This window comes from Pseudoalteromonas sp. S1727 (assembly GCF_005886375.1).
GTDB lineage: Bacteria > Pseudomonadota > Gammaproteobacteria > Enterobacterales > Alteromonadaceae > Pseudoalteromonas > Pseudoalteromonas haloplanktis.
The window spans coordinates 1-57,671 of the sequence record NZ_PNDT01000051.1 but is presented as its reverse complement, the minus strand read 5'-3'; the positions used below and the strand labels follow the sequence as shown (position 1 = coordinate 57,671).

General features: G+C 41.5%; 40 protein-coding genes (1 of these 40 running past the window's edge). 31 read left to right on the top strand and 9 right to left on the bottom strand.

Annotated elements, in window-relative coordinates:
* Both CWB85_RS12985 and CWB85_RS12980 read left to right on the top strand, forming a co-directional pair.
* Positions 1 to 618, top strand: partial view of a PepSY-associated TM helix domain-containing protein gene (locus CWB85_RS12985; RefSeq protein ID WP_138555116.1) — the end only. 993 nt of this gene lie to the left of the window's left edge; only the last 618 of its 1,611 coding nucleotides appear in the window; its start codon lies off the left edge, out of view; its stop codon occupies positions 616 to 618.
* The gene (locus tag CWB85_RS12980; protein WP_249314865.1) at positions 615 to 845 is read left to right on the top strand and encodes a hypothetical protein; all 231 of its coding nucleotides are present in this window, start codon (positions 615 to 617) and stop codon (positions 843 to 845) included. Before CWB85_RS12985 ends, CWB85_RS12980 begins: the two co-directional genes overlap by 4 nt.
* A gap of 96 nt (positions 846 to 941) precedes the next feature.
* Here CWB85_RS12980 and CWB85_RS12975 read toward each other — a convergent pair whose 3' ends face one another.
* A complete protein-coding gene (locus CWB85_RS12975; protein ID WP_138555115.1) occupies positions 942 to 1,655 on the bottom strand; it encodes a lipoate--protein ligase family protein in 714 nt (237 codons plus the stop codon).
* A gap of 391 nt (positions 1,656 to 2,046) precedes the next feature.
* Between CWB85_RS12975 and CWB85_RS12970 the strand changes: the two genes are divergently transcribed.
* Entirely contained in the window at positions 2,047 to 2,736 is a 690-nt protein-coding gene (locus CWB85_RS12970; protein ID WP_036980373.1) for a VC0807 family protein, read from the top strand.
* A gap of 82 nt (positions 2,737 to 2,818) precedes the next feature.
* On the opposite strand, the gene CWB85_RS12965 is transcribed toward CWB85_RS12970, so the two are convergent.
* The 4 genes from CWB85_RS12965 to CWB85_RS12950 all read right to left on the bottom strand — a co-directional run bounded on the left by CWB85_RS12965 (position 2,819) and on the right by CWB85_RS12950 (position 10,936).
* Positions 2,819 to 4,636: an Lnb N-terminal periplasmic domain-containing protein gene (locus CWB85_RS12965; RefSeq protein WP_138555114.1), complete on the bottom strand. Its 1,818-nt coding sequence runs from the start codon at positions 4,634 to 4,636 to the stop codon at positions 2,819 to 2,821.
* Positions 4,637 to 4,696: 60 nt separating this feature from the next.
* Positions 4,697 to 5,179 carry a DUF3015 domain-containing protein gene (locus CWB85_RS12960; protein ID WP_016706923.1) on the bottom strand — a complete coding sequence of 161 codons (483 nt, stop codon included), beginning with the start codon at positions 5,177 to 5,179 and terminating at the stop codon, positions 4,697 to 4,699.
* A gap of 215 nt (positions 5,180 to 5,394) precedes the next feature.
* Complete coding sequence (locus CWB85_RS12955) at positions 5,395 to 8,115, bottom strand: choice-of-anchor I family protein (RefSeq protein ID WP_138555113.1); 2,721 nt, start codon at positions 8,113 to 8,115, stop codon at positions 5,395 to 5,397.
* Positions 8,116 to 8,491: 376 nt separating this feature from the next.
* The gene (locus CWB85_RS12950; protein WP_138555112.1) at positions 8,492 to 10,936 is read right to left on the bottom strand and encodes a S9 family peptidase; all 2,445 of its coding nucleotides are present in this window, start codon (positions 10,934 to 10,936) and stop codon (positions 8,492 to 8,494) included.
* A 167-nt stretch (positions 10,937 to 11,103) separates the two neighbouring features.
* Here CWB85_RS12950 and CWB85_RS12945 point away from each other — a divergent pair, with 167 nt between their 5' ends.
* From CWB85_RS12945 to CWB85_RS12925, 5 genes are all read left to right on the top strand, one after another.
* Positions 11,104 to 12,111: a LacI family DNA-binding transcriptional regulator gene (locus tag CWB85_RS12945; RefSeq protein WP_138555111.1), complete on the top strand. Its 1,008-nt coding sequence runs from the start codon at positions 11,104 to 11,106 to the stop codon at positions 12,109 to 12,111.
* Positions 12,108 to 13,328: a glycosyltransferase gene (locus CWB85_RS12940; RefSeq protein WP_016706929.1), complete on the top strand. Its 1,221-nt coding sequence runs from the start codon at positions 12,108 to 12,110 to the stop codon at positions 13,326 to 13,328. Before CWB85_RS12945 ends, CWB85_RS12940 begins: the two co-directional genes overlap by 4 nt.
* Before the next feature lie 127 nt (positions 13,329 to 13,455).
* On the top strand, positions 13,456 to 14,682 hold the full coding sequence (locus tag CWB85_RS12935; protein ID WP_029215994.1) for a threonine/serine exporter family protein: 1,227 nt from the start codon (positions 13,456 to 13,458) through the stop codon (positions 14,680 to 14,682).
* 589 nt (positions 14,683 to 15,271) lie between these two features.
* Positions 15,272 to 17,830, top strand: coding sequence for a TonB-dependent receptor (locus CWB85_RS12930; RefSeq protein ID WP_138555110.1), 2,559 nt, complete (start codon positions 15,272 to 15,274; stop codon positions 17,828 to 17,830).
* 211 nt (positions 17,831 to 18,041) lie between these two features.
* Positions 18,042 to 19,451: a TonB family protein gene (locus CWB85_RS12925; protein ID WP_249314863.1), complete on the top strand. Its 1,410-nt coding sequence runs from the start codon at positions 18,042 to 18,044 to the stop codon at positions 19,449 to 19,451.
* On the opposite strand, the gene CWB85_RS12920 is transcribed toward CWB85_RS12925, so the two are convergent.
* The gene (locus CWB85_RS12920) at positions 19,432 to 21,585 is read right to left on the bottom strand and encodes a winged helix-turn-helix domain-containing protein (RefSeq protein WP_016706933.1); all 2,154 of its coding nucleotides are present in this window, start codon (positions 21,583 to 21,585) and stop codon (positions 19,432 to 19,434) included. The two genes, CWB85_RS12925 and CWB85_RS12920, sit on opposite strands and share 20 nt — an antisense overlap.
* Positions 21,586 to 21,741: 156 nt before the next feature.
* Between CWB85_RS12920 and CWB85_RS12915 the strand changes: the two genes are divergently transcribed.
* The 4 genes from CWB85_RS12915 to CWB85_RS12900 all read left to right on the top strand — a co-directional run bounded on the left by CWB85_RS12915 (position 21,742) and on the right by CWB85_RS12900 (position 29,743).
* A complete protein-coding gene (locus tag CWB85_RS12915) occupies positions 21,742 to 24,366 on the top strand; it encodes a TonB-dependent receptor (protein WP_138555108.1) in 2,625 nt (874 codons plus the stop codon).
* A 93-nt stretch (positions 24,367 to 24,459) separates the two neighbouring features.
* On the top strand, positions 24,460 to 26,508 hold the full coding sequence (locus CWB85_RS12910) for a S9 family peptidase (protein ID WP_138555107.1): 2,049 nt from the start codon (positions 24,460 to 24,462) through the stop codon (positions 26,506 to 26,508).
* A 185-nt stretch (positions 26,509 to 26,693) separates the two neighbouring features.
* Positions 26,694 to 27,119 (top strand): hemerythrin domain-containing protein, encoded by a 426-nt coding sequence (locus CWB85_RS12905; RefSeq protein WP_016706936.1) that lies wholly within the window; start codon positions 26,694 to 26,696, stop codon positions 27,117 to 27,119.
* 299 nt (positions 27,120 to 27,418) lie between these two features.
* Positions 27,419 to 29,743, top strand: coding sequence for a TonB-dependent receptor domain-containing protein (locus CWB85_RS12900; protein ID WP_016706938.1), 2,325 nt, complete (start codon positions 27,419 to 27,421; stop codon positions 29,741 to 29,743).
* 61 nt (positions 29,744 to 29,804) lie between these two features.
* Here CWB85_RS12900 and CWB85_RS12895 read toward each other — a convergent pair whose 3' ends face one another.
* A complete protein-coding gene (locus tag CWB85_RS12895) occupies positions 29,805 to 30,221 on the bottom strand; it encodes a hypothetical protein (RefSeq protein WP_016706939.1) in 417 nt (138 codons plus the stop codon).
* Positions 30,222 to 30,434: 213 nt separating this feature from the next.
* Here CWB85_RS12895 and CWB85_RS12890 point away from each other — a divergent pair, with 213 nt between their 5' ends.
* The 11 genes from CWB85_RS12890 (at position 30,435) to CWB85_RS12840 (ending at position 44,757) form a co-directional block, all read left to right on the top strand.
* Positions 30,435 to 32,795 (top strand): TonB-dependent receptor, encoded by a 2,361-nt coding sequence (locus CWB85_RS12890; protein ID WP_138555106.1) that lies wholly within the window; start codon positions 30,435 to 30,437, stop codon positions 32,793 to 32,795.
* 11 nt (positions 32,796 to 32,806) lie between these two features.
* Entirely contained in the window at positions 32,807 to 34,960 is a 2,154-nt protein-coding gene (locus tag CWB85_RS12885) for a dihydrolipoyl dehydrogenase family protein (protein ID WP_138555105.1), read from the top strand.
* A 19-nt stretch (positions 34,961 to 34,979) separates the two neighbouring features.
* Complete coding sequence (locus CWB85_RS12880; protein WP_502705316.1) at positions 34,980 to 35,756, top strand: DUF547 domain-containing protein; 777 nt, start codon at positions 34,980 to 34,982, stop codon at positions 35,754 to 35,756.
* Complete coding sequence (locus CWB85_RS12875) at positions 35,743 to 36,987, top strand: ABC transporter substrate-binding protein (protein ID WP_171039017.1); 1,245 nt, start codon at positions 35,743 to 35,745, stop codon at positions 36,985 to 36,987. The genes CWB85_RS12880 and CWB85_RS12875 overlap by 14 nt, the downstream gene beginning before the upstream one ends.
* Positions 36,987 to 38,735 carry an ABC transporter permease gene (locus CWB85_RS12870; protein ID WP_138555103.1) on the top strand — a complete coding sequence of 583 codons (1,749 nt, stop codon included), beginning with the start codon at positions 36,987 to 36,989 and terminating at the stop codon, positions 38,733 to 38,735. Before CWB85_RS12875 ends, CWB85_RS12870 begins: the two co-directional genes overlap by 1 nt.
* Before the next feature lie 8 nt (positions 38,736 to 38,743).
* Positions 38,744 to 39,397: an ATP-binding cassette domain-containing protein gene (locus tag CWB85_RS12865; RefSeq protein WP_138555102.1), complete on the top strand. Its 654-nt coding sequence runs from the start codon at positions 38,744 to 38,746 to the stop codon at positions 39,395 to 39,397.
* Complete coding sequence (locus CWB85_RS12860) at positions 39,391 to 40,017, top strand: CDP-alcohol phosphatidyltransferase family protein (protein WP_138555101.1); 627 nt, start codon at positions 39,391 to 39,393, stop codon at positions 40,015 to 40,017. Before CWB85_RS12865 ends, CWB85_RS12860 begins: the two co-directional genes overlap by 7 nt.
* Positions 40,007 to 40,795 (top strand): sterol desaturase family protein, encoded by a 789-nt coding sequence (locus CWB85_RS12855; RefSeq protein WP_138555100.1) that lies wholly within the window; start codon positions 40,007 to 40,009, stop codon positions 40,793 to 40,795. The genes CWB85_RS12860 and CWB85_RS12855 overlap by 11 nt, the downstream gene beginning before the upstream one ends.
* A gap of 453 nt (positions 40,796 to 41,248) precedes the next feature.
* The gene (locus CWB85_RS12850) at positions 41,249 to 42,037 is read left to right on the top strand and encodes a hypothetical protein (protein WP_016706949.1); all 789 of its coding nucleotides are present in this window, start codon (positions 41,249 to 41,251) and stop codon (positions 42,035 to 42,037) included.
* Positions 42,038 to 42,103: 66 nt separating this feature from the next.
* A complete protein-coding gene (locus CWB85_RS12845) occupies positions 42,104 to 43,558 on the top strand; it encodes a lipid-binding SYLF domain-containing protein (protein ID WP_138555099.1) in 1,455 nt (484 codons plus the stop codon).
* A 14-nt stretch (positions 43,559 to 43,572) separates the two neighbouring features.
* Entirely contained in the window at positions 43,573 to 44,757 is a 1,185-nt protein-coding gene (locus tag CWB85_RS12840) for a BamA/TamA family outer membrane protein (RefSeq protein WP_016706951.1), read from the top strand.
* Positions 44,758 to 44,828: 71 nt separating this feature from the next.
* Here CWB85_RS12840 and CWB85_RS12835 read toward each other — a convergent pair whose 3' ends face one another.
* Together CWB85_RS12835 and CWB85_RS12830 are read right to left on the bottom strand one after the other, a co-directional pair.
* Positions 44,829 to 45,797, bottom strand: a complete 969-nt coding sequence (locus CWB85_RS12835; RefSeq protein WP_016706952.1) for an HAD family hydrolase — start codon at positions 45,795 to 45,797, stop codon at positions 44,829 to 44,831.
* A gap of 79 nt (positions 45,798 to 45,876) precedes the next feature.
* The gene (locus CWB85_RS12830; RefSeq protein ID WP_080571509.1) at positions 45,877 to 47,397 is read right to left on the bottom strand and encodes an arylsulfatase; all 1,521 of its coding nucleotides are present in this window, start codon (positions 47,395 to 47,397) and stop codon (positions 45,877 to 45,879) included.
* A 340-nt stretch (positions 47,398 to 47,737) separates the two neighbouring features.
* Between CWB85_RS12830 and CWB85_RS12825 the strand changes: the two genes are divergently transcribed.
* From CWB85_RS12825 to CWB85_RS12790, 8 genes are all read left to right on the top strand, one after another.
* The gene (locus tag CWB85_RS12825) at positions 47,738 to 49,993 is read left to right on the top strand and encodes a tetratricopeptide repeat protein (RefSeq protein ID WP_016706954.1); all 2,256 of its coding nucleotides are present in this window, start codon (positions 47,738 to 47,740) and stop codon (positions 49,991 to 49,993) included.
* A gap of 10 nt (positions 49,994 to 50,003) precedes the next feature.
* On the top strand, positions 50,004 to 50,996 hold the full coding sequence (locus tag CWB85_RS12820; RefSeq protein WP_016706955.1) for an AAA family ATPase: 993 nt from the start codon (positions 50,004 to 50,006) through the stop codon (positions 50,994 to 50,996).
* 10 nt (positions 50,997 to 51,006) lie between these two features.
* Entirely contained in the window at positions 51,007 to 51,942 is a 936-nt protein-coding gene (locus tag CWB85_RS12815) for a DUF58 domain-containing protein (RefSeq protein ID WP_138555098.1), read from the top strand.
* Between the two features lie 2 nt (positions 51,943 to 51,944).
* Positions 51,945 to 52,403, top strand: a complete 459-nt coding sequence (locus tag CWB85_RS12810) for a DUF4381 domain-containing protein (protein WP_016706957.1) — start codon at positions 51,945 to 51,947, stop codon at positions 52,401 to 52,403.
* Positions 52,400 to 53,407, top strand: a complete 1,008-nt coding sequence (locus tag CWB85_RS12805) for a VWA domain-containing protein (RefSeq protein WP_138555097.1) — start codon at positions 52,400 to 52,402, stop codon at positions 53,405 to 53,407. Before CWB85_RS12810 ends, CWB85_RS12805 begins: the two co-directional genes overlap by 4 nt.
* The gene (locus tag CWB85_RS12800) at positions 53,400 to 55,013 is read left to right on the top strand and encodes a vWA domain-containing protein (RefSeq protein ID WP_016706959.1); all 1,614 of its coding nucleotides are present in this window, start codon (positions 53,400 to 53,402) and stop codon (positions 55,011 to 55,013) included. Before CWB85_RS12805 ends, CWB85_RS12800 begins: the two co-directional genes overlap by 8 nt.
* Positions 55,013 to 56,206, top strand: a complete 1,194-nt coding sequence (locus tag CWB85_RS12795) for a protein BatD (protein WP_138555096.1) — start codon at positions 55,013 to 55,015, stop codon at positions 56,204 to 56,206. The genes CWB85_RS12800 and CWB85_RS12795 overlap by 1 nt, the downstream gene beginning before the upstream one ends.
* A 153-nt stretch (positions 56,207 to 56,359) precedes the next feature.
* Complete coding sequence (locus CWB85_RS12790) at positions 56,360 to 57,517, top strand: BamA/TamA family outer membrane protein (RefSeq protein ID WP_138555136.1); 1,158 nt, start codon at positions 56,360 to 56,362, stop codon at positions 57,515 to 57,517.
* Positions 57,518 to 57,671: the final 154 nt, after the last annotated feature.

Sequence of the window (57,671 nt, the reverse complement as noted above, 5' to 3'; positions counted from 1 at the left end):
GGTGATATTCCAGGCCCTGCCATTAAAGTATTAGAGCTCTTGTTTCCCTTGCACTTTGGTAACTTCGCAGGCATTTTTGTCAAACTGGTCTGGGCTTTGTTAGGCTTAAGCACCGCACTATTGCCGCTATCGGGCATGATGATGTGGTTGGCAAAGCGTAGCCGTGGCAGCAACCCGACCTTATCAGAAACCGCTTACCAACGCTGGAATCGGGCGATTATAGGTAGCTGTGGCGGTTTAGTGCTCGCTACTGCTATTTTGTTTCCGGCGCAAGTGTTGTTAAACAACCTTGTACCAGTACACATGCATAACGCTTATTTTGGGCCGCTATTCTTTTATTCATGGCTGGCTTGGTGTTTATTGGCTGTGCTACCTATTAATTATCATCGCTATTTACAAGTAACGATGACCCTCACAGGACTTGCTTGTATGGCCGTGTTACCACTGAACTTAGCCCTTTCAGCAAGTCATGCATTCTCTGCCAATAACGTGCTCGTAACTGTTGTTGATATTAGTTTCTTGTTTATTGGCGGCTTATTTATTTATCTAAGCCAACGCTTAGTAACCAAGCAATTAAATGGGGTCACAGCTAAGGCCACTGGCGAGGTAATTGTATGACATTCATCTACCTAACATTAGGGTGTTTATTATTAGTCGCAAGTAGCTTGCTGCTCAGACATGCCAGCAGCGCTAGTCGCAGGCTATCTCTGCTGGTTTTTTGTGTTGCCACAGCCTGTTTTATTGCTGTATACGGCAATATAGCCGGTGTGTTTATTGCCGTACCTGCGGCACTGTTAATTGGCTTATTGACGGCATTTTTGCTCGGTAAAAAACCTCAAAATTAAATACTGATACGCCCTAAATATGATGTTTAGGGCGTAATTCCTCCCACCCACCGCTGACGTATTCTTTGCTGATAATACTGATATTAGGATACTAAGTTAGCTGTACAATTTACTTTGCGTAAATGCCAAAACCAGCTGTTGATATAAAGTCTCTACACTCGGTTTTTCGTTGATATGCGCAACCAAGCTAGTATGAGCTGACGCTTGTACACGTTCTTGCTTATCGCACAATGCATAGCATAGATTTACCGGTTTAATGATTTCTTCAAGCAATACATCAATTAAAATGAACGCTTGTGCAAGCACAATCTTGCCGCCACCTTTTTTTAAGATCACTCTTTGTGCAGTACCGACAATTTTTTTGCCATTGATGTTTATATTATAATCACCATCACAATATGAAAATGGCGTTGCATGTGCTTGACTTAACAGTCCAAATTGCCTGAAGAAACCCTGTAAAACGGCACATAAATTTTCATAGGCTTGAGTAATCGAATAAGGTATCTGTGGTGACCAGGTATATAGATGAGAGAGGTTAATAATACCTTCACATTGCGGTACTGGTGCGCCCCCAGTTTTACGCGAGTGAAGCTGCCAACCATGCGCCATTAAGCTCTTTGTGAGCAGTGCTGTTTCAGGCCATTTTTTGCCTGCAGGTAATACTAAGGTAGGCGCTTTTGATTGCCATAACAACAAACACTGATCAAGCTCACCAGCTTGCATTTGCGTTATTAGCTGAGCTTCTTTTTCAAACACAGCCGCCACAGTGGTATTACTATAACGCAGCAGCTTATTACGGCTTTTACTCATCGATAATTACTCATATAGAGGAGGAAACTAATCTTAAATGGCTTTTCTCACATATTAGGCCACTTTATAGATCACGGTTGCAATGTGGACTCGTTAACATCGTAATAATGCACTAGAAAAGCAAATGCCCTTACACACTGCTATTATAGGCCCCTCACTTTCTTACATTCACTAAAAACAGCTCACTCTACGCTAAAGTGGGAGTAAGCATACATCTATGCAATGTATAAAAAAAGCCGCTGATGTTGATGAGTTTAGGTTATTTTTAGAATCGAGCTGACTATATGGTTGGGTTCATATGTTAGCCAATCTAGATGAATACGCAAAGCCATATATCTTCGCCTGACTTGGGTATATACTTAGCTTCATGAGTACACGTAATGACAAACTAATGACAGCACCAAAAAAGAAAAGTAATTTTTTCAGTAACATCATTTTTAATATTATTTTACCCGCAGTGATCTTAAGCCGCTTTAGCACCCCCGATACATTAGGCCCCGTGTGGGCTGTAGTAGTAGCGCTTGCTTTTCCACTGTTATTTGGTTTATGGGAGCTTAAGCAATCAGGAAAAGTAAATTTCTTCTCAGTACTTGGCATTATTAGTGTACTGCTAACTGGTGGTATTAGTTTATTTGAATTAGATCCCGCTTATATAGCGATTAAAGAAGCGATGGTGCCTGCTATTATCGGGGTTATTGTGCTAGTGAGCCAATACACGCCGTACCCATTAATTCGCAAACTCCTCATTAACCCTGAACTATTAGATATTGAAAAACTCACTCAGTCACTTGAGCAACAAAACAACACCGCTGTGTTTGATGAGAAAATGCGATTAGCTGGTTTTATTGTAGCTAGTGCATTCTTTTTGTCTGCGACACTTAACTACTTTCTTGCTAAAAGCATTGTTGTCAGCATGCCGGGCACCACAGCCTATGCAGAAGAGTTAGGCCGCATGACATGGTTAAGTTACCCGGTGATTGTAGCTCCGACCATGATATTACTTGTCGGTGCTATTATTTTCACCTTCAAACAAATTGGAAAATTAACCAAACAACCAATTGATGAATTTATTTTACAGTAATTCGGCTATTAGCCTTTAGCTGTACATTTTAATAAATCGCATTACGCAATCAGCTGTTTTGCGATTTTTTTTAAAGGGCCGGTTAAAAATAATAGTAAAGCGCTAATTTAACGCCGTGATCGTCTTGTTGCCAACGACTATAATTAAACTCTGTGCGCAGCGCAAAATCTTTATCTAAGGCCCAATGCCAGTTCAGCTTTGCTTGGCTACGCTGAGCTTGCTGATTATTCGCCAACCATTGATATTGGCCACTGGCAGCAAACTTATGCGCAGGATTCAATTGCCAAATTATCCCCCCTTCAACCCCTACTGCGGGGGAAATACCGGCACTAAAATCACCGCCATTAAAGCCAACCGTGCCAAGTAAATAAGCATGCAAGGCGTTAGGATCACCAATTGATTTTCCATAACCACCTTCAACAAAGCTGCGCCCTATTCGCTTGGTGTTGCCAGCCGTTCGATCAAAACCCAGCCGTAAATTCCATGACCAAGTGTTAAACACTTGATTGTCAGGCGCTAATGACATTGCATCGATTAAATAAAGGTGCTCAAGCTGTAAATGCTCTCCTGTATAACTGGCATTAATATCAAAGAAGCTGATCTGTGCGCCAGGTATAAACCCAGCAGAGCTATCGAGTAAGTCATGATAGGCTAATCGATATGCAAGCTCTGTGGTTTGCCCGTAGTTTTTAGAGTCAGAGCCTATTAAAGCAACGCGTGCAGAGCCATGTCCTTGCTCTGGTGACACTTCAGGTTTTGTCGGTTTAGTTAACGGCGATGCAATTTTATACTGGCTGCGCTTTCTCAGCAGTTTAGTTAAACGTGGCGCAATATCATCACGGTTTAAACCTTGATCATAAAAGTTAAAGTTAAGCCACTCATAAGCCACTTCATAAATTGCGACACTGCGCTGCGCTGAAAACTGGTTGCTATCCAGCTCTTCACCTGCCATTAGTTGCTTGGCTGCTGCAAGTTCTTGCAAAGAAAGCTGTTTTGCATAATGGTGCAATTTAGTACCAAATGCAGGGCGATAAGCTGGCGTTTGGAGTAACCCTTGCTCATTTAGTAATGCAACTGTATCTGAGGGAATTGCATGAAGGTTAAACGAACTGGTTAAATCAAGATCATCGCGAGCCAGCTGTAATAACGCCAGCAACTGGTAAGAGCAATTTTCGTCCGCAAAGTAATAATCAAACGTCGCCAACTGCATTTCCCATAAATGCAACAGAATTCGCTCAACCTCAGCTTCAGAGAAGCTCAACGGGTACTCCCAGATATCTCGCGACTCAATATCACTGTATTCGCGTACTTTGCGGTAATAAGGCATTAAACTAAAGTTGCCGGGATATTTACCAATCAATCCTTTTAATGCGTATAGGGCTGCATTGTCATTGGCATCTGGCTCAGCTGCAAAGTTTACTGCAAAAGCCACCAACTCTTTGTGACGTGTTTGATCTTTGGCATCTATGCGCAGTAAGGTGTGACCAAACATTGATGAAGGGCTATTCATATAAGCAGTTGGAAAAACCAACGTCATCGCCTTGGCATTGATAAGGTTACGCCATGTATCAAGTTCAGGGCACTGAAGTGTCGCCCAGTCATTCGCAACCTGTGCTTTTAGCCATTGGTAGCGCGCTGGAAACTGGCAGATAGTCGTTTTATTTTGTTGTTTAAATGCCTCAAGGGTCGCTTTCAACTCAGCTGCGGGATCTGTTTTACCTAAAGGAGATATAAAAAATGCAGTATCGTCCACATCGCTCTCAAAACCACCGGTAAGCTGTGGACGATAATGACCCAGCTTTAACCAGTACGGTTGTGTCCAAAGAGGCTCAGCAGCAACAGGTTTAGCAAAAGTGGAAAAAAAACAAAGTAATAATAAGAGCGCAAGTAAATTTTTCATCGTCACATACAACAAAAGCCCCTATTGGGGCTTTAAATAAATTTATATTCAGCTAACTAATTAAGATAGCGTGTATGCTGAAAGTGATGCGTCACTTGCTACAACTGAGTTTAGGTTTTCTAAAACAGTTTGTGAAGTCACATTTTCTGATGTGAAAACAGTAGCAAATTGGCTTTGAGCTAATGCATTAAACGCCGCTTTATCTTGCTCTTGAACACCCCAGATCTCAGCTAGCGTAGATAACGTTTCGCCTTCACCTTGTGACATATCGCGTGCTAATTGTTCCATATTACCATCGATAAATTGGGCGATTTTTGCTGATGAGGTAACAGTGCCTGTACCATCACAACCAAGCGTACCAAATGTAATACCAAATGTTTGGTTACCAGAAGTACCGTTAGTAGTGGCGCCCAGTATTTTTACCGCTTTACCGTCTTTACCGGCAAATAACATTGAACCCAAACCACAACCAATGTCTTGATCGGCCATTGCATTTGAGAAAGGAAGAAGTGAGATAGCTGCTACTGCGATTAGTTTTTTCATTTAATAAGTCCTTATATTTTATATAGCTATTGTTTGAGATAAACAAAAGCCGCACAAGGCTAGCACAATAAAAAATTAAATAAAGAACATTTTACCCTAAACGGCAACATAATATTATAAGGCTATGTTTAACAAATATGCTTTTTATAAACATAAAAGGTTTCGGTGGATTAACACACGTGCTAATCCACCTTGAGCGATTAAGCAGTATCGAATTAATTTAATTCAATTATCGATACAGAGCCTAAAGGGTCAACCATGTAATCTTCGCTTGGTTCGCCCTCATCCGCCGTGATAATAAGCTTACCATCAGGGCTGAATGTCACCATATCTGGCAGTGAGCCAACAGATGAGATCATTTCAAGTTCATACGTTGTAGTATTAAACATCGCGACCACACCCGTGTCAGTTTTAACACCTGACTCGATTGCTGTTGCAAGCTTGCCATTGGCAACGGCCACAGAATTTACACCCGCGCCATAATAGCTGATATCAATAGTTGTCAATGCAGCAATAGCCGCAGGGTTTGCAAAGTCCACGACTTCGATACGCGGTGCACTGAGTAAACTGCCATTATTGACCACGAATAAGCGTTTTGTTTGCTCGTCATACGCGGTAATTTCTGCAGCACCTTCGCCACCTTCCAGTAATAAACGCGACGCAAAATCAAACTTACCTTCGCTGTTTTCACTGTAAACGGTAATATTACCACTGTCTTCATTGGATACTACAAGTTGAGCTTTACCATTTGGACTTTGCGCAGCAGCAATAAAGAGTACACCTTCTGGTGCATCATCATCTTGAGTTACTAGCATTTGTACAAATGAAACCGCGCTTACGTCTGTTACATCATAAACAGCCACTGCATCAGCGCGCTCTAGGGCAATAAAGGCATAACGCTTATCGCCCACCATTCCTGTGGTGATACTTTCCGGCTCAGTGCCTTTTGCATCACTACGATCGTCTGGGTAAACACCGGCTTTTTGCGCTTCTATAGCAAGCGATGAGCCACTGTCAAAAACTTGCTCACCTGTATTGCCGTTGTAAATTGAGAACGAACGAGCGCCAAAACTATATAGTTTGTTATGACTCGATGCTGGTGCATCAGAATCAACATATTGTGATACTAATAAACGACCAAGTTCATCATCAGTTTGCAGCATCGACGTATCCGTAAATACAGATCCATCAAGTACAACATCCGCAACTTTTTCGCCTTCTTCAAAATTAGTAAACCAATCTCGCACATCACCTTCATTCGCAGTTAACACATAGTGCGTGCCATCTTGCTCAAACGTAGCAATACCATCTGGCTGATACATACCAACTACATTTGCGCGAGTTTGTAGTTTAATGGTGTCGTCTTTATCGCTGGCGTCTATTTCATTACCTTGTTGACCATAATCTTTAAAACCCAACGGAAAAATATCAGTAATGGTTTTATTTACTAAATCAACTTTAGCTAAACCATTGTTCTCTTGCAGTGATACCCAAGCTGTTGATGAGTCAGCCGATACCGCCACATACTCAGGCTCAACATCCGCGGCTAGATCAGCGCCTTTACCAAAGACGCGGAATCCTTTACTTTCAAGCTCTGCTTCTTGGTTATTAAATGCAGTAAAGTTAAGTGTTGTTGCAGTTGCGACTGTAGCTGGTGTGGCAAAGTTTTTTCGTCCAGGGCTGGCGTATAGCTGCGGCGCATTGCCTTCATCCAAGTCAATAAACTCCATTCCGTCAGGGAAGCGGCCATAACTGTTAACATGGAAATCGCCATAGCTAACCTCTTGATGTACTTGTCCTTGGTATTTCAATTTTATGGTCTCGCCTTTACCTAGGCCAAAGTCTTCATTGTTATTGAGAATAGCTGTGGCTGGTGCACCATTAGGTAACGCTGCCCCCTCAAGTAAATCAGGTAATAAGACAATAAAACCGTGACCAGGGATTTCAGTACCAGCAGGAATCGTCATGCCCGCTTCATTATTGGCTTCTCGATCTAAATCGACTAACTCCCAATCACCTTCAGCAAATACAAAGGTTTCAGACGATTTATTATACAGTTCAACATAATCAAAATCGGCGTCATCACGACCTTTGGAGACAACTTCATTAATAACGATGTCAGCAGCGGTTGCGCCTTCAATCGCATCGGGTAGTTTATTTGCTGTACCTGGTGTTGCTTCTAAGGGCTCTACTTGACTATGCCATTGGCCACCATCTGGTAAGCGACCCCAGGTTGAAACGTGGCTGCCATCATTCCAGTGAGCACTGTCAACGATGTTATTATTATGAACGAGTAACGCTGTATCACCTTTGCCTAACCCAAAATCTGTATCACCCTCTTTCGCAACTAACGTAGTTGCTGGTGCATCAAATGGTACACTCGTTTGATCCGTTGCGATCAATAAAAAGCCACCAGCAGCAATGGTTGTACCTTGCGGTATTTTAATACCTGGCTCTAAATCAACTTCAAAACCTTTTAAATCATTCACAGCCCAGCTTGCATCTGCAAAGGTAAAGGCTTCATCTGAGTTATTATATAGTTCAATATAATCAAAACCACCGCCATCGGAGCGTACTTCATTAATAACAATTTGCCCGGCACTTGGTGGCTCAACAATAGGTGAAAATGTTGCTGTAATTGATTTGTGATTATCCATAGTAAGCGTTAATGTTGATGCGCTGTAGTCTGCAGCACCAATATCACCACTCCATGATACAAATTCGTATCCTTGAGCAGCTTGTGCGCTTAACATTACAATTGAATCTGGCTCATAGTCATTACGTTCAGGCGTAATAACAACATTACCAGCACTTTGCGGGGTAATTTCTAGCATCAGCTGATAGCGTGTTGGCTCTAGATCATTATTATCTAATTCATCACAGCCGCTAAGTGCACTTAATATTAACAAACTGCCCACAATTGGTTTTAATTTCATGATTTTTCCTTGGTAATCATTATATTTTTAATTGTCGGCAATACCCTATAGCCTAATCTTGACAGTTAGATGTAAAATAAATGTCACCAACATGACACTTTTTGTTGGAGAAATTCACATGATGCAACTGAAGCAATTCAATTTCATTTAGCCCGCTAGAATGGTTAAATATTTAAGTCGATTGGTATAAGTATGGTATAGATACTCGTGGACATTGCTGAGAGGACATACAAGCTGAGTTTAGCTATTAATAAGTTACGTTCATTACACCTGTTTAGTAAAGAATGATACGTGAGCTTAAAGGTGGATTCTCTTGACTTATTAAACATAAAAAACGCGGTAAAAACCGCGTTTTCTATTACTTTAATTACCTCAATCATTCGCCAGTGGCTGTGGGGTCAACTGTCGCTTCATCATTAAGGAGATACTTGTCCAGCCACTGCTCCTGCTCCCACAGTACATGCAATAAACTTTTACGGGCGCGGTAGCCATGTGCTTCGTACGGCAGCATTACTAAACGGGCTTCTTTACCAAGGCCTTTAAGTGCTGCGTACATACGCTCACTCTGCATTGGGAAGGTGCCTGAATTAGGGTCTTCCTGGCCGTGGATCATCAGCATAGGTTCGTTAATTTTCTCAGCATGGAAAAACGGTGACATATTGGCGTATACATCTTGTGCTTGCCAAAAGTCACGTTCTTCGCCTTGAAAACCAAATGGTGTAAGTGTGCGGTTATACGCGCCGCTGCGAGCAATGCCGGTTTTAAATAAATCGCTGTGGGCTAATAAATTTGCCACCATAAACGCACCATATGAATGGCCAGCTATAGCAATCTTATCTTTGTCTGCTATCCCTTTTTCCACCAACACATCGACCGCAGCTTGCGCACTTGCTACTAACTGTTTTCTAAATAGGTCATTTGGCTCTTTGCCTTCTACACCCACAATCGGCATTTTTGGGTCGTCAAATACCGCAATCCCCTTGGCAAGGTATGGCATCGGTCCCCAATAGCCTACATAGGTAAATTCATAAGGTGACTCTCGCACTTGTGATGCAACTGCTTTATCTTTGTATTCAAGCGGGTATGCCCACATTAGCACAGGTAATGGGCCCTGAGTTTTATCGTAACCTGGCGGTAGATACAGTGTGCCAGAGAGCTCAACACCGTCATCGCGTTTATAACGTACTAACTCTTTTGTGACACCTTTAAATGCCGGATAAGGATGCTCAAACGTAGTGAGCTGCGTTAAAGTGTCGTCATCTAGATCACGAATGAAAAAATTCGGCTGCTCTGTTTTTGATTCACGAATAGTAATTAACCGCTCACCTTCATCATCAAGCATAGCGCGCACACGCTCATAATACGGGGCTTGAGATTGCCATAAACGTTTGCGGGTGTTGGTTTTAATATCATACTGATCTAAAAACGGCACATTGCCTTGCTCTGATGCACCATTACCACGTAAGAAAATATAACGTCCGCCCACAACTTTAATCACACTGGCACCAAGATCATTATGTTCATATATAACATCGCCAGGATCTTTATAAGCATCATTGTAACTGCGCTCAGAAAATAACACACGGTTGCGATCAGCATTACGCGGTTGAATAACATAAGTACGTAACTGACGGTCGCTAAAGCGCCACTCGGTTAATAAAGCAACGCTTTCATTTGCCCATTCAATGCCTGCAAAACGACGTTCAACTTTAGCAAATAGTTTAGGTTCACGCTTAAATGGCGAGCGTAAGCTATATAAATAGTCATGATGAGGTACATCGGTTTTCATATCGCCGCCATCTTGAGCTTGCGCCCAAATCACTTCAGCACCTTGATCGGCACGCCATTGAAAATCGCGGCGTCCCGTGCGCACACTGTCATACCCCTGTGGTATATTGTCGGCAAGCGGCTGTTTAGCAAGCTCTACCAACGCATAACCACGCATTCCCCACACCTGCCATGTGGTTGCAAAACGGCTATAAGGCACTTGATAAGAAAAGGGTTCATCGATACTCGCCACTAAAATATTGGTCGAATCGGGTGAGATTGAAAATGATTTAAATAAAGCAGGCTGACCAATTGCAGATGCTACACCACTCATCGGGATATAGCTTAATTGCCCTTGACCATAAAACTTAAATTGTTGTTCATCAAACGGGTTACTTAATAAATTTTGATAAGTGCGTGCTGGGGCTTTTTGACCACTACTTTGTTGAATAACCGGCACTACGCTGTTGCTATCATTGGTCAATCTTGGCTTACCTAAGTTAACAGCTAGGTTAGCGACAATCGCTGTACTATCTGGCAACCACTGATAAGGAGTAGCAGTTAACACTGAATTAAGTGCCACATCGGATAGCTGACGTGCTTGTTTGGTTTGTGTATTATAAACCCATAAGTTTGCGTGTGTCGGCTGCTCAACAATAAACGCAAGGTATTCACTGTTACTTGACCATTTTGGCGAGCGGATCACCCCCTGTGGTAAATTATTAACTTCTATCACTGTGCCAGTTGCAATGTGCTTTAACTGCAAGCCACTAAATTTAGTACGAGGACGAGAGCGGGAAAAATTAGCTGGGTTTAGCTGTATGCCTGCTAATTTTAGTTCTTCTTTGGCTAAATCATCCAGTGTTTCTATTCGTTTACGATCAAATAGCGCCAACCATTGACCGTCGCCCGATAAATAGCTGCTAGGTGCGAGTTTAGCATCGACTAATGCCGCTAAGTCGCTAGAGGGGGTTTGATAGCCTTGTGCAGCAAGTGCCGAGCCTGTAACAGTAACACTCAACACGAAAGCCAATAAAAGCTTGATACCTTTCATGGTTTATCCTTCGGTTTTTATTATTAACAGCTGTATCTAAACATGTTTTGCTGCATTCATAAAGTTTTTGCGCCCGTTTAGTTAACACAGTCGATTAGGTGACTTATAAGCTCAAACTGCGTTAAACTGGCGGCTTAGTTCAAGTAATTGCTGACGCATAGATTAAAATGAAAACAAAAACCGATAAAATCACTATTTTTGACGTTGCCAGAGAAGCGAAAGTGTCTAAATCCACGGTTTCCTTAGTGCTGACGCAAAGCGATAAAGTCAGCGATAAAAGCAAAGCAAAAGTCTTACAAGCAATTGAGACTTTAGGCTATGTTTATAACCGTGATGCGGCCGCGCTGCGCAGCCGTCGCTCTAACTTAGTTGCTTTAGTGATCAACGATTTAACCAACCCTTATTCGGCTGAACTTGCTGTTGGCTTAGAGAATCATATTCACGCATTAGGCATGTTACCTATGCTGGTTAATACGGCTGAAAATGTTGAGCGCCAAACCCAAGTTGTGAAAACACTTAAGGAATATAATGTCGCTGCATTTATTATGTGCCCGGCTCCTGGCACGACCCAACAATGGGTTGACGAACTTATTGAAAGTGGCTTTGCTGTTATTCATATAATGCGTGAGATACCGTTTTGCGGCGCGCCAACAATATTGCCTGATAATAAAAAAGGCACTCACTTAGCAACTTGTCATATTTTACAACAAGGCATTACAGACATTGCATTTGTGGGCGGGACTGATGATATTTCTGATCATCACGAACGATTAAGTGGTTTTCACAGCGCCCTACAACAATTTAATTTGCCTTTGGATAAACCAATAATTACCGCCGCCACTAATCGCCAAGGCGGGCGGGATGCATTTAACACTCTATACGCACAGCACCCCAACACTAAAGCCATAATCTGTTTTAACGATGTCATCGCCTATGGTGTTATTGAGGCAATTCGTGAACAAGGCTTAACACCAGGTAAAGATATAAAAGTAGTTGGCTTTGATGACTTAGCCGACTCATGTTTAATGTCGCCATCACTGAGCAGTGTCACTATAAATGCAGATGATATTGGCAAGCGTACATGCCAAGTATTACAAGAGCTACTCAATAACAGTGTGCCTGCGGTACGTACTTTAGTAGATGTTAACTTACAAATAAGAGAGTCCAGTCAATGAAGAAAGTATTAGTAATTGGCTATGTGTGGCCTGAGCCAAATTCATCTGCTGCGGGCACACACATGATGTCGCTGTTAAACACATTTAGATCACAAGACTGGCAAGTAGAATTTGCCAGCCCAGCACAAAAAACAGAGCATATGGTGAACCTTGCTGACTATGGCATCAGTAGTGCAACAATCGCCCTTAATTGTTCAAGCTTTGATGAGTATATTACTAATTATGCACCTGACATTGTGATGTTTGATCGCTTTATGATGGAAGAGCAATTTGGTTGGCGAGTAGATAAGCACTGCCCCCACGCTTTAAAAATTCTCGATACTGAAGATTTACAGTGCCTGCGCAACGCTCGTCATGAAGCCCATAAAAGTAATCGTGAATTTAGCTACAGTGATTTACACTCGGATATCGCTAAACGTGAAATCGCCGCTATTTTACGTTGCGATTTAAGCTTAATTATTTCAAGTTTTGAAATGCAGCTACTTGCTGATGTCTTTCACGTTGATAGTCGGCTTTTACACCACTTACCCTTTATGGTCGACTTAGCCTCATTACCTAAACAAACAAAGTCGTATGATGATCGCCAGCACTTCATGACGATTGGCAATTTCCGCCATGCGCCTAATTGGGATGCCGTGCTGTACTTACAACAGATCTGGCCACTGATACGTAAACAACTACCACATGCTGAGCTACACATTTACGGCTCTTACCCGCCACCAAAAGCGACGGCACTAAATAATCCAAAAACAGGTTTTTTAATTAAAGGCTGGGCGGACGATGCCTATAAAGTGATGCAAGATGCTCGTGTTTGTTTATCGCCACTGCGTTTTGGCGCAGGCATTAAAGGAAAGTTACTAGAGGCGATGATCATGCAAACACCGAGTGTCACCACTGCAATTGGCAGTGAAGGTATGCACGGTGAATTACCTTGGCCAGGAGCGATTGAAAATGACCCACAACGCTTCGCGGACGCTGCTGTTGCACTTTATCAGGATCAACTGCAATTTTTAAATGCACAAAAAAATGCTCATGCGCTACTAAACGTACAGTATGATAAAACATGTTTAGCCACTCATTTTATCAATAAATTGGCAGCTATTGAATGTGCTTTAACACAACATCGTGAGGCTAATTTTACCGGTCAAATGCTTAAACATCACACTATGCGCAGCACCCAATATATGGCGCAATGGATTGAAGCAAAAAATAAGTAAACTAGGTTAAAAAAATACTAGACAGGCGGTGATTTGTGTTTACAATCGCCGCCACAAAGTTAGGCAAATTTAGATGTATTGTCTATATTTTTTAACTGAACAATTTAACCTCTGGTTCAATACCGATTTGAAAACCGCAACCTTTACAGAAAAACGCAAATTTATCGTTAAGCTTGGCAAAATGCTTCATAAGTATGGCACCCCAGCTTATCGACTTGAAGCCCACTTAATGGAAGTGGCGACGTACCTTGATCTTAAATCATCGTTTGTCATGTCACCTACTTCAGTCACTTTTGTGATCTGGACTGACGGCCACGAAGATGAATACACCCATGTGGCACGGGTAGATCCAGGCGATCACGATTTAGGTTCATTGGCTGATACTGATGATCTCGTCAATAAAATGCTCAATGGCGAACTCACTCTGCAAGAAGTTGATGTGCAACTAGATGCCATTTATGCGATGCCAAACCCTTATAATCGCCTTGTAACGGGTATTGCATTTGCCACATCAGGCGGTGCATTTGCGATGCTAATGGGTACGAGTTGGAATGACGTATTTTGGTCCGCGTTACTCACTCTGGTGGTGTATTTATTTGTACTGTGGTCAAGCCGCTCTAAGCGAGTTGCCCATATGCTTGAACCTTTAGTTGCCATAATTTCAGCAATTTTAGCCTGTGCTATAAGCGTACATTTAGATGTCGGGATCAATATTCGCTTAGTGGTGCTTTCTGCCATCATTGTCTTTATACCTGGGCTTGCCTTAGCACTGGGGCTTGCTGAACTTGCAGCACGGCATTTAGTATCTGGCACCGCCAGGGTAATGGATGCCTTCATGTTGCTGTTTAAGCTTTATTTTGGGGCTTTTATTGGTATTGCTATTGGTTTTGCTTTATTTGGTCAAGTTGACTTTGTGCAACCCGAACCATTACCAAAGTGGACGGCATGGCTGGCAATATTTTTACTTTGTAGCAGCTTAATTGTTATTTTTAGAACCAAACTAAAGCATGCAACTTGGTCAATTGCCTCAGGCTTTATTGCTTATGGTACCAGTATTGGCTCTGCAATGTATTTAGATTACACCTTAGGGACATTTGTTGGCGCATTTGCTGTAGGGGTTTTTAGTAATTTATTTAACCGTATTGCAAATGCCCCCGCATCCATTGTGGCCATGCAAGGTCTGATTGTGCTGGTCCCAGGGAGCAAAACCTATATAGGTTTAAACTCATTAATTGAAGGGCAAGATTTTGTCTACGCCGAGCATATCGGCCAACAAACATTTTTAATATTTATGTCATTGGTTGCAGGGTTGATCTTTGCCAACGTCGCACTCCCACCGAAAAAGAGTTTATAAACCCATTAAGAGCCTAATTCACTAGGCTCTTAATCTAAAATTAAATATTAACCCGCCGCACTTCTTTACTGTATCAATTGCTATGCTTTACCTCATTGACTGCTTATTACAAAACACCTACTTGTAGAAAGACACACCTTGGTATAGCGCGTTAATATCGACAACAACTCCAATTACCTTTCAATTTTTAATCAAATAGTTGTGAATTACAAAAATCTAAAACACAAAATTGATTAAATAAACTTAACTTATTAAATAAAAAACAAGAAAAGATAAAACAAAACCATTGATATTGAACAACTTTAAATAACAAAACAATCATTCCTCTTTAAAATTCATTACTTTCACAACTATTCACTCCGATTCAAGACTCTGTTTTTTAAAAGGCGTTTAATAGAGTCACAAACAAAACAGCTGCGCTTATTTTTGCATGCGAAGCGGCCGTCATAAGCTAATTACTTAGTCGCCTATGTTTGTTTTTAGACAAGGGTCTTACCAAATTCGACAATTAAAAATGACTACATACGTACGAATGGTGAGCCCTCATTTGACACAACAAAATGAAGTTTTGATTCAAGGGGAATCGAGGATGTTAAAAGTAAAAATAAATAAACTGTATTTAGCAGTGACTGCATCACTAGTTACATCGGCATTGAGTTTACCTATGGTAGCGCACAGCGCTGAAGCTAAAAGCACTGACGAAGTGGAAGTGATCCAAGTTCGCGGTATTCGCGGTAGTGTTGTTAAATCACTCAATACTAAACGTTACTCAAATGCAATCGTAGATGCAGTTACCGCAGAGGACATCGGTAAATTCCCCGATCAAAATGTCGCAGAATCATTACAGCGAATAACCGGTGTTTCAATTAGCCGTAACTTTGGTGAAGGTGAGCGTGTGAGTATTCGTGGTACCAGTGAGAGCCAAAACCGTACCTTATTAAATGGCCAAGCCGTAGGATCTGCCGATTGGTGGACAAACTCAGCGGCAAGCCGTGGTTTTAACTATACGATGTTACCGTCTGAAATAGTCTCTGGGTTAGAGGTATACAAGTCGCCCGAAGCCGATATTGATGAAGGTTCAATTGGTGGTACTGTTATTGTACGTACTCGTAAACCACTTGATTTAGAAGCCAATAAATTTGCCGGTTCGGTACTTGCCCAGCACAGTGAAATTTCAGGCGAAACCGACCCACAACTTTCCGCTATGTATAACTTTAAAACGGACGATGAAACTTTCGGTGCGCTTATTTCATTAGTACGTCAACAGCGTAACTTACGCCGTGATGGAATTGAATCATGGAGCTGGGCAAAACGTGACATCACTTTAGCAGATGGTACTGAGTATAAAGGCGTGTACAGCCCTGGTGGCGGTGGTTCTGCAATGTTTTTACAAGAACGTGTACGTACCGGCATTAATTTAGCAATGCAGTACCGCCCTACCGAGCAACTTGATTTAACTTTTAATGCCCTTGATTCAACCCTTGAAGCAAACAATGAAAATCAAAACTTTCTTTGGTTACCGGGTTATGGTGGTTCGCAATACACTGACGTCACGCTAATCGAAAATGAGCAGGTTGGTACTATGCTTGTTGGCGGAACTTTAGGGTTATCACCCACTGCAAATAACATTTTAGACGAAACCAAAGTACGTAACTCTGAAATCAAAACTAAATCTTACGATTTAAAAGCCGATTATCAAGGTGAATTATGGCTAACCAGCGTCCATGTTGGTTATACCGAAGGGAGCGGCGGCTCTCAAGCTGACCGCAGCGTAGGCTGGGAGGGGAACTATGTACATAGCTTTGATACTTCCGCGGTTGAAGATGTACGTACTACTTATGGCGCAGATCCAGCTGACGGTAAAAACTGGGATTTAGGGTTCTTACGTTACGACAGTAATGACGCTAAAGACGATGAAACTTACCTGCAAGTCGATTTTACGCGCCCTGTTGACATCGCTGTCTTTAGTAAAGTGAAATTTGGATTAAAATATCGTGATCATTCACGTTTTAATACTAAACACACCACTGATAACCGTACTGATCTAGGCTGGAACCTTGCTGATTACTCCTTATCAATGCCGTCTGATTATTTATCAGGCCTTGGCTCTGACGGTACTTTACGTAATTATGCTATAACCGACTCTGATAAAGTTCGCCGCGAAGGTGATGCGCTGGATTGGAACTACCGAGTGCTCAAAGCCAGTACTTTTGAAGTTGAAGAAAAAATTACCGCAGGTTACGTAAAAGCAGATATCGATGTTGAAGGTATGCGCGGTAACTTAGGTGTACGTTTGGTACAAACACAACAATCGACTGCAGCTTATGTAGGTGAGAGTGGTTCTGAAGTATGGACTAATGATGACCGCGACTATTTTGATATTTTACCAAGTATCAATCTAGCGATCGATCTAGATGACGATGTGCTACTGCGCTTTAGTGCTGCACGTGTGATGTCTCGTCCTGATTATGCAGCAATGACGCCATCAACGTCGTATAACCTTGAAACTCAAACAGGCAGTGGCGGTAACCCAGATATCGATCCATATCGCGCAACGCAGTTTGATACTGGTGTTGAATGGTATTTTAGTGACGCAGGTTTATTCTCAGCGGTGGTATTTTATAAAGATATTCAATCATTTTTAGATGTTACACCTAACCTTGAAATACATGAGGGCGTTGAAATTTTAGTAAACCGCCCTACAAATGGTCGCTCAGGTCGTATCCAAGGCCTTGAGCTTGGTTATCAGCAAGAAATTTTTGATGGTTTTGGCTTAAATGCTAACTATACCTTTGTTGATGGTGAAGCTAAAGATGCCGATGGTAATGATACAATCATTCCTGGTAACTCTGAACATACTGTCAATTTAAGTACTTACTATGAAACAGAAACCTTTAGTACACGTATTTCATATAACTTCCGTACTGGCTACAACTCAGGCCAAGGTCATGGCTATGTTGATGATTATGGTCAGGTGGATGCAAACTTTACCTACAACGTAAATGATAACTTAGCCCTGGTATTAGAGGCAATTAACCTTACTGATGAACATACATTCAGTTACCAAGAAGAAGGTGTTCAACAAGCGTTAACAGGTGTGTACGCAGATGGCCGCCGTTTTGTAGCCGGAGTGCGTTTTAACTTTTAATTACCCATTTGTCGAACTCCAAGCTAACACAGGTATTCGACTCTCGCCAAGGATGGCAGGCCCCTATGCCCAGGGGTTTAAAGCAGGTAACCTTTTGGTTCCCTGCTTTTTTTATTAAATACTTGATAAGTTCGCGCTAGTAATAATAAACAAAACAAGTACAATCAATAGGTAAAAACGTTACACGAACAACATTGGCGAAGCATACTAGGTGTCAGCACACACAGTTATTAAACACACTCAACACACAGCAGGACTTTGTCGCTACAAATTCTTATTTGGATTGCTGTGTCTGCTGTTTATGTCCGATATTCGTGCTGACTTACTGAGTGCGACCCTTGACTACCATCAAGGAAACTTCAAAGAAGCACAACACGAATTTCAAAAGTTAGCGTATTTAGGTAATGCCGACGCAATTTATAATATCGCTGTAATGAATTTGCACGGCCAAGGTGTTGAAAAAAACAAAGCGCAAGCTTATGCCTGGTTTAGCTTAGCAGCAGATTTTGGGCTACTCGATGCGCGCGATACAGCGATGCTTATTGCAAGACAAAGTAATAATAAACAACCCCTTGACGACGCATATAATGCCTTATTAAAGCAACTTAGCTTTCAATGGTACGATCAACAATTACGGCCTGAGTTAAACGCCAGCCCCGCCCCACATGCAAGCCCACAGCGCAGCTACACTGTAGAACCCAAATACCCAGAGCACGCGTATCAAAATGGTATCGAAGGCTGGGTATGGCTTGAGTTTGATATAGATAAAAGCGGTGCTGTAACCGATATCTCCTTAATTGACTCCTACCCAAAAAAAACCTTTGATCAGGCCATTATTAATGCAGTAAAACGATGGCAATATCAAGGCGATAGCAAAACCTTGCCCTACTATAATCGTTCTTTGTTGTATCACTTCACCACGTTTAAGGGGAAACAATATGAACAAAGCTTTAAAAGCCAACAGCGTGAGTATAATGAGAAAATTTCTGATTTAATTGATGCCGCAGAGCAAGGAAATGCCTTAGTACAGTATTACATTGCTAATTGGTTAAGTTCAGAGGAATACAACGCCAGTCGATTATTAAAATACCACTGGCAACAAGCCAACGCCAATAGTGAATTATTACTGCGCTCGGCTGTTAACGGCTATGCCAATTCGCAATACCGCATTGGTGCGAATATGTTACGTGGTGAATATGGTAAAGTAGATCGCGAAAAAGGCTTAAATTGGATTTTACTTGCCGCTCAAAGTGGTTTTGCTAATGCACAGTACCGATTGGGGCAAGAACTGTTAAACAGTCAATATGTTGATTATGCACCTAATAAAGCTTTAACCTGGCTAAAAGCTGCAGCGGCGCAAGGATTATTCAGTGCTAAACGTGAACTTGCTTTATTACTCTTTGAATTAAAAAAGCCACCGCAACAAATCAACGAGGCCTTAAACGCAGCACTAGCTGTTGATAGTGAACACCCACAATTGTTATTACTTAAAGCGAAAATTCAAGCCGTCAGTAATAAACCACTGGCAGCTCAAAAGCTAGCTGCTAGTGCCCTTGAAGAAGCTCGAAATCGTAATTGGGATCAAAGCAATATAAAGCAGTTTATCGCGACACTGCCTTAATAGCTTTATGCAATAGAATATCTGTTTCAATACCATCCACTTGACTAAACACCACTTGGCGCCCATCCACCGAGCTACTAATATTTAGGTTAATATCGATATCAAAACCATACACCCCCAATTCTTTTATAAACACATTACGTTTTTGCTCAGTTAAATAACAGTACAGTGATAACTGGTGCCCTTGGCGTAATACATAGTAAATGCCGTGTTTAAATACCGCAGGTTTGAACAACTCAAGAGAGGGTAACAGCTGTGCTAGCGGAAGTTGCTGCTCCAACGCCGCGGATAAATAGTTACGCACCTGCATTTCATGCTCTAAATACGAGTTATTAAGCTGCCAAAGTGGGTGCTCATCATCAAGGCTTTCAAACGCAACGTTATCCTTTACTAAGGTGTTGCTTGTCAGTTGAATATCATAACGCCAGTCCTGCCATTGCAACTGCTCATTTGCACTTTGCTCATTTCTAACTTGGTAGTAAATACTGTGGCTATCTGCTGACCAATGCACACCATTTAATTGCTCAAAACCAGAAATAATAGGAACTAATCGCCGTGAAAAAGTATTGATCAAATAGATATTTTGTTGTTCATCCGCCAATAACACATTATCGCCATTCGGTGAGAAAAGCAGGTATTTAGGGATAATATCACTGGGTAAGGTAGCTATTAGGTTTGCGGTTTTGCGTTGTTTATGTTTTAACCACACCTCGATATGGGTAAAGCCTGTGATCCCTCTGCGCTGCAAAGAAATAAATGCCGTTTGTTGTCCGTCAGCAGATACAGCGGGCAAAATGTCCATGCGCGCAGACGACGATAATTGCATAGTATTTTGAATACTCGGAGCATCTTTACTTAAATCGAGTTCTATTTGATACAAATTAACTCGTGCTTGTCCTTGGGCATGCGCAATATCGCCGGTTCGCAAATTCACAGCTAAGTCTGCGACAAACCCCAAAGGTTGGTGAACTAACTGTTCATTACCTTGATAATCATAACGGCGTAATGCATCATCACCGAGCCAATAATAGCCCTGCTCACTGTCAAATAATAATGGCGCATGGCTGTGCCGACTGCGCTTTATTTCAGTGCGCTTCAGTGATTGTGTTAAATCCACTTCACTGACACTAAACCAGCCTTGATCTTTTTCGAGGATCAGCATTTTTTGCTGTTCATTGATATCAAACGTCAGTGGCTTAAAATCTCCTACAATCTGCTGCTCTAATAAGGTAGGCGCAGGTGAAAATGCCAAGGTATATTTGACTAATCGAGGCTGCTCATCTTGCCAATGTGTCGTGTAAATAGTGTTGTCGTCGACCCAATGTAATTTAGTCGGCCCATGGCGCTGCTGGCAACGAGTGAGTTTAAACTCAGGGCTTAAACGCCATGTTTCAATAGCATTAGAGACAGGAATAACTCGAATGTCGCAACTTAATGGATCATACCTAAAATAAGCCAGCCACTTTCCATCTGGCGACCACACCGGAGCCTCTTCTGAATAACCTGAGTTTTTAATACTGTGGACAGTCTTACTTTGTTGATCATAAACAGCTAAATCAAATTGGCTTTGTTGATCATTAGATTGGCTAAACGCTAAATAACGGCCATTAGGGGAATAACGTAAAAAGACTTCAGCACCAGGTGCTGACGTGATCCGTGATTGATACTCATAATTCAAACTGGGTGCTTTTGGAGCAAGTAAGAACTGACTAGCAAGTGTAACAATAGCTCCTAGCACTAACCCCAGCGTAAGAAATAAAGCCGAAGTACGCGGGGTGACTGGAGTCACTTTATCTAATAAAGTCGGTGCATCACTAACGTTGGCAATAAGCTGATAACCGACACGCGGAACTGTGCGAATAAACGTTGCAGTATTTTTATCATCCTGCAGACTTTTTCTAAGTTGAGTTACCAGCTGACTCACTGAGTTATCGCTCACTACAACATTAGGCCAAAGCGTGTCCATAATTATATCGCGCGATACTGCGCTGCCTTGGTGCTCTAGTAACAACTTTAATAACACTAACTGCTTTGCTTCGATTGCACGCCAACGCCCTGCGACCTTTACTTTTAGGGCAACAAAATCAACGAGTACATCGTTGAGGAGTAACTGTTTTAGTTCGGTTGTTGGCATCGGTTAATTTTACACACGTTAATCTATGGTTAAATCAGTCAAGAAAGCGTACTATATACAAATACGGTACATAGTAGCATAGTCCCTTGGTGTATTCTTATTTTATAGGTAGTTATCACTGCTAGTTTTTCTCATGTTGTTCAAGTTGGGTTTAGTATGACAATAAAAATAAAAAAACTTGTTAACATAGCGCTCATTGTCAGCGCATTCAACACACTTAACGTACGTGCTAATCAACCCCTTAATGCAGAGCAAGATCAGTTAGAAACAATTCAAATTCGCGGCTTTCATGACAGCGCTATCAAATCACTACGAGATAAGCGTGATAGTCAGTCAATCATAGAGGCAATCACCGCACAAGATATCGGTAAATTCCCTGATAAGAATGTCGCGGAAGCCTTGCAACGTATCACTGGTATTTCACTCTCGCGTGTTCAAGGTGAAGGTGAACGAGTGGGAGTTCGCGGCACAACACCCGAACAAAATCGCACTTTTTTAAATGGTCAAGCAATTGCCTCTGCGGATTGGTGGATCTCAACCCAGCCTAATCGTGGCTTTAATTACACACTATTACCCGCTGATCTCGTATCCTCTTTGGAAGTCTATAAAACCCCGCAAGCAGATCATAATGAAGGCTCTTTAGGCGGCTCTGTTAATATTAAAACGCAACGACCTTTGCATACGCAAAGTAATCAGTTTGTTACCAATGCACAAGTGCAATACAATGATTTATCAGGTGAATTTGATCCGCAGCTCGCTCTGTTTTATAACTGGACTAACCCCAGTAAAGATTTCGGTACCTTGATAACCTTTACTCGCAACCAACGCTCTTTACGTCGTGATGGACTTGAGTCGTGGGGCTGGCATGAACAAAGCTTTCAACAACATAGCGATGGCACTTTATCTGCAAGCGACGCTGGCACGGCTGATATTAAAAACATTTGGACACCCGGTGGTGGTGGCTCAGCAATATTTCAGCAACAGCGCATATTGACCAGTGCCACCGCCAACTTTGAGTACCAGCCTAGTTTAGATTGGAATATCCAACTTAACACGCTGTATTCTGTTTTGAACGCCGATAACAATAACCAAAACTTTTTATGGCAGCCTAGTAGTGTATTTGCCCGAGGCGGTCGTATCAGCGATGCAAGGATCATTGATAATACGCTTGCTTTTGCGCGCTATTCAACAGTCCCCGAGCAAAACGAGCAGAATTTACCCTTTAGTACCGCCATGGAAGCAATTTGGCGAGAGTCCGAAATAAGCACCAGTAGTGTGCATTTAATTGTCAGTCAGCAAACACATCTTTGGCAAAACCAATACCAAATCGGTTTTACTAAAGGCGGTGGCGGTTCAAAACAAGATCACACCTCACAATTTTCAGCCAATACAGCTTATACCGTTGATACCACTGAACGTAAAAATATAATCGCAAACTATGATGTGTCGCCTCTTGATGCCCAAGCTTGGCAATTAACGCAAGCGCGTAACGACAGCCAAGATTCAAACGACCAAGAATTATATATACAAGGTGACTTTGAACGCGCAATTGATCACTCAATCATCAGTGCTATAAAAATAGGTAGCAAGTACCGCGATCATCAACGCGATTTTATTCGTTTACGCTCACTCAATGGCGATTATGACGGTATTGCTCAACAATTCGGTTGGACACTTGCTGATTATCCCGCAACTTTTCCAGCTGGTTTTTTATCCAACATAGGCAGTCAACAAACTCTCAAACAATACAGTTATGCCGATATCAACGCACTCTCAGATGACTTTAAAACTATCGATTTTGTACAACAAGAAGAAAAAGCCAGCCGCTTTGATATTCAAGAGCGTACTATCGCAGGTTATGTTAAATTAATGCTCGATGGTAATGACTATCGTGCTAACTTAGGGGTACGCGTTGTTAATACCAATCAAGATGCTGGTGCTTATAAACGTATTGGCTCACCAATTGAGCAGCAAGAAAACTTTGTGTGGCAGCAACACAGTAAAAACTATATAGATATCTTACCCAGTGCCAATATCAGTTTTGATTTAAGTGAGGACTTAATTGCCCGAGTGAGCGCCGCGCGAGTGATGTCACGTCCTCAGTATAACCATTTAATGCCGTCAACTAATTACAATGTCACCCAAGCGCAAGGTCAAGGCGGCAACCCTGACTTAGATCCTTACCGTGCCAATCAGTTTGATCTAAGTGTTGAATGGTACTTTGACGATGCCGCGTTGCTTTCGGTTGCATTGTTTAACAAAGATGTTGAATCCTTTGTCGAATTTAAACGCACCATTGAACAACATGAAGGTATTGATATGACCATAGACAGGCCAATCAATGGCAGTGGCGGCACAATTCGCGGCGTAGAAATTGGCTACCAACAAGAACTTATTTATGGTTTTGGTTTGATCACTAACTATACCTTTGTCGATGGCGACCGCACAGACAGTATCTCAGGGCGAGAAGATTATGTGCCAGGCACTTCAAAGCATACAATAAATTTAGCCAGTTACTACGAAAATGACTGGTTAAGTTCGCGTTTGGCGTATAACTACCGTACTCATTTTGCCACAGGCGTTGGTGAAACCATGATGGATGACTTTGGCCAACTTGACGGCAGTATTACTTTCAAGCTCTCTGGCAAGCTTGATTTTGTAGTCGAAGCAATTAATCTCACCAATGAAATCACCTACCTGTATGAGCGTAACGAATACGCACCAACAGGTATTTATCAAAATGGTCGTCGTTTCTATTTTGGTGTTCGTTACAGCCATTAATCGATAGTCTTTGGTGGTTAATCGCATATTTTCGTCATTGACGAGCCATTGATATATTCTGTCCTGATAATTAAAACAAGCGAAGGAAAAACCATGCTAAAAACTAGCTTAGCGCTAGCCATTGGACTTTCAAGTTCATTGGCAGTTGCTGCCACATCGTTAACTGTTGAAGATATTCCGAAAATTCAATCTGTGCTGCAAACCAGTATTAGTCCTGATGGTGATTCAGTGGCATTTACCCGCTCTGTCCCCCGTGAATTATACGTCGATGAAAATGGCACTAATTATAGCGAACTCTATGTTGTTGATGACGAAGGTGTTGAGCGCCCTTTCATTACAGGCTCTGTAAGTATCAAAAGTATTCAATGGTCAAACGACAGCAAAAACATTTACTTTTTAGCTAAGCTAAAAGACGACAAATTCACCGCTTTATACCAAATTCCGGTCGATGGTGGTCAAGCACAAAAAGTGCTATCACTAAAAGACACATCCATTTCAAGCTATCAGTTAAGCCCTAACAATAAACAACTGGCTATTTTAGCTATGCCAGCAGCTGATAAGTCAGAGAAAGAGCTAAAAAAACTCGGCTTTATGGCTGAAGTCTATGAGCTTGGCTTAAAGGATAAACAACTGTTTATTGTTGATTTAGCCAAAGCCGACAAGCCATTAACCCCAACACCGCTAAACGTTGCTAATTATGTCAGCGATGTAAACTGGGCTGCAAATGGCGAAAAGTTGCTAGTTAAAACCCAGCCTACAGCGCTGATAGACGATAAATACACTAAATCACAATGGCATTTATTCGATATTGCTAGCAACCAAGTAACCATGTCATTTGCCACTGAAGGTAAACTTGATGGTGCTGAGCTTTCTCATGATGGCCGTTATATCGCAATCTTAGGTGCTGAAGATAAACACGATCCAGCGACTGGGCGCTTATTCTTAGCGGATACTAAAACCGGTGAAGTAACCGACTGGTTACCCAATTTTATGGGTCATGTAGTTGATTTTGAATGGTCTAATAAACGTAATACGTTAAACTTTATTGCAAATGTAGGCACACACAGCTTTGTCGCGAGCATTAAAACTGGTTCAAACAAGTACAAAAAGATTATCAACGAGGGTGAATTCATTGCCTCAAACCTGAGCATTTCAGATTCCGATAAAACCTTAGCACTGCGCGGCAACACTGCTGTGCACCCAAATGAAGTGTTCATTATCCGTGGCACTAAAGCTCAGCGTTTAACCGATTCAAACACATGGTTGGGTGACAAACGTTTTGCAAAGCAAGAAACTATCTCACTTAAAGCCCGTGATGGTGTGGAAATTGATGGTGTGCTTGTCTACCCGCTTGATTACAAAAAAGGCACACGTTACCCATTGATCATGTCTGTGCACGGTGGTCCTGAAAGCCATGATAAAGATGGTTGGGTAACTAACTATTCTCGCCCTGGTCAAATGGGTGCAGCACGAGGTTATGCTGTGTTTTACCCTAACTACCGCGGCTCTACCGGTAAAGGGGTAGATTATTCTAAACTAGGCCAAAACGATTATGCTGGTAAAGAGTTTGACGATTTAGTTGATTTTAAAGATCACCTTGTTGAAATGGGCTTAGTGGATGCAAAACGTGTTGGTATTACCGGTGGTTCATACGGTGGTTATGCATCGGCGTGGGGCGCGACTAAGCTGACAGAACACTTTGCAGCAAGTGTGATGTTTGTGGGCGTGACCAATCAACTTTCTAAGTTTGGTACGACTGATATTTCCAATGAAATGAACCTTGTTCACGCTCGTTCATACCCGTGGGATAAATGGCAGTGGTATTTAGAGCGCAGCCCTATTTACTGGGCTGGTCAATCGAAAACACCGCTACTGATCATGCACGGTAAAGACGACCCGCGCGTACACCCTGCACAATCAATGGAGCTTTACCGTTATATGAAAGTGCAAGGTAAAGATGTACGTCTTGTATACTACCCAGGTGAAGGACATGGTAACCGTAAAGTTGCTGCACAATACGATTACAGCTTACGCTTAATGCGTTGGATGGATAATTACTTAATTGATGGCAACAAAGATATGCCAGCGTTTGAAATTGACCATGCAGCCAAACTAAAAGCGGTAAAAGACGCAAACAAGTAATACTTAATCTTATTTATTGACAGGCCAACCACAGTGTTGGCCTTTTTCATTTTAACCTGTAATTTTTACATTACACGACTAATAACTCGGAATGAAAAAATAAAATAACCTTATAAAACAGAGCTTTAAATTGTGGCTTATCACTTGCTTCTATTAATTGTATATAAGTTAAAAAAGGGCAAATTATGAATATTTTTGAAGCACTGCGTAACGATCATGATAAACAACGTTCGCTTGTTGATGCGCTTATTGAAACGCATGGAGATTCCCCCAATCGCCAATCGCTGATGGATAACTTAAAACTTGAACTAGAAGAGCATGCCAAGTTTGAAGAACGTTATTTTTATACTCCTTTAATGTTTGATGACTTAACCCATGAAAAAGCCCGCCATGGTATCGCCGAACATCATGAACTTGACGAGTTAATTGAACAACTTGAAGAAACCGATATGAGTTCATCGGCATGGCTGGTAACGGCAAAAAAGCTTCATCATCTTGTTCATCACCATCTAGCTGAAGAAGAGCATGAAATCTTTCAACTCGCAGGCAAAGCACTAAGCGAAGAACAAAAGCAGAGTTTAGCAGTAAAATATAACAATGCGATGAATTAAATTGTCCAAGGGGGGATGCGTCCCCTCGCTATAACACATTCGTGTCTACGGTGTTTTGCTCATTAAACATTTTCATGACTAAGTAAAAAGCCAATATCCTCGTCACCAGATTTTTGCCTATATCATCACCAACCACTATTTTAGCAAGCAACTCCCCTACCTGACTTTAAAGTGAATATTATTCACTAAATGTAAATATTTTACTCACACAATTGAACATGCAACTGATAATTGTTATCATGCCGAACATGGTTACTAATTAGATTTATAATCTTTATTCTTTTCATGAAGGAAGTACAATGAAATCCCGCCCGCTTTATTTGGCCTCACTGATCAGCACATTATTAACCTCTACAGCCCTTATTGCTGATGATGATACTGCTGAAAATATGGAAGTTATGGTTGTGACCGCATCAGGTTACGAGCAAAAATTAATTGATGCACCTGCAAGTGTCTCGGTTGTATCTCGCGAAGATCTCCAAAATAAGCCATTCACCAGCCTTGCTGATGCACTTAGAGATATCGAAGGTATTGATGTCGGTGCGGGACAAGATAAAAACGGTAACATCAGTATTACTATGCGTGGTTTACCAGCTAACTATACTTTGGTACTTATTGATGGTCGACGTCAAAGTGATGTAGGTAATATTGGTCCAAACAACTTTGGTAATAGCCAATTTATGTACATGCCACCACTTGAAGCCATTGAGCGAATTGAAGTGGTACGTGGACCAATGTCAACGTTATACGGTGCTGATGCCATCGGTGGTGTTATCAATATTATTACCCGTAAAAACCTTGATACTACTCATGGTAGCGTTACTGTAAGCAGTAATATTCAAACCGACGATCAATACGGTAATGATAACAAAGTTGATATGTACTTAACTGGCCCAACTGGTGTTCAAGGCTTAACCTACGGTATTCGTGGAAGTTTTTACGACCGTCAAGAAAGTGAACCAACATACAGTGAAAGTTTACCATTACCAGATGGCAGCATGTGGGTCGATGACGGTAGCTTTGGTGATAAAAAAATTGTCGCGGCACGTAACTGGAATGCCGGTGCAACAGTAAACTACCTGATCAATAATCAAAACGAAATTACGTTTGAATACGATATAGCTAAACAACGCTATGATAACACCGAAGGTCAAACTGGTACGTTAGATAGTCCTGTGAGTTTATGGCGTATTAGTGGTGGAGTTGTGCAACCACGAGTTGGCTATACTCCTTATCAACGTGTAGAACGTGAACAATTTGTATTGGCGCATGTTGGTCGCTACGATGCGGGTACACTCACCAGCAGCATCACTCAAAGCAGCAGCGAAAACTTTGGTCGCTCATTACCACTGACAGTACAAGAGCGCTTAGGTGTTCAAGCTATTTGGGATCAGGCTGTACAAGATCAAGGTACCGACAAGCCTGATTTAACGGATGAAATATACGCCCAGTTAGATGAAACTTTTTTACCTCGTCCACTGCGTACTTTAAAACTTGATAATTTAATTATTGATACCAAGTTTGAATCAAGCATAGATAACCACTATTTTGTAATTGGCGCGCAGTATTTTGATGCCGAAATGGAAGATGGGGTTTTTGGTATGTACGGTGATGGCTTCCGTGAAGGGACGACTCAAGATCACCGTCAAACAGCTGTATTTGCTGAAGATAACTGGGAAATCACATCGGATCTAACGGCTACTTTTGGCGCACGATATGATCATCATAATATTTTTGGCTCACAAGTCAGTCCGCGTGCTTACTTAGCTTACTCACCTGCTGATGAGTGGACGTTTAAGGGCGGTATCAGCACAGGTTATAAAACACCTGAGCCAAACCAATTATTCTCAGGGATCACTGGCTTTGGTGGTCAAGGCACAAAACCATTTGTTGGCACACCCGACTTACAACCTGAGACCAGCGTAAACTACGAAATGGCCGCTTACTTTAATGGTAATGATAACTTTAGCGGTAATATCACTATGTTTTACAATGATTTTAAAGACAAAATCATTAACCAAGACAACTTACCTAACTGTGAAATAGCCATCGGTGATGAGCCATGTGTTGAAATTGGTGCAGGTTGGGCTGATATTGGTAGCACGACATTTACTCAAGCAGCTAATGTTGATAAATCAGTCACTCGCGGTGTTGAAGTTGCTGCTAATTGGCAAATTATTGATACCCTAGCACTACGCGGTAATTTTACTTACACCGACAGCGAAGTAAAAAGTGGTCGTGATGAAGGGCTACCGTTAGTTAATACACCTAAAAATATGTATAACTTAACCCTTGCATGGAAACCATTAGATGATTTGAGTATTTCACTTATTTCTGAAATTCGCAGTGATCGTTACCGTGGTACAGCCAATGTGTCTGGTCCACAAGGCCCTGAAACTCAAAAACTGTATTACAAAGCTTATGACTTATACCATTTAGCTGCGAGCTATAAAATTAATGAAAGCTTAGCATTAAATGCACGTATCAATAATCTGCTAGATGATGATCTATCAAGTCGCACTTGCTTACTTGCAGCATCTGAAGAAGAGTACGAATGTACCTCAGATTATAATACCACCCAAAAAGCACGTAGCTTCTGGGTATCTATGAGCTATAGTTTTTAATTCATAGTTGTTATAAACACAAAAGCCCAGCATCGCTGGGCTTTTTGTTTTTTTAGTTAAATTATGATTTTACGGTAAACTTTGTATCTTCATCACGTAGCATATATAACGCAAAACAAGCTGCCCACATTGGCCATGCGGCGAAGAATAATAAGTTATTAAAGCCATCCAGATACTGCGCGTATGATGACAGTGTCGACGCGCCATGCATCAAAAATATTAGTCCATAAGTAATACGCTTTTTAATACCAGCCATAAAACCGAGTACTAAAATCAATTGCAATGCACCTAGAATATAGGCAACTATGTCAGTAGAGCCACTGATCCCATAGAAGTGCTCAAAAATTCGCGCGCTGTGCCCTGGGTTTACAAACTTATCTAAAGTCCACATCAGCATTACTACAAATACGCCTAAGCGTAATGAAAAAAGTGACCACTGCAGACGATTTTTTAGATCCGATGAGAAAGATTGAGACATTAAATTTCCTTAAACAAGAGTTGTCATTTCAATTAGTGAGTTTAACAAGACCGTGTAAGCCACATTTTATTACACACAAACTTATTTATTTTCAGCATTCGGCTATGCTAATTAAGTGATTAATATTTAAAAAAGTAATAAAAACACTGAAATATATTTCTAAAAGCCAAGGTCTTTATTCCCGTAACTGATATTTAACAGCGGTAAATACATTTGAAATACACCTATTTAGCTTTATCCATCGCCATGACTTTGCAACTGCCATGTGCCTTTGCGGCGCAAGAAAGTTCTCAACCAACGACCAGCTCAATTATCGAAGTGATTGAAGTCTCTAGTCAGGTCATAAATGAGCAAGGCTTTTCGCCAAAAAATACATCTGTTGATGGCCCGTTTGGTGATAATTTAGCACTGGCTGATATTGCTCGAGCAGTCACTCCAATCACCAGCGATATGATTGAACAGCTTAATATCACCACTTTACAAGATGTGTTAGCTGTGAGCCCAAATAGCTATTCAGCCAGTGGTTTTGGTGCGCCAAGCTTACCTACTCTGCGCGGTCAATTAGGTGAGCTGTATCAAGACGGAACTCGTCGTCAAGCAGGTAATAATGGCTTTGGTGTGCCGCTGTCGTTTAATGCAATAGAGCAAATAGATGTAGTAAAAGGTGCACCGCCGGTATTATTTGGTAGCAGCCAGCGTAATGGCGGTTTTGTTAACTTGCACTCTAAAGCAGCCAATACACAAACGGCACAAGGCAAAGTATTACTTTCTGCCGGACGCTGGGATCAATACCGTGCCCAAGTTGATTACAGCGCCCCCATTGTTGAAGGAAAAAGCGGTTTTAGAGTCAGTGCAGAGCACGTTGATAACGGCAGTTTTTATGATTATGCCGGCCTTAAAAGTGACAGCCTGTTTGCTGCGCTGCGCTTTTTACCCGACGATAAAAGCAGCTGGGATATCAACTTTGAACTATACCAAGTCGAATTTACCGACAACGCCGGTATTAACCGCCCTACCCAAGCTCTGATCGATGACGGACTTTATATAACAGGCCAAGGTGTGCAAGCTAACGGCAGCACCATTGCGGGTGCTGGTGCGATTGTCTCACCCACAGGGCAGGTTGTGATCCCACGTAGTACCGTACTCACGGATCCTGAAAATCAAAATGAAGCCACCACGTATTTGCTACACAGCATCTACAAGCGTGAGTTATCATCACAAACCACGCTTAAAAACATTAGTTATTTTCAGCACTTACAACGTGATGAAATCGCACAAAACAGTTTTGTGGAAATTATAGATGGCGCAGATACGGCGCAAAACCGCACAGAGGTAAGCCATCAATGGAATAGCCAGCAAAGTAGTATTTTTGCCTTTGATGTGCGCTTTAATGAAGTAAAAGGCTACAGCCAATTTACCACCGAAGCCGACTTACCGATTGATTTAACTGGCCCACTTGAAAACCGTCGCATTCCTTTAACCGCTGAGCAGCAAGCACGACTCGTTGAACTGCGTCCTGGCGTTTATGTATCCCCTGGTGGTCAATACGATATAAATAATGATGGCATTGGAGACTTCTCACTTTCAGACACCACTGATTCCACTAGTTGGCAAACCGGCATTGCGATACAACACGACAGCCAATGGAGCAACAGTTTGCGCACTAGCATTGGGTACCGCCTTGATTATTATGATGTAACCGCGGGCGATCCGATTGCACCACAAGGACAAATTGCAGCCCGTGATAATATTTACGAAACCTTGCATTCAGGCCAAGCAAGTATTAACTATAAACTCGCTGAAGAACTGACCAGTTACTTAGCGGCTAGTTATAATCAAGCTACTTCAAACAGCATGGCAGGTGGCACTACGCTTGGCAGTGATAATAAAATCAGTGCACAAAATTTTGCCACCGATAATACCCTTGCTGAAATCGGTTTAAAGTACAGCCCAAATGACAGCCCATGGTATATAGATGGCGCGTTATTTAACCAACGTCGGAGCTTACGAAACCGTGATGGCAGTAATACCGGTATCCGCACTCAAGGTTTTGAGACTCAAGCTTTTTATGATGCACAACCATTTTGGTTAAGTGCCGGTTACAGCTATATTGATGCCCGTTACGATAACTCTGCTAGCAGCCAAGATTCTAGCCAAGTGGCTGATGCCTTTGACGATTCACGCCCAGATATCATTAATGGTACAGGTGTTGGCGCACCTAACTTTGCCTCCTTTGCACCGTCAACTCGTCGTGTGCAAGGCATACCTGAGCAATCGCTTAGCCTCAACGGTGGCTGGTTTATCTCTGAACAATGGCAAGTTGGGGTTGGTGGTATTTATACAAAAAGCTACCCGCTTGATTACTTGGCCACCGTGAATATTCGCGATCAATATACGATTAATCTTAATACTAGCTATGAAATAAGCCCGCAGACGAAACTACGTTTAGATGTTAATAATGTCACTAACCAAGATAACTGGCGCCCTGTATTTGAAGGCGGCTACTTTGGCTCTACCTTAGTATTTCCTGAGTTACCGATTAATGCCAAGCTGACTTTTCAGCACAGCTTTTAAGAGCGAAAATTATGTTTAAAAAAATTCTAATATTAGTTACTGCACTGCTCGCTATTGGGCTGTTTTTTCATTTTGATTTACATCAGCTATTAACCCTTGATGGTTTAAAAGGCTCAATGGATCAATTCAACCAATACAAAGCGCAATCACCTTTACTCGTTATTGGCGGGTTCTTTTTACTTTATGTGGTGGTAACAGCCCTTTCATTACCCGGTGCCGCTATTTTAACCTTGGCAGCGGGTGCCTTATTTGGCTTAATTGAAGGCTTACTAGTTGCCTCATTCGCGTCAACCATTGGCGCCACCTTAGCCTTTTTAGTGTCGCGTTATTTATTACGTGATGCGATTAAAAAGCGCTTTCCTGAGCGTTTAGCGGCAATTGATGCAGGCGTTGAAAAAGAAGGTGGTTTTTATCTCTTCACACTTCGTTTAGTGCCGGTATTTCCGTTCTTTTTGATCAATTTATTAATGGGTGTCACCGCAATTAAGTCATGGACTTTTTATTGGGTAAGTCAAATTGGTATGTTGGCTGGTACTTTTGTATTTGTAAATGCAGGGACTCAATTAGCACAAATCGATAGCTTATCGGACATTTTATCGTTTGATTTGATTTTATCATTTGTATTACTTGGCGTATTCCCACTTATTGCTAAAGCTATCCTTAATACCATTAAAAAACGTCGTGTTTATAAAAACTATACAAAACCAAAACAATTTGACCATAACATGATAGTCATCGGTGGGGGTGCTGGCGGCCTAGTAACCAGTTATATTGCCGCAGCAGTAAAAGCCAAGGTTACCTTAATTGAAGCTGGAGAAATGGGCGGTGATTGCCTAAACTACGGCTGCGTACCCAGTAAAGCAATTATTAAAAGTGCCAAAATAGCCGAGCAGATCAAACACGCCGACAAATATGGCTTAGAAAACAGCGCGCCGCAGTTTTCGTTTAAAAAAGTAATGGCCCGCGTACATCAAGTGATTGCTGATATCGCCCCACACGACAGTGTTGAACGTTACACTAATTTAGGCGTAGAAGTACTCAAAGGCTATGCAAAAATTACCGATCCTTGGACGGTGGAAATTAAACTCAACGATGGCGGCACACAAACCTTGACCGCCCGTACCATTGTAATTGCCACCGGCGCACGCCCGTTTGTACCACCACTGCCAGGTATTGAAGAAGCTGGGTATGTAACAAGTGATACCTTATGGAGCAAATTTGCCGAGCTTGATGAGGCGCCTAAAAAGCTGGTGGTGCTTGGCGGTGGGCCAATTGGCTCTGAGCTTGCGCAAAGTTTTGCACGACTCGGTTCATCAGTTACACAAATCGAAATGGCCGATCGGGTGATGATCAAAGAAGATAGCGAAGTCTCTGAATTTGCAACTCACGCCCTTAAAGCCAGTGGTGTCAATGTATTAACCAATCATCAAGCATTACGCTGTGAAAAACGCGGCGAGCAAAAATTCATTATAGTTAAGCATGCAGAGCAAGAGTTTGAAATTGAATACGACGAGCTACTGTGTGCCGTTGGCCGCAGCGCCCGTTTGAGCGGTTATGGTCTTGAAGAGTTAGGTATCGAAACCAATCGTACGATTGTTACCAATGAATACCTAGAAACCCTCTACCCGAATATTTTTGCCGCCGGTGACATTGTCGGCCCATATCAATTTACGCATGTTGCCGCGCATCAAGGGTGGTACGCCGCCGTAAATGGCTTATTTGGTAATTTGAAGAAGTTTAAAGTGGATTATCGGGTGATCCCGTGGACCACCTTTATTGATCCTGAAGTCGCTCGCGTAGGTATAAACGAGCAAGAGGCAATTGAGCAAGGGATTGATTATGAAATTACTCGCTTTGAATTTAAAGAGCTTGATCGCGCCATTACCGACAGCGCTACCCAAGGCTTTATTAAAGTGATTACGCCAAAAGGCAAAGACAAAATACTCGGTGTTACTGTGGTTTCTGAGCACGCGGGAGATTTAATTGCTGAGTTTGTTCTGGCGATGAAACATGGTTTAGGACTGAATAAAATTTTAGGCACTATTCACAGTTACCCAACGTGGGCTGAAGGTAATAAATACGCCGCAGGAGAGTGGAAGCGTGCCCACGCACCGCAAACAGTACTTAATTGGCTAGAGAAATACCATACTTGGCGCCGAGGATAATTAAATGAAGTATTTAATGATGTTACTGCTATTTTGTTTAGCGTTTAGTACACAAGCGAACGATGAGTTACATCAACCTTGGCAACAGTTATTAAATGAGCATGTTAAACCAATCAACCACGGTGCGAGCACCGTGGTTGATTATGCCGCAATTAAGCAGCAACACAGCGAATTAAAAAGCTACCTAGCGTCACTCAGTGCCATTACTGCAACCCAGTTTGCAAGCTGGAATAACCTCAAGCAACTGGCTTTTTTGATCAATGCATACAACGCATGGACGGTCGAACTAATTTTAACTGAATACCCACAGGTTAAATCAATCAAAGACTTAGGGAGTTTTTTTAGCTCCCCTTGGAGCAAAGAGTTTGTGTCATTATTAGGCGAAACCCGCAGCTTAGATAATATTGAACACACGCTTATTCGTGGTAATAATAAATACCGTGAACCGCGTATTCATTTTGCAGTTAATTGCGCAAGTATAGGCTGCCCAGCCCTACGCGAGGAAGCCTATACAGGGGCTAAACTTGACGCTCAACTTGAACAACAAACCACGCGTTTTTTGGCAGATACAACTCGCAATTACGCAAAAGATAATACCCTCTACCTATCATCGATTTTTAAATGGTATCAAACAGACTTTGCAACAGACTTTCGTGGCGCACAATCGTTATCGGCATTTACCTTATTATACTCAGATGCGCTAAACTTAACGCCAAGCCAACATGCTAAACTTGAAAGTAACACCATGAAAATTAAGTTTTTAGATTACAACTGGGCATTGAATGACAACCAGTAATTACCTGTTATTACAAACAAGGCGTATGCAATTTTATGCCTTGCTATTTAGTGTGATGCTTAGCCTTGTATTTTCATCTAACAGCACTGCAAAGCAGTGGCAGAGCGTGCTCGATAACGGCCAAAACCACAGCGTCTATTTTCATGCTTGGGGGGGCGATCCGCAAATAAATGTTTATATTCAATGGCTTGCGCAACAAGTTAAACAGCAATACAATATTGATTTACACCATATAAAACTCACCGATACCAGTGAAGCTGTGAGCCGTGTTTTAGCCGAGAGATCAGCAGGCAATCACAGTAATGGTAAAGTCGATCTGATATGGATCAACGGCGCAAACTTTGCGGCAATGGCAAAACATGGCCTACTCACTCCTGATTGGGCAAATCAACTGCCTAACTTTGCCCTCACCAACCCCTCTCATAATCCAGCGGTGAGTTTAGATTTTGGGGTACCCACGCAAGGTATGGAGTCACCTTGGGGGCAAGCGGCACTTACTTTTTATTACGACAGTGCAGCAATGACCGCTCCACCTAAAACCATTAACCAATTACTCAGTTGGAGCGCCCAACATCAAGGCCGATTTACTTACCCAAGACCGCCTGACTTTATTGGTGTGAGTTTTTTAAAGTATGCGTTAATTAGCCTCACGCCCAAGGCAGAACAGTCTTTACTTTATCAACCTGTCAGTAAACAAAGTGCCGCTTTATTATTGCCTAATTTATGGCAGTTTTTAGATGCACTGCATCCTAATTTGTGGCGTGCGGGCCAATATTTTGTCTCTAGCAGTACCGCTCTTCGGCGTTTAGTCGGTGATACTGAACTGAGCTTAGCACTGACGTTTTCAGCGCCTGAAGTACCCGCTGCGGTAGCGCGTTTTGATTTACCTACCAGTATTCGCAGCTATGCCATGAGTGATGGCAGCCTAAGTAATATTCACTTTGTTGCTATTCCCTACAATGCCGCTCATGCAGACAGTGCTAAGTTAGTTGCGAATTTTATGCTTAGTGTGAACGCTCAAGCTAAAAAACAACACCCTGAAATATGGGGTGATAATACCGTACTTGATCTAGCCACTTTGCATCCTGAGCAAGCTGCACAATTTCAATTATCAAATCCGCATCCGAGCAGTTTAGCGCCAAATCATCATAGCCCAGCCCTTGCAGAGCCTCACCCAAGTTGGGTAAAAGTCATTGAACAGCAATGGCTTGCCCGATATGGAGCGCAGTAATGATACAGCCGCGTGATTTATTTACTCAAAGCATACAATTAAGTCCTGCGCTATTAATGGCGCTATTGGTGATCCCCGTTGTTGGTGGGTTAATTGGTGTGTTATTACCCGCGTTTGGCTATATCCCTGCACTGGATAAAACCACCTTCACCCTGAGTGGTTTTTATTCGTTATTTAACACAGCAGGATTTGGCACTATGCTGCTGTTAAGCGCCGTTAGCAGTTTGGTAAGTACATTATTGGCTTTTACGATCACCGTGTTGATTTTAGCCTGTTACTTCAATAGCCCTTGGCTATACCGGATCCAGCGTTTGTTGGGGCCTATTTTAGTGATCCCCCATGCGGCTGCCGCCATTGCGATAAGCTTTTTGATCACCCCATCGGGGATGATGTCACGATTGTTCTCCCCTTGGCTTACTCAGTGGCAAAGCCCAGCTGATTGGTTATTGCCACACGATCCGTGGGCAATAAGCATGATTTTAGGGTTAACCTTAAAAGAGCTGCCTTTTTTGTTACTGATGGCACTAGGAGCCCTCGCTCAAGCTGATTTGGGCGCAAAATTACGCGCACAGCATAAAGTGGCCATGAGTTTAGGCTATTGCCCTATGACCGCATTTTTTAAAGTTGTGCTACCTAACCTATACCCATTTTTGCGTTTGCCTATTTTAGCTGTGCTTGCCTATGCCAGTGCCAGTGTTGAAATACCACTTATTCTTGGCCCTAATGCTCCTCCTACTCTCGCAGTGGCTATTATGCAATGGTTTAACGATGTTGATTTAACTTTGCGTATTCAAGCCTCTGCGGGGGCAATTATGCAATTACTGTTGACCATGACCTTGCTGCTTAGTTGGTGGCTACTGGAAAAGCTTATAAAAAGGTTTAGCTATAACAGCTTAATCAATGGCAGGCGCGAATATGCCGGGCAGCTTATTATGCGGTTTACTCAGCTATTAACAGTTATTTTGCTCACTGTGATTATGCTGTCATTAATGGGGCTTATTTTATGGTCATTTGCGGGTTATTGGCGTTTTCCTGATGCGTGGCCATCACAATTTGTATTACTGCATTGGCAGCATGCTTTACAACACATGCAAACACCGTTACTCAACACAATTACAATCGGGTTTATTGCTACTTTTATCGCTGTTATTCTGACCTTATTTACCTTAGAAGCAGAGCAATTACGCGCGCGTAATTTATCAAACTTTGCCAGTTTACTGATTTATTTACCTATGCTTATCCCAAGTATTGCGTTTTTATTTGGCTTAGTTTGGTTGCAAGAGCAAGTTGGTAGCCATCATGCCTACTTTAACGTTATTTTTGGTCACTTATTATTTGTACTGCCCTATGTGTTTTTATCATTAGCAAGTAGTTACCGGCGTTTAGATCCTCGTTTTTCATATCTTGCAGCAAGCTTAGGTGCCACGCCTAGCAAGGTATTTCTGCGGGTAAAATTACCGCAGTTATTAGCGCCTATTCTGATTGCCTTCGCACTTGGCTTAGCGGTGAGCTTTAGTCAATATTTACCTACTTTACTCAGTGGCGGCGGGCGTATTAACACCATTACCACAGAAGCTGTCGCCCTTGCCGGTGGTGCAAGTAGACGCGTCAGCGCCGTTTATGCACTAATGCAAATGCTATTACCGGCTATGGCATTTTTACTTGCTTGGTTTATTCCTAAACTTGTTTTTACAAAACAAAATGCAGCGCACTATGTATCAACATCCAGCACTAAAACAACAGCCTAAGGCCTAATATGCAGTCGTCACTGAATATAAAACAACTTACTATTTGCCGAGAGAGCACACCGCTACTGTCTCTCAATGAATGCATAACAGGCGGTGAAGTGCTCAGTATTATGGGCCCTTCTGGCAGTGGTAAGTCCACTCTACTAAATTGGCTTACGGGTATGTTGCCACATGGCTTTAGCGCCCAGGGGAGCTTATTTTTAAATGAGCAAAACATTACGCAGTTGGCCAGCCATCAACGCCATGTAGGTTTGCTGTATCAAGATCCTTTGTTATTTCCGCACTTAAATGTGGCCGATAACATTGCCTTTGCGATGCCTAAAGGCAATAAAAAACAGCGCATAGAAAAAATTAATGACTCACTTAAACAGCTAGGATTAGAGGGCATGGCAGCGCGCCACCCACAGAGTTTATCCGGCGGGCAACAAGCAAGGGTTGCACTTTTACGTGTATTACTGAGCGAGCCTAAAGCCATTTTACTTGATGAGCCATTTAGTAAGCTTGATGCAACACTACGAGAAGATACCCGCGAGCTGGTATTTGCACAAATTCGCCAACATCAACTACCGGCAGTAATGGTCACTCATGATATCAGTGATGCACACGCCGCCGCTGGCAAAATTATTACCCTAAGCGCTGATGAGCAGGAAACACGATGCTAGATAAATTTATAACCCCGGTTATTAAACCACTATTAAAACCGGTCGTGATAATACTGGATAAATGCGGCTTAAATGCCGATAAACTTACTGTTATTGGCTTTCTGATTGGTCTACTCGCGCTGCCACTCTTAGCCTTTGAATTATACTATGGCGCTTTACTGGCAATCGTTTTGAATCGAATATTTGATGGCCTAGACGGCGCGTTAGCTCGCCATCAGCAACAAAGTTCATCTGCCGGTGGTTTTTTAGATATTTGCCTCGACTTTTTATTCTACGGCGCCATTGTGCTAGGTTTTGCTTTAGCCGATCCGGCGCAAAATGCCCTTGCCGCGGCAGTATTACTACTGGTATTTATTGGTACCGGTTCAAGCTTTTTAGCCTTTGCCATTGCCGCTGAAAAATTTAACTTAGCGAAACCCCAGTTTAAGTATAAAAGTTTTTATTATTTAAATGGTTTAACTGAAGGCACTGAAACCATCGCTTTTTTTGTGGCATTTTGTATTTGGCCGCAGCACTTCACTTTACTTGCTTATAGTTTTGCTGTGCTTGGCGGTATTACTATTTTTACGCGTATTCACGGCGGCTATCATACCTTAAAGCAGGTAAATAATGACGAATGAAACCTTATGGCGATTGGGCGCGTTTCTTACTATTTTAGCGGTTATGATGATAGTAGAAGCAATGCGCCCTGCTCGTACATCACCGGTGGCAGCAGGTAAACGTTGGTTTGCAAACTTTTCCTTAGTCGTACTGGCTTCAGTACTGGCTCGACTAACCATCCCCATAGGGTTAACCAGTGTTGCCCTTTACTGCCAACAACATTCAATTGGTCTGTTTAATCAATTAGACTTACCTTTTGAGTTGGTGATCATAATCAGTTTACTGTTACTTGATGTGGTTATTTATTGGCAACATCGGTTATTTCATAAAGTGCCGCTGCTATGGCGTTTACATCGGGTGCATCATGCAGACCCCCATGTAGATACCAGCACTGGGCTGCGCTTTCATCCTATTGAAATTGTCCTCAGTATTGTGATCAAACTGGTTATTGTCGCCGTGTTTGGCGTTCCAGCAATCGCCGTATTAATATTTGAAATTGCCCTCAATGGCTTTGCCTTGTTTAATCACGCCAATATTAGCCTGCCGACTAAACTTGAACGTGCATTACGTTATGTGCTTATTACCCAACAATTACATCGCATTCATCACAGCCAAATTCCGGCTGAAACTAACAGTAACTTTGGGTTTAGTGTCACTTGGTGGGATCGCCTCTTCGGCAGTTATAAAACCACAGCGCAGCAACCAGACTCGCAGCTAACGATTGGTTTAAAACAATACCCGACAGAAAAACAACATACATCTTTAATTGCATTATTTTTAATGCCATTTAAAAATTAAGCAAAGATAGGCACCCCATATTGATATCCAGCAATTTGCTGGTATTATAAACAATTATCTAAATAATTTATTTGCCAACAAACGCTTAGTGTTTACAGTTATAGACAATACCAAGGTAGGTACGAAACACCAACGCCCTTGGTAATAAACAAAGCTCTTCGTTAGCTTATCATTGATGTATTCACTGTTAGTAAGGAACTAAAATGGCGAGTATTAGTGATCCTAAAACAATTATTTTAACAAGCTTAAATAGCCCGTTCGTTGCTCGTCGGCTAACAACATCTAACACTCATAGACCTATTCTTGTTGACCGTTTATTTTTTACTTACTTCCCTATAAATTTAAAGTTCCTATATATTTTAGTGGCAACAAATACGGATAAAATTTACTACAGTTACCAGAGGGTAAGTCATTACCTGAATACTTCATTTAACAAACATGAAAGGATTAGTCATGAAATATCAAATGATTAGCATTTTATCACTGCTACCTTTAGCGAGTGTGATAGCTGCTGAAGAAAAAGCAGTACAGGATATGTCAGATCCACTGGCAATTTACACTCAAGTGGGGGCGGGAGTAACAGATAAGGGAATTAATCTCAAAGTAGGACAAGCCTATGATACCGGAGATAGCACGACGGCGGCAATGAACATTATTGAAGTGAAAGGAATTTTAGGCGATACCTTAGGTTGGCAGAGTGACAACCTGACAACCAATTCAATCGACTCATTTCGATTTCGTAACTTCACCACTACACTTACTAATGGTACTGCGACACAAATTGATGCAAACTATAATTTACGAGGTAACCTCACTGCGGAGGAAACCATGGATGTATCATATAGTTTTATTAAAGCTCTTCCTCCTAAAGGCAAATTTACCTTTTACCCTCTTGCGGGCGTAGGTGTTTCAGTTGGTGAAAATGCCTTAGAAGATGATGGCTCTATTGACAGTGGTTATTCAACTATGGGAGTCTACGGCCTTATTGGTATGTACTCGAAACTAGCAATAACTGATAAAATCTGGATCAACTACAACCCATTTTGGTTATCAACAATTGCAGGCTCTGATAACTATAAAGATAATTACTATGGAGTAGATCAAAGCCATATTTTGACCCATGAATTTGCACTTAGTTATCAAATAAACCCGCGAATGAATTTACGTTATTTTGCAAACTGGAATGAAAACGTCGATTTTTTTGATGGCGACCAACGTATTGAGTTCAATTATCAACTTTAATACCCTCATTACTCCAACCAATTCATCGCCTAGTCACTGCGCTAGGCGTAAACTTATAGAGTAAACATGCTATCTACTTTTGCTTTTATCCGCTCAATTAGTCTCTGTCTACTAATTTTAGCATTCACTTTCGCAAGTGGTTGTACAAGCCTTACAGAACAGCAACGGCTGGATACTCAGCAAAAAATAATCGATAAAAATCAGCAGCTTTTAGCAATATTCACTAAAAAGCAACCAAGTATAAGCAATGACTTACACAATGCTGTGGGTTATATGGTCTGTGAAACAAACCGCATGATGTTAATCGCCCTTGGTGGTCAAAGCGGTTTATGCTTATTAACAGATAACAGTAAAGGCAAACAGACAGTTCTCGATTTAAACAGCGTTAACTTAGGTGTCGGCTTAGGGGCAAGTCATAACCAATATCTAATTACCTTTCAAGATCCCGATGTCATGTATAAGGTTAAGGATGGTCATTTCAGCATCAAATTAAATAACGTTACCAAAAGTGTACAAACAAGCCCAACGACAGCCATAAATTACGAAAGCAAAATAAACCTATACTCTCTCAATCAAGAAGGTTCGATCGCTTCTTTAGCTGTTGGTGCTTTAGCTATTACCCCCAATAAGTCACTCAACGATCCCGAATTTGCACTAAGCAATATACCCACAAAAACAACGCAATCTCAAACCACACAGTGGCCCTACGCATTGCCTTTTCTAGCAGATCAGGTTATTGCTAAAGGCTACCAGTTACCTAAACCTTACGGCATGGGTTTTACTTATGTGAGTGTTGAACAACAGATGTCATTAACCCAGTTGCAAGTTGGCTTTAATGGCAATGGTACGCAACCATATGATTTTGTAAGCTTTGACACACCGATCACCTCACTCACTACGTTACAATTAAAAGCGGATATGTGGGTACTACCATTTATGAATGTATTCGCCACAATAGGAAAAGTTGAAGGTGATTTACATGCCAATGTACTCATTGATGGCGACACTATGCTCGCCCAGCTAGGAGAAGACTGTCAGGGTTTTATCAAACCTCTGAGCTGTCGTTTACTCGAAAATAAACTCTTTACCTTACCTATTCGCGCTAATGTTAATCCTACTACTTACGGTATCGGAACAATTATCGCAGGCGCGTGGCAAGATTGGTTTGTTACATTGCCAGTAAATATAACATGGAGTCAATCCAGTCGTAACGTATTAGATGGTCGCTCAATTACTATAACCCCCAGGGGGGGACGTATTCTTCATTTACCTCGTCTTGGTCGTTTATCACTATTCTTGGGTGGCAATTATTTAGACAGCCACAATACAGTTACAGGCAGCTTAACAAGCGAAGCTGGCTTCAGCCTAGATTATCAAGTAAGCCAAGCCAATGTTGAACGTTGGAATCTAGTAACAGGTTTTAATTGGGATATCAGCAGCAGCTTATCACTGAATGTAGAATATAATGGGTTTATTGGCGATCGCGATGCGATCATTGCAGGACTAACTATTCGTTATTAATCAAGGAAAGTGTAATGCGTAAATATTCAATATCATTATCCAGCGTTTTTGCGTGCTTATTGATAAGCCCAGCCGCGAATGCTGATTTCCTTAATGAGTATGTGATTGACCCTGAAGATGGTCAACTCGATGCCAGTCGTTACATTTCACAAACACCATTGGGCTTTTTACCCGTTCCGTCTATTATCACTGAGCCAGCTGTAGGGACTGGTTTAGCATTGATGGGATTATTTTTCCATGATACAGATAAAAACAAACATACTGAACACACAGAAAAGCCTTTGCTACCAAAAAGTATCAGCATTGTTGGAGCGATGAAAACAGAAAACGGTACTTGGGGCGCAGGCGTTGGTCATATTGCCTTTTGGCAAGAAGATACCCTCAGATACCGAGGCTTTGCAGGTTACGCTGATATTAATTTAGACTTTTACTCATTAGCGGGTCGCGAACTAAATAAACCAATTGCACTGAACTTACATGGCCCAGGTGTGCTACAACAACTCACCAAACGCATTCCAGACAGTAATTTTTTTGCTGGCGTTAAACAGTTTTACCGTGGTGTTGATATCGCCCTTGCCGAACCTTTATTAACTGGTAATAATATTATAGATGAGCAGTTAGCAGCGCTTGATAATCAACTCAGTAAAAAAATCACTACCTCTGGGCTTGGTGGTGTATTAGAATTTGATAATCGAAACAACCCCTTAAACCCAGAAAAGGGCTTTAATTATCGAGCTGAATACATGCTGTTTAACGATGCTATTGGCAGTGATGTGGATTATCAGTCAACGCAAATTAAAGGCCTAAACTATTGGCAACTAAGTCCAAAAACTAATTTTGCCTTTCGTTATCAATACGATGGTGTGTTTGCCGATGACGATACCAAATTGCCCGTTTATGTGCTGCCTTTTATAGACTTACGCGGGATTGCGAAATCTCGTTATCAAGGCACTGATGTGCTAGTCACCGAAGTTGAATTAACCTATAAAATAAATCAACGATGGCGAGTTAACGGGTTTACAGGCCTTGGAAAAGCAAGTTACAGTTTTTCAGATATTGGCAGTGCTGACTCACAAACCACCCTTGGTGCAGGTTTTCGCTATTTAATTGCAAAACGCTACGGCTTTACAATGGGCCTTGATATAGCCAAAGGCCCCGAAGAAAGCACCATTTATATTCAAGCTGGTAGTTCATGGTAAAACTGCACACACAGTGGAGGAAGCAACGCTTCCCTCACTGAGTACAATTTGTCCTAAACTAAGTAATCACGCTATTTTTTATAGATAACTGACCAATCATTTTTCATATCAACAACGACCCAGTTGTCTTTTTTCGCTTGTACTAATGCTTTATCTAAACCACCAATTTTTGAGCCTTTATCATATGCCCATTCACGCTTTTCGTCGGTATGATGGATAAGCATAGAGAAACGTTCGCCAGAACCGGCCTTAGTCCACTCAAGCATTTCTCTGTCGCCGTCAGAATTGCCAACAGCAATAACAGGGCGCTTCCCTATTGCTTGATAAATACCGATAGGCTTACCTGCTTTATCATCATTAAAATCTAATTTTGGCAATCTTACAATTTGTGGAACACCATCAATCACTTTATATTCTGAGGCGACACGGCTACCAATAATTTGCTCGCTTGGAATACCATATACAGCGGGAGCCCAAGCACGCATAAACTCAACTCCGCCACCAGAGACTATAAAGGTTTTAAAGTCATGATCACGTAAATAGCTTAATAGTTCGAGCATAGGTTGATAAACCATATCCGTAAAAGGCTTGTTCGTGACTGGGTGTTTTGCTGAGCTCATCCAGGTTGAAACTTGTTGCGTAAATTCATCGCTGGTGATGCCTGTATGAGTATTCATCACTAATTCAACTAAGTCTTTTTCAGTCATATGAGCAGGCATTTTGCCTTTTAGAATATCAGCATATGGCTGTGTGGTTTTCCACTGTGGATGCGCTGGTGCCAGCTTTTTAACTTGCGCTAAGGCAAAAAACAGTTGGAAATAAGCGGGTTGCTCTGCCCACAGCGTACCGTCATTATCAAATACCGCAATCCTATCAGCAACAGCAACAAAGTCTTCAGAACCTTCCGTCGTGGTTTTTTTCACAAACTCCATGATTGCACTTTTGCTTGCCCCTTCCTGCCATGACGCTAAAGGCTCGGCTGTCACATAGGCAGTAAAAACAAAACTGGCTATCAACAGTAAGGATTTAAATAATTTCATACAAACTCCTTTTTAAAGGTAAAAAGCCAATTTCAAATGAAATTGGCTTTAAATTTTATTATCTAACTAGCAATAACGTTTAGTTGCGCGGAACTAACGCATCTAGTTCAGCCAGTTTTTTCAGCGCATCTTGCTGTCTAAATGTGTCATAGCTAATGTTGCTTGAACTTAAGCTAGAACCCATTTGGAAAGGATAATCAGGAATAGTCTTTAAGAATTCCATAACCTTCTGCTGTACTGGTACAAATAACCACATAGTGTTTTCTGCATACCATTTTAAGTACATTCCAGACTCAAGCGCACCTTTTTGATATGGGTCTTGACGAAGGTTGATGATTAACGGCCATGCAGGAGTTTCACGAGTTGCCGTATTAATACCACCAGAAAGTGTTGCGAAGTGAATTTTCCAATCATTCCAACGTACCGCATTTAGCTCGCCCGTTGCACCAAAGTAGAAGATGCTATCACGTGGTGATTTATCTACTTTACCTTCAAAAAACGGCTTCATGTTGTAACCATCTAGGTGAACACGCCATTTTTTACCATTTGCACGGTAACCCTTTTTCAGTTTTTCAACTACATTAGGCTCACCTGCCGCTGCTAAGAAAGTAGGCATCCAGTCTTCTTGCGAAATGATATCGTTGATAATTGTACCTGGCTTAACAGTACCAGGCCAACGAACCATCATAGGAACACGGAAACCACCTTCCCATGTGGTGCCTTTCTCACCGTGGAACGGTGTTGTACCACCATCAGGCCAGCTAATAGTTTCTGCGCCGTTATCGGTTGAATATACAACAATCGTGTTATCTGCAATTTTAAGCTCATCAAGCTTATCAAGTAGCACACCTACTGCTTTATCATGCTCAGCCATACCATCTGGGTATAAACCTTTACCCGTTACGCCAACCGACTCTTCTTTTAAGTGAGTCCAAACGTGCATACGTGTTGCATTCATCCACATGAAGAATGGTTTTTTCTGTTTAACAGCGCGTTCCATAAAATCTAAACCAGCAGCCATAAACTCGTCATCCGCATGTTCCATGCGCTTTTTAGTTAATGGACCAGTATCTTCAATTTTACCGTCAGCAGTTGCTTTAAGCACGCCACGAGGACCATATTTTTTACGGAACTCAGGGTCTTTAGGGTAAAAGTAACCTTCTGGCTCTTCTTCAGCGTTTAAGTGGTACAGATTACCAAAAAACTCATCAAAACCGTGATTAGTAGGTAAGTGTTTATCTTGATCGCCTAAGTGGTTTTTACCAAATTGGCCTGTCATATAACCTTGTTCTTTTAATAAATCACCGATAGTTGGTGACCAATCAGGAATACCATGGTCAGAGCCCGGCATACCAATTGTTAACAAACCAGTTCTAAACGGGTGTTGTCCTAAAATAAACGATGCGCGGCCTGCGGTACATGATTGCTGCGCGTATGAATCGGTAAACATTGCACCATCTTTAGCAATGCTATCAATATTCGGCGTTTTATAACCCATAATACCGTGATTGTAAGCACTGACATTATGTACACCAATATCATCCCCCCAAATAACCAATATATTTGGTTTGTCTGCAGCGTGCGCTGAACCAACTCCCATCGCAAGTGCTGCAACTGCAACTAATTGCTTAATGTTCGATTTTATAGAAATCACCTGTATACTCCTTGTTATAAACAAACGTAATTACATGTCTAATTTTATAGACTAGTTTAAAGCTATACTATTTCAACTATATTGCAACGAAAAATTATCATCTGTTATGTTTCATATTTAATACACTCTGTAATTATATATGTATAAAAGGTACACGGGTAATTATTCTTGTAAAATAAACACTTCTTGTAACTGAGCCCCTCAGTAAGCTTTACTATGCTACTCCTGTACTGGTATAAATAAATAGAGAAACCAAACGATGCTGTTCGCACAAGGATAATTATAAATGCGATTTCTATTTTTAATCATATGGCTATATGCTCTCTTAGTCCCCGATACTGTTAATGCTAACGAACAAACATGTATTTCATGTCATAAAGAGCAGGTGGAAGATTGGCAACGTTCAGATCATTTCCATGCAATGGAAACCGCAACGTTGCAAAATGTGTTAGGCAACTTTAATAACCAAACTCTAGATTACCAAGGCCAACAGGCTCGCTTTTACACCGACAATGAAAAGTTAATAATCACCATGCCCGATCTTGATGGCAAGTTAACGAATTACCCTGTGTTGTATACTTTTGGCTATCAACCTCTACAGCAATATATGTTCGACATGGGCAAAGGCAGAATTCAATTATTTCCATTTGCTTGGGACTCTCGTTCAAAGGACGAAGGCGGTCAACGTTGGTTTGTACTTCACCCTGAACAAAAAGAGCATGATTTATTCCATTGGTCACAAATGGGGCAAAACTGGAACCATATGTGTGCAGATTGCCACTCCACTGACTTTAAAAAACAATTTGACTTAAAAACTAACGAGTTTAATTCAACATTTAGTGCCATGAATGTGAGTTGTAACGCATGCCATGGCGATTCAAAGCAACATATAAACTGGGCAAATGGCGATACAAAGGTTAAGAATAAAGGCTTTGCGATTGATATCAGTAAGAAGACGCCACTTTTTATTCGTCAACCAGATGGAAGCATGAAAAGTGCGCAGCCACTTAAAGATTCACAACAGATTCAAGTATGCGCTACATGCCATGCAAGACGCAGTCAATTAAATGATCGAACAGAACCACATAATTTTTTAAAAGAATTCCAGCCATCGCTGATCACACCCGAGCTCTACCATGTTGACGGCCAAGTGTGGGATGAGGACTATGTGTGGGGTTCTTTTGAACAAAGTAAAATGTTTGCAGCAGGTGTCACTTGTAGTAACTGCCATAATCCACATTCAGGAAAGTTAAAGCTACCCGCTAATCAAACATGTACTCAATGCCATACTAGCGAAGTATTTGACACTCCTGATCACCACGGCCACAAAGTTGATACCACCGGGAGCCAGTGTGTTGACTGTCATATGCCGGCGACAACTTATATGCAAGTTGATGCCCGACGGGATCATAGTTTTAGAGTCCCTCGTCCTGATTTAACGTTGAAAACTCAAGCTCCCAATGCATGTAATAGTTGCCATCAAGATAAAACCCCACAATGGGCGGTTAAAAATATCAAAACATGGCATCCAGATTCAAAGCATATGGGTAGCGATCATTTTTCATTAGCATTTCATGCCGCAGATAACCGCTTACCCAATAGCTCAGCAATGCTGACTAAAATTGCTCAAAATAAAGAGTTTCCGAATATCATTCGCGCATCAGCCTTAAGCCGCTTGGCCAACACAGCAGACAATAATGCTGTTGTCGCTATCGTCAGAGCAGTAAAAGAAAATGAAATTTTAAAGCGCCAAGCTGCTATTACAGCGGCTATGCCCTATGAGATCTCGCAGCGCTGGCGAATGATTAATAGCTTACTTGATGATGAACATTTAGCTATTCGTAGTGAAGCCGCAAGAGCATTAGCAGCCATGCTCGTTGAGCCATTTCCTGGTGGGTTAAATGAAACAGATACACAGCGCTTAAATAATGGCTTAAATGAATATAAGCAAACCCAAACTTACCAAGCTGAACGTGGCTTTTCGCACACTAATTTAGGTAACTTAGCGCTCGAACTAAACAAACCTGAACAGGCAAAAGAACATTATTTAACCGCAATACAAGTTGAAAATATCTTTATTCCGAGCTATGTTAATCTAGCTGACTTATATCGTACTCAAGGTGATGAAAAGGCGGCAAAAAGTATTTTACTACAAGGACTAGAAATAAACCCTGAAGCTGCTGATTTACATTATTCACTAGCAATGAGTTATATCAGGACTAAAGATAAAAAAACGGCATTGCCGCATTTAGCAAAGGCAGCCAGTTTCGCTGAAAATAATGCGAATTACAGCTACACTTATGCTTTATTATTGCAGGATATGGGTCAAATGGAACACGCCTTAATCGCTTTACGAAAGGCATTTCAAATTACCCCTAACAACCCCGATATTAGCTACAGTTTAGCGCAAGCCTACTTAGCTAAAAAGCAATACGAAGAAGCATTAAGATATGCTAGAAACTTAGCACAATTAGTTCCTGGCAACCAACAAATACAAGAGTTTATACAACAAATACAAATGATGCAGAGCCTAAATCATTAAGGAAAAGAGCATGGAGACACTCGCACAAATAAAGCAATTACAAACACAAATGGCTAGCAGTATTATAGGTCAGCAAGATGTAATTGAACGTTTATTAATTGGTTTACTTGCCAATGGTAACTTATTGATTGAAGGCCTGCCGGGTCTTGCAAAAACCCGTGCAATAAAAGCCTTAGCTAAAAACATCGACAGTCAATTTAGTCGAGTGCAGTTTACTCCTGACTTATTACCATCAGATATCACTGGGTCTGAAGTCTATTTCCAAACGCAAGATGGTGGCGAATTTAAATTCGACCCAGGCCCATTATTTGCCAATATCGTCCTCGCTGATGAAATTAACCGTGCGCCAGCAAAAGTCCAATCTGCACTGCTTGAAGCAATGGAAGAAAGACAAATAACGGTTGCGGGTAAAACCCATAAAATGGACCCCCTGTTTATGGTATTAGCCACGCAAAACCCTGTTGAACAAGAAGGTACCTACCCGTTACCAGAAGCTCAGATGGACCGTTTTTTAATGCAAGTCAACATCGTATATCCAAGTGTAGATGACGAAGTTGACGTTATTGGGTTAGTTCGTCAAGAAGAACAAAGTCTTTATAATACCGCCGCTGAAGAACAAACTGACAGCATCGAAAAACAGCTATTACCGCAACAAGTCATTTTTGATGCCCGCAAAGAAATTGCCAATATTGCAGTAAGCCCCGAAATGGCACGCTATATTGCCGATATAGTATACGCTACTCGTACGCCTGAAAAATATGACGAAGAACTTGCCAGTTGGATCGATTTGGGTGCTTCACCTCGAGCTTCAATCAGCTTAGATAAATGCGCTCGTACCCATGCATGGCTTGCAGGTCGTAATGAAGTGCTGCCTGATGACATTCGTAGTATTGCTGTAGATGTATTACGTCATAGATTAAGTTTAAGTTATCAAGCACAAGGTGCGGGTATACAAAGCCACGATGTAATCGCCAAAATAATTGAGTTAGTTGCCCTGCCATAAGGAGCATGACATGGCTGTTTCACAATCGCACTTAGACCAGCGCATATATAGTGATTTTAAACAATTAAAAAGTCTGCAAAGTCGCGCTCGAAAGCTTAGTTTTTTACCTAAACAGCGCAGTAATAGTGTGTTGGCAGGTAGACATAGCTCTCGTGTTCGTGGCCGTGGTTTAAGTTTTGAAGAACTGAGAGATTACCGTGTTGGCGATGATATTCGCAGCATAGATTGGCGGGTTACTGCGCGCACTGGAAAACCGCATGTACGTGTTTATGCTGAAGAAAAAGATCGCAGTGCTTTGATCCTGATTGACCAACGCGTCAATATGTTTTTTGGTTCAAAACTAAATATGAAATCAGTCACCGCCAGTGAAGCAGCAGCGATCTGCGCTTATAGAATTTTTGAACAAGGCGATCGGGTCGGTGGGGTCATTTTCAACGACACTGAGATAAAAGCTTTTAAGCCCAGTAAAAAGCCGCAAGCACTTGAGCAGTTTATGCACAGTGTCAGTGATTTTAATTTAGCCCTTGATTGCAATCTCCCCAACCCCACTCCCGCCATGACTTTAAACGAACCTCTCGCAGCGGCAACGAAACTGGTTAGTCACGATCAGATGATTATCATTATCAGTGATTTTGATCATGTTGATTTAGCAACCGAGCAATACCTTGCGCAAATGGCAGCACATAATGACGTAATTTTATGTTTAGTAAGTGACGATATTAATCACCAACTTCCTAACGATTTAACACTAAGCGTTAGTGATGGCGAACAGCAAATGATACTTGATACGAGCCATAAAGATGTGCATCAACGGATGCAAGAGACATTCACAAAACGTACTAATAAAATCAAAAATTGGCAACTTTCTATCGGCGTTACTGTTATTGAGCTAAGCGCTTGTGAAGATACGTTAAGTCAATTTTCAAGTGCATTTGCAGTAGGTTAGAGATGGATAATCAAGATTTAGATAACCTCGAGCTCTACCAATTAATGGCGGAAATCAAACCCGTTACCGAACCTGCAGCAATTTCTATGTGGCCTGAAGGTCCTGGGTGGACTGTACTTCTTGGTACAGTTATATTAATTGCTATTACTCTTCTTGCACTGCAGCGCTTTAAACGCTACAAGCAGCGCCATCGTTTTTATGCAATTGATGCAATAAACAACTTAGCCGATGATAGTAGTGCCTTAGCTATCAGCAGTATTTTGAAGCGCTGTGCTTTAAATGACTTTGAACGTTGCGAAATAGCCGCACTAACCGGACCACAGTGGAGTGAGTTTTTAAATACACATTGTGATAAACATACGCATTTTACTGACTTTTATACACTAACAGCAGATCATGATCGCGCAAAACTCAAACAACAAGCCATTACTTGGCTCACTTACTACAAGGTGACGCCATGATCATTTTTAAACACCTATGGATGTTTAGCCTCTTAATCGTGCCCATATTATTAGTATGGTTATTGCCTGCATTTAAACAAAAAACCTTGGCAATTAGGATCCCATTTTTTTCCTTAGCGCATCAAGCCAGTGGCGCAAAAACCACACAAGGCGAACACAGTAATAAAAAATATTTATTTATTTGGTTAAGTGCCGCTTTAATTTGGTTGTCACTTGTTGTTGCACTTGCAAATCCCACGCAACTTGGAGCGCCGATTAAAAACGAAACAACCAGTCGAGATATTATGTTAGCCATTGACTTATCTGGCTCGATGGATGAACAAGACTTTCCTAGTAACAATGGCGAGCGAATTCAACGCTTACAAGCTGTAAAAAATGTAGTAAGTCAGTATATCAAAGATCGTAAGCACGATCGTATCGGGCTTATTGTGTTTGGCACACAAGCTTATTTACAAGTGCCCTTTACTCAAGATTTACAAAGTGCAGAGCAATTACTTGATAATACCCAAGTGGCTATGGCAGGCCCACATACTGCGATCGGTGATGCAATCGGGCTTGCATTAAAAACCTTTGAATCATCTAAAGTAGAAAACAAAGTACTGATCTTATTAACCGATGGTGCTGATACTGGTTCACGAATGTCCCCTTTAAACGCGGCACAAATTGCAAAACAATCGCAATTGAAAATTTTTACTATTGGGATTGGTGATGAACATGCCGAAGGCCAATATCGCGTTGATTTTGCTACTTTAAAGAAAATTGCCAGTACCGCCGACGGGCAATTTTATAGTGCACAAGACAGTGAATCATTAGAAAAAATTTACCAACAAATCGATCAAATAGCGGCTGTAGTAACTCCGGTAATTACAACACGCAAAGAAACCAGCTTACTACATATACCGTTGTATTTTGCTTTATTGGTTTTTGTATTAGCGCTACTCGCTCAAGTAATTATTGAGCTTTCCAAGCAAAGGCGGCAAACAAAGGATGTTGAACATGTTTGAGTTTCACTTTTTGCGGCCATGGACCTTACTGCTGTTACCCGTTGTTATTTTACTTTGCTACATCATCCGTAAAAACCAGCAAAGCAGTAAACACCATACCCATGCTATAGCCACGCATTTAGCATTAGCATTGACACCAAAACAGCGTTTATTTGATAAATTAAAACCTATCGACTTTACCTTAGCCTGTGCAGTGCTATTAATAATCGCTTGCGCAGGCCCTGCTTGGTTTAAACAAACAGATGACAATAGCGATAAAGCGCCGCTCATTGTTTTATTAAAAGTAACTGAAGCCATGCAAGTAAACGATGTATCGCCGACTCGCTTAACCCGCGCTAAGCAAAAAGTTGCTGATTTACTTAGTTATCGCAGTGGTGCTAAAACCGCACTGTTCGCTTATGCCAGCTCCAGTCATAATGTACTGCCTTTTACTGAGGATAGTAGTGTTTTTCAACCATTTTTAGTTGCCTTAGCACCAGATGTAATGCCAGGAAATCATAGTGTAAACGCCGACAATGCAGCTACTGCAATGCAACAAGCAATCACGCTGTTAGAAAAACAACCTTATGCCAGCATTGTGTTAATAGCCGATGATATTAGTCAAGCGCAAGTTGCAGCCTTAAATAAGTTACAACAACCATTTATTTGGTGGCAAATAGCTACAGATAACGGCGGGGTTATAAATTCAACTGATGGTCAACTTCGCTCTGATGAACAAGGCCAAGCGTTGATCATTAAACCTAACTCGAATACTCAGTCATCTTTACAAACGGTAACACACCAAGCACTTACACTTGATATGCAAGATGTTATAGCAATTGATAACTTTGTAGAACAAAATTATCAGCGTCAGCGTGATAACAACAACACCAGCCCTTATCAGGATATGGCATGGTATTTCACATGGCCCGTGCTGTTACTTAGTGCTTTATGGTTTCGAAAAGGCTGGACTTCAATAAATATAGAAAAAAAGCCGCACCAAACCATCCAAACGATTAATCATATTGCGGTATTATTTTTAGCTGGTAGTTTATTAGGTTTTCCAAAAACGAGTTATGCCAGCACTGCCGACTGGTTTTTTACTCGTGATCAACAAGCAATGATGGCTTACAACAACCTTGATTTTGCTCGCGCTGCGACGCTATTTTCTGATCCACAATGGCAAGCAAAAGCATTATTTGAACAGGGTAAATATACCCAGGCTGCTGAAGTTTATGGTTCTTTAGGGACTATAGATGGATTTTACAACCGTGCGACAGCCCTCTTAAAAATACAAGAATTTGAAGCCGCAATAGCAGGCTTTAAGCAAGTGTTAAAACAACAACCTGAACACCTAAATGCACAACGAAATCTAGCGATTGCAGAGCATGCATATGCTGCTGTGATTGCACAAGCTGGCGGTGTGGATGCAGAGCAAAGTATCACCACTGAGGTCGATGGGAATGAAGTAAGTGAGAAGCAAGATGGCAATTCCCAAGATTACCAAGTAACAGACTCTCTTTCTCCTGATGCAAAAGAGCAATGGATGCGCAGTGTTGACTCAGAAATGGGGGACTTTTTAAAAAATAAGTTTGCCACAGAAGCTAACGCTCAAAGGGGGCAATAATGCGATTACTGTTAATTTGTTTACTGGCTTTTTCTGTATTGCCAAGTTTAGCTGCTGAACCAAAAGTAACTGTCAGCATTAGCAATGAAAACCCACTGGTTGGCCAAGTAACGACCGTCAAAGTAAAAGTTTTAGTGCCAACTTGGTTTGCAAAGCCGTTGTATTTTGATGAAGTCGACACGCTGAATGTAATTAGTGTAAAAGGCAATAAAAGTACCTATCCAACTTCTGAGCGTATTGGTAGCGCAACGTGGACAGGTGTTATTAAAGAGTACCCCGTGATTGCAATGACCCATGGTCGTTTTGAATTAACACTACCAACATTAAAAATCCACTTCGTGGATGAAAATAGCCAAACAATCAACCGCGAAATAACTCCCCCCCCCGTCTCCTTTAACGCCACGCTACCGGAGCTTGCTAAAACTCTGAACCCCATCATTATAGCTGAAAATATTACGCTACAAGAAGATGTTAATATACCTGACCAATTGATTGCCGGGCAAAGCATACAACGAAAAGTGAGCGCAACAATCACCGAAAGCTCAGCGTTATTTATTCCACAGCTAATGAATAGTACTAATACAGAACAACAGCAAAGCTACCCTATCACGGCCAGTGTTAGTGACACCCTTAATGACAGAACGGCTGCATTTACAGGTGTACGTACCGAACAGCAAGATATTGTCGTTAAACAAGCAGGTAATCTCACTTTACCTAGTATTACTATAAGCTATTACCAGCCTAGCACTGACAGCGTTCAAACCGCGGAAATTAAAGGCAGCGAAGTGAGTGTAGCCAGTGCGCCCGCAAGTTTAACAACATGGTTATTGTGGCTTGTATTAGCCCTAATTGGCTTAGTTATTGTGTGGGTGATCTATCGTATCGTTCAATTTTACTGGCTGCGCTACCAACAAAGTGAACTTGCTCATTTCAGACAAGTAATTCAGCACACTGGTGTGAATAAAGCACACTATAGTGCCTTTATTACTTGGCGAAACAGCTGGCAAAAGGTAATAGGTAAAAGTATCGCTTTACAACAACAAAACCAATCGATAACTCTTGATTTTGAACAAGCACTGTATAGCAATAAAGCATTACCCCATGATTTTACCGTACAGTTAAAACAGTTCAGAGTGGCGCTAAAAAATGAAAATAAGCAACAAAAAGGTGTATTAAGCCCACTCAACCCTTAGATTAATTATCTGAATTTTGTAATGCCTGCAACTGAAAGCGCTTTACTAATTATTGCTAGATTACTTAAAGTCTACCATTTAAATTAACAACTAAAGCGCTTACACTAAGCCTATGAAACGACTATTCAATTAGGAACTATTACATTGATCAAAATGTTTACACTTTGTTGTATTAGCTTTATGTGTATTTCTTTTTACAGTTATGCCAACAATGCTTATGAAGATCATGTGATAGCACCCACACAAAAACAATTGGATAATCAAACATCCAAGGCTGATAAGCCTATTTCTTTTTTACCAATTCCGACATTTATAACCGAGCCTGCGGTTGGCCCGGGGCTGGGCGTTGTCGGGCTTTTTTTTCATGATAATAAAAATAAAAAGCCAAAAAAAGAAGGCACAACGCTTCCTCAAAGTATCAGTATTGTTGGCGCATTGGCCACTAAAAATGGCACCAAAGGCGGCGCACTAGGTCATGTTACATTTTGGGATGAAGACCGTATTCGCTATCAAGGCATTATTGGTTATGCCAGTATTAATCTTGATTTTTACACTTTCTCCGATATTGACTTACTCACTCCATTATCACTCAATATTGAGGGGCCCGCGGTACTACAAAACGTAAAAGTACGCTATAAAGACAGCAACTTCTTTTTTGGCGCTAAACAGTTATATCGCCATGTAGATCTAAGTTTAGCTGAGCCTATTTTTCAAGATATCAATATTCCTGACGAGTTGTTAAATCTGCAACTAATACCTGAGATTAACACTTCAGGCTTAGGCGCACTGATGGAGTATGACAGTCGCGATAATCCCCTTAACCCTGAGCAAGGCGTAAACTATAAAGCCGAGTACATGGTATTTAACCAAGCAATTGGTAGTGATATAGATTACACTAGCTTTAAGTTTTCCGCCTTAAACTACTGGGCATTAAACAAAAAAGCCAACTTAGGCCTACGTGTAGAATTTGATACTGTGAATAATAAAGATGATAGGCAACTGCCGGTCTATATTCCTCCTAGTATCAGCTTACGAGGGGTATCGGCCTCGCGCTATCAAGGGCTCAATGTCTTGGTTACTGAATTTGAAGGCAGTTATAAAATCACCGATAAAATTAAACTCAGCGCCTTTACTGGCATGGGTTGGGCAGCAGAGCATTTTTCAACCCTGGCTGACGCAAAAACAATAAACACTGTTGGCATGGGCTTTAGATACTTAATAGATGAACATTATGGGATCAACATTGGTTTAGATGTCGCTCACGGCCCTGAGCAAGATGTTGTGTATATTCAAGCCGGATCTACGTGGTAATACCAATCAACTTAAATATTTAACCATTCTAGCGGGCTAAATAAAGCGCTAACTGCGTTATAAATTTTTCATGTACGACTGCATGGATGCAGGAGGTAGAGCAATGCAGGAGCAATTGCCGAGAACAACTACATGTCAAAATTTATGCCTTGTT

What these genes read in the sequence shown, in the direction of transcription:
- CWB85_RS12980 (WP_249314865.1), top strand. Translation starts at nt 615, where the DNA reads ATGACATTCATCTACCTAACATTAGGGTGTTTATTATTAGTCGCAAGT.
- CWB85_RS12975 (WP_138555115.1), bottom strand. Translation starts at nt 1,655, where the DNA reads ATGAGTAAAAGCCGTAATAAGCTGCTGCGTTATAGTAATACCACTGTG.
- CWB85_RS12970 (WP_036980373.1), top strand. Translation starts at nt 2,047, where the DNA reads ATGACAGCACCAAAAAAGAAAAGTAATTTTTTCAGTAACATCATTTTT.
- CWB85_RS12965 (WP_138555114.1), bottom strand. Translation starts at nt 4,636, where the DNA reads ATGAAAAATTTACTTGCGCTCTTATTATTACTTTGTTTTTTTTCCACT.
- CWB85_RS12960 (WP_016706923.1), bottom strand. Translation starts at nt 5,179, where the DNA reads ATGAAAAAACTAATCGCAGTAGCAGCTATCTCACTTCTTCCTTTCTCA.
- CWB85_RS12955 (WP_138555113.1), bottom strand. Translation starts at nt 8,115, where the DNA reads ATGAAATTAAAACCAATTGTGGGCAGTTTGTTAATATTAAGTGCACTT.
- CWB85_RS12950 (WP_138555112.1), bottom strand. Translation starts at nt 10,936, where the DNA reads ATGAAAGGTATCAAGCTTTTATTGGCTTTCGTGTTGAGTGTTACTGTT.
- CWB85_RS12945 (WP_138555111.1), top strand. Translation starts at nt 11,104, where the DNA reads ATGAAAACAAAAACCGATAAAATCACTATTTTTGACGTTGCCAGAGAA.
- CWB85_RS12940 (WP_016706929.1), top strand. Translation starts at nt 12,108, where the DNA reads ATGAAGAAAGTATTAGTAATTGGCTATGTGTGGCCTGAGCCAAATTCA.
- CWB85_RS12930 (WP_138555110.1), top strand. Translation starts at nt 15,272, where the DNA reads ATGTTAAAAGTAAAAATAAATAAACTGTATTTAGCAGTGACTGCATCA.
- CWB85_RS12920 (WP_016706933.1), bottom strand. Translation starts at nt 21,585, where the DNA reads ATGCCAACAACCGAACTAAAACAGTTACTCCTCAACGATGTACTCGTT.
- CWB85_RS12915 (WP_138555108.1), top strand. Translation starts at nt 21,742, where the DNA reads ATGACAATAAAAATAAAAAAACTTGTTAACATAGCGCTCATTGTCAGC.
- CWB85_RS12910 (WP_138555107.1), top strand. Translation starts at nt 24,460, where the DNA reads ATGCTAAAAACTAGCTTAGCGCTAGCCATTGGACTTTCAAGTTCATTG.
- CWB85_RS12905 (WP_016706936.1), top strand. Translation starts at nt 26,694, where the DNA reads ATGAATATTTTTGAAGCACTGCGTAACGATCATGATAAACAACGTTCG.
- CWB85_RS12900 (WP_016706938.1), top strand. Translation starts at nt 27,419, where the DNA reads ATGAAATCCCGCCCGCTTTATTTGGCCTCACTGATCAGCACATTATTA.
- CWB85_RS12895 (WP_016706939.1), bottom strand. Translation starts at nt 30,221, where the DNA reads ATGTCTCAATCTTTCTCATCGGATCTAAAAAATCGTCTGCAGTGGTCA.
- CWB85_RS12885 (WP_138555105.1), top strand. Translation starts at nt 32,807, where the DNA reads ATGTTTAAAAAAATTCTAATATTAGTTACTGCACTGCTCGCTATTGGG.
- CWB85_RS12880 (WP_502705316.1), top strand. Translation starts at nt 34,980, where the DNA reads ATGTTACTGCTATTTTGTTTAGCGTTTAGTACACAAGCGAACGATGAG.
- CWB85_RS12875 (WP_171039017.1), top strand. Translation starts at nt 35,743, where the DNA reads ATGACAACCAGTAATTACCTGTTATTACAAACAAGGCGTATGCAATTT.
- CWB85_RS12870 (WP_138555103.1), top strand. Translation starts at nt 36,987, where the DNA reads ATGATACAGCCGCGTGATTTATTTACTCAAAGCATACAATTAAGTCCT.
- CWB85_RS12865 (WP_138555102.1), top strand. Translation starts at nt 38,744, where the DNA reads ATGCAGTCGTCACTGAATATAAAACAACTTACTATTTGCCGAGAGAGC.
- CWB85_RS12860 (WP_138555101.1), top strand. Translation starts at nt 39,391, where the DNA reads ATGCTAGATAAATTTATAACCCCGGTTATTAAACCACTATTAAAACCG.
- CWB85_RS12855 (WP_138555100.1), top strand. Translation starts at nt 40,007, where the DNA reads ATGACGAATGAAACCTTATGGCGATTGGGCGCGTTTCTTACTATTTTA.
- CWB85_RS12850 (WP_016706949.1), top strand. Translation starts at nt 41,249, where the DNA reads ATGAAATATCAAATGATTAGCATTTTATCACTGCTACCTTTAGCGAGT.
- CWB85_RS12845 (WP_138555099.1), top strand. Translation starts at nt 42,104, where the DNA reads ATGCTATCTACTTTTGCTTTTATCCGCTCAATTAGTCTCTGTCTACTA.
- CWB85_RS12840 (WP_016706951.1), top strand. Translation starts at nt 43,573, where the DNA reads ATGCGTAAATATTCAATATCATTATCCAGCGTTTTTGCGTGCTTATTG.
- CWB85_RS12835 (WP_016706952.1), bottom strand. Translation starts at nt 45,797, where the DNA reads ATGAAATTATTTAAATCCTTACTGTTGATAGCCAGTTTTGTTTTTACT.
- CWB85_RS12830 (WP_080571509.1), bottom strand. Translation starts at nt 47,397, where the DNA reads ATGGGAGTTGGTTCAGCGCACGCTGCAGACAAACCAAATATATTGGTT.
- CWB85_RS12825 (WP_016706954.1), top strand. Translation starts at nt 47,738, where the DNA reads ATGCGATTTCTATTTTTAATCATATGGCTATATGCTCTCTTAGTCCCC.
- CWB85_RS12820 (WP_016706955.1), top strand. Translation starts at nt 50,004, where the DNA reads ATGGAGACACTCGCACAAATAAAGCAATTACAAACACAAATGGCTAGC.
- CWB85_RS12815 (WP_138555098.1), top strand. Translation starts at nt 51,007, where the DNA reads ATGGCTGTTTCACAATCGCACTTAGACCAGCGCATATATAGTGATTTT.
- CWB85_RS12810 (WP_016706957.1), top strand. Translation starts at nt 51,945, where the DNA reads ATGGATAATCAAGATTTAGATAACCTCGAGCTCTACCAATTAATGGCG.
- CWB85_RS12805 (WP_138555097.1), top strand. Translation starts at nt 52,400, where the DNA reads ATGATCATTTTTAAACACCTATGGATGTTTAGCCTCTTAATCGTGCCC.
- CWB85_RS12800 (WP_016706959.1), top strand. Translation starts at nt 53,400, where the DNA reads ATGTTTGAGTTTCACTTTTTGCGGCCATGGACCTTACTGCTGTTACCC.
- CWB85_RS12795 (WP_138555096.1), top strand. Translation starts at nt 55,013, where the DNA reads ATGCGATTACTGTTAATTTGTTTACTGGCTTTTTCTGTATTGCCAAGT.
- CWB85_RS12790 (WP_138555136.1), top strand. Translation starts at nt 56,360, where the DNA reads ATGTTTACACTTTGTTGTATTAGCTTTATGTGTATTTCTTTTTACAGT.